Here is a 56,918-nt window from a genome sequence, read left to right as displayed (position 1 = left end):
ATATTTATATTTTAAATGATGGTCTAAACTAAATTAATCTTTAACAAACGGATAGTCCTGTTGAACGTAAATGTCGGTGAATAATTCTTCCGGTTGAGGCCAAGGAGATTCTTCAGCAAATTTTACAGCTTCATCAACTGTTGCTTTTACTTTTTCCTCAACTTCTGTAATCCATGCTTCATCAGCATATTTTTCTTTTAAGATGATTTCTCTAACGTGTTCAATAGGATCTTTGGCTTTATATTCTTCTAATTCTTCCTTAGTACGGTATTTAGCAGGGTCTGACATTGAGTGACCTCTGTAACGATAGGTTCTCATTTCTAAGAAAGTAGGCCCTTCACCGGCACGAGCACGTTGTATAGCCTCATCCATAGCATTGTGTACAGCTACAGGATCCATACCGTCAACCGGTGCGCATGGCATATCAAAACCTAAACCTATTTTAAAGATATCGATCATGTTTGTTGTACGTTGCACTGAAGTACCCATAGCATAACCATTGTTCTCGCAAACAAAAACAACCGGTAATTTCCATAACATAGCCATATTGAACGCTTCGTTCAGAGCTCCCTGACGTACAGCGCCATCGCCCATATAGCAAATGTTTACATTGTTAGTTCCTTTATATTTTTCGGCAAAAGCAATACCGGCACCTAATGGGATCTGTCCACCTACAATACCGTGACCGCCGAAGAAATTATGTTCTTTACTGAAAATGTGCATAGATCCACCTTTGCCTTTAGAGCAACCGGTGGCTTTGCCGTACATTTCGGCCATGATACTTTTTGCATCCATGCCTAAAGCAAGGCCGTGGGCATGATCGCGATATGAAGTAACCATTGAGTCGCCTTTTTGCATTGCAGAAATTGCACCAGCAACTACTGCTTCCTGCCCTATGTAAAGGTGACAAAATCCACGAATTTTCTGCTGTCCGTAAAGTTGTCCGGTCTTTTCCTCGAATTTACGCATTAGCAACATCGACTCGAACCACTTCAAATAAGTATCTTTATTTATTTCTACTGCACTCATTTTAAGATATTAGTTTTGTTTATCAAGGAGCAAATCTAACTTTTTTTCTTTTATTTTTTGATATAAGCCACTGCAAAAACAACATTAAATAGTGTATGGTTCACACTCTGTTTTTGCGTTTGAAAGACAAATAGGCTTTAAATACATGATAATTAACGATGCCGGCAAATTAAATTTTGCGCTGTGCATAATTAACCTAATATGTAGTGGTTGTTGTTTTTAAGTGTTTGTGAATAAAATATTACAATGAGAAATGCCTGCTAAAATGTTTAAAAACGTTAAAATGTTTAAAACTTTTGCAATAGCTGTTAATATATTTGGATTAAGTTTGTGAAAGTTCTATTTTTGCTCACCAAACAATAAGCCTCTGAGGTTTGCGTTAAGTGTAAGTGTTGTTTACCCAAACTTAATTGTATAATGATTAAAAAGTTTTTGTGTTCTACTTTAATTGCCCTTTTTGTTTGCTCAGCAAGTTTTGCACAAACTAAACCAAAAGAAACTAAAGTTGAAGATCCAGACAATCTGGCATCGCAGTATTTCTCTCAAGTAATGGGAGTAGCAGTAGATGCAACTTCGAATTTAAAACTTTATAAGTTTATTTATGAGTGGATTGGTACACCTTACCGTTATGCAGGGAATACCAAAAAAGGAATAGACTGTTCTGCTTTTGCTAAAGCTATTTACGATAAAGTTTTTAATACCAATATTCTGCGTAATTCAAGAGATATTTTTAGCATGGTAAATCCATTGTCTAAAGATGAATTGAAAGAGGGAGATCTGGTATTCTTTAAAATTAAAAGTAAAAGCATATCTCATATAGGTGTTTATTTAGGTGATAACAGATTTGCCCATGCTTCTAGTACAAGAGGTGTGGTAATCAGTAATCTGAATGAGCCATATTACAGTCGCTATTTTTACAAGGGCGGACGTATTATTGAGCCGGGAGATAAGAACTTTGTAGAGGAATAGCAATCAAATCATTGTAGATTTTACAAAAAAGATATATAATCCTCCTATTTTTAGGGGGATTTTTTTATGAGATAAAATGAGGAAATTCTTTTACCTACTTAATTTATCGCTGGTGTTGTTGTTTGGCCTGATGAGCTGTCAGAGTAAAACGGTTGAAGCAAAACAGCAAGTACACACCGATACGATTCCATTAAAAAGAATAAAAGACACGCTTACTATTACAGCGGTAGGCGATGTGATGATTGGATCTGCTTTCCCAAATACAAAACTTTTGCCTCCTAACGATGGTAAAGATAGTTTTAATGCAGTAGATAGTCTTTTAAAAGGCGATATCGTTTTTGGTAACCTTGAAGGTTGCTTTTTGAACAGTGGGAATTCTGATAAATGTAAAGGCATTAATCCCAATAATTGTTATGCTTTTAGAATGCCTGAGCGTTACGCCGGGATCATAAAATCTGCCGGTTTTAATGTAATGAGTGTAGCCAATAACCACGTTGGCGATTTTAATGCAAAAGGTAGAAAGAATACTGCACGTGTTTTAGATTCGTTGCAGATTAAATATGCAGGACAGTTGCAAAAACCATTTGATCTTTTTACAATTGATAGTGTTACTTATGCTTTTTGCGCTTTTGCTCCTAATGAAAATACAGTGTCAATTCTAAAAATAGATAGTGCCAAGGCTTTAGTTGCTCAGCTTAAAGCTAAAGCAGACATTGTTATTGTATCTTTTCATGGTGGAGGCGAAGGAGCCAATTACCAGCGTGTGACCCGTAAAACTGAAACCTTTTTTGGCGAGAACAGAGGAAATGTTTATGCATTCGCCCATTCAGTTATAGATGCAGGGGCTGATGTGGTTTTGGGGCATGGACCTCATGTAACCCGTGCAATAGAAGTTTATAAAAATAAATTTATTGCTTATAGTCTGGGCAATTTTTGTACCTATGGCATGTTCAGCTTAAAAGGTCCTAATGGAATAGCTCCTCTATTGCAACTCAGAATTAATGCTAAGGGCGATTTTCTTTATGCAGATATTATATCTGTAAAGCAGGATAAACAAAATGGTTTAACTTTAGATCGAGATTTTGGGGCATTTAAGAAAATTCAAAGCCTTACTGCATTAGATTTTCCTGAGAACCAATTGTTGTTTGATGAACAAAAACAACGCATTAGTTTAAAATAACATTATCGTTAACTATTGAAATGAAATCAAACCTTCTGCTTCATTATATCATTATGGTATCTGCTCTTATGGTAGTACTTGCTGCTTTATTCAAGATTTATCAAGACAGTGCCAATGCGAAATTTTTGATGCTTACTATTGCAGGCTGTTTATTGGTTGCGGTAGGACAGATTCTGATCATTAGACAAAAGAAAAGTAAAAAATAAGGGTGTTCAATTTGAACACCCTCTTTTATAAAGTTATTTAAATCTGCTTACCAAACACCCAATCTGTTTTCAGGGCTAAGGTACATTTTAGCAGTAGGTTTAACATCAAAAGCTTTATAGAAAGACTCCATGTTGTAAACTGCGCCATTAACCCTGTATTCTTCAGGTGAGTGAGGGTCGGTTTTTAATCTTACTCTCATCAGCTCATCTCTGGTTTTAATGCGCCATACCTGTGCAAAACCTAAGAAAAAGCGCTGATCAGGGCTGAATCCATCAATTTTGGTATTATCTTCTTTACCTTGTTTAGTTAGCTTAAACGCGTCATATGCTATAGCTAATCCACCTATATCTGCTAAGTTTTCGCCTAAAGTTAAACTGCCGTTTACGTGTTGATTGTCTAATAAAGTAAAGCTGTTGTACTTAGCTACAACTTTATCGGCCTTTTGCTGAAATTTGTCTGCATCGGCTTTTGTCCACCAGTCTTTCATATTTCCAGCGGCATCATATTGCCTGCCCTGGTCGTCAAAACCGTGAGTCATCTCGTGACCTATTACTGCACCAATGGCACCATAATTTACAGCATCATCAGCATTGGCATAGAAGAAAGGAGGTTGTAAGATACCGGCAGGGAATACAATCTCATTATAAGTAGGATTATAGTACGCATTTACAGTAGGAGGCGTCATTTCCCACTCTGTTTTATCAACGTTTTTACCTATTTTTTCCAATTCTTCTTTAATAGCATGGGCTTTTGTACTCATTACATTTTCAAAATAATTGTTTTTTGTAATGGTTACATCGCTATAGTTTTTCCATTTGGCTGGGTAGCCTATCTTTTTAAGGAAAATATTTAATTTCTCTGTAGCCTTGGTTTTTGTTTCGGCACTCATCCAGTCCAGTTTCTCAATTCTTTTAGCAAAAACTTTTTGCAGGTTATTTACCAATTCATCCATTCTGCTTTTGGCTTCAGGTGTAAAGTATTTCTCTACATAAAGCTGTCCAAGAGGATCGCTAAGTTTACTGTCTATCTGGTTAATTACACGTTTCCAGCGTTCAGATTGCTTTTTCTGTCCGCTAAAGATTTTACTGAAATTAAAAGAAGCATCTGCAAAGTTACGACTCAAGTAGCGGGCATTACCCGAAATGTAATCGAATTTAAGTTTGGTTTTCCAGGCATCAACCGGCTGGCTGCTCAATAGAGCATTTAGTGCTTTAAAGTAATCTGGCTGAGCAACGTTTACGCTGTCCATTTTTACATTTAAGGCTTTAAAGTGCTCCTGAAGGTTAACAACTGGCATAAGCTGAGCAAATTCTGCAACGCTCATCTTGTTGTAATTCTTTTGAGGATTGCGTAACTCTACCGGTGTACGATGTGATTTGGCTAACTGCGTTTCTAAAGCTAATAAGGTATTAGCTTCTTGAGCTGCTTTGGCAGCATCAAGCCCAGTAAAAGAAAACATCTGTTTTGCATAATTTATAAGACCTTCTCGTGCAGCTTTAGAAGCACTGTCTGTAGCAAAATAATATTCTTTTTCAGGTAATGAAGTTCCTGACTGCGAAAATGAGGCTATGTTTTTTGTGCTGTTTTTCTCATCAGCTCCTACATAAAAACTGATTAGATTCTGATCACTGGTTTTAGACAGTTCATTGATAACGGTTAACAGTTCCTGTGGCGTTTTAACTGCATCTATTTTAGCTAAAGTGGCCTGAAGAGGGGTCGCGCCCAATTTTTCTATAGTTACAGTATCCATTGCACTGGCATAATAATCTGCAACTTTTTGCTTAATGGTACCTTTAGCAGCATTTTCTTTTTCGGCATCTTCTACAATGCCTTTAAGTTTTTTTAAATTATCTTCATATAAAATATAAAAACTGCCCCATCCGCTTTGATCGTCTGGTATCTTGGCAGATTTTACCCATTTTCCATTAGCATATTCAAAGAAATTATCACCTGGACTTACTGATTTATCCATACCTAAGGTATCTATAAATGGTCCCTGTTGCTCGTTGTTGTTTTGTTTGCTCTGGCAGGCGATCATCAGCGTTAAACCCACCAAAGGTAAACCAAGTTTTATTTTCATAATGTTAATATAAGTTAGTTCATAAATACAATTTACGATAAAAATGTTTGAAATGGTGTTTAGTCACAGAAATATTTAAGTACATTGTTAACGAAATACTGAAACTGTTTCCTATTTTTATGAAAAACAAATATTATGGAATATATAAGCGGTATTTTACTTTTCTTGTTACTGATTGTACTTTTAGGCTCTTTTGTAACGGTTAAACAGGGAACTATTGCGGTGGTCACCGTATTTGGCAAATATAGAAGGCAGTTACCTCCCGGATTAAATTTTAAAATTCCTTTAATCGAACAAATCCATGCACGTATATCGGTGCAAAATCGTTCTGTAGAACTTTCTTTTCAAGCCGTTACGCAAGATCAGGCCAATGTTTATTTTAAAGCAATGCTACTTTATTCTGTGTTAGACCAGAATGAAGAAACTATAAAAAATGTAGCTTTTAAATTTGTGGATCAAAATAACCTTATGCAAGCGTTGATCAGAACTATTGAAGGTTCGATACGAGCTTATGTAGCTACCCAAAAACAGGCCAACGTACTTGCACAACGTAATGAAATAGTTGAGCATGTAAAACATCAGATAGATCCTGTTTTAGAAACCTGGGGCTATCATTTACAAGATCTTCAACTTAACGACATCACATTTGATGAAGAAATTATGCGTTCAATGAGTAGGGTAGTGGCTTCTAATAACTTAAAAGCCGCTGCAGAGAATGAAGGACAGGCACTTCTAATTACCAAAACCAAGGGAGCGGAGGCCGATGGTAATGCCATTAAAATAGCCGCAACTGCAGAGCGTGAAGCTGCACAGTTACGTGGACAGGGTATTGCTTTGTTTAGAGAGGAAGTAGCAAAAGGTATGACCAATGCTGCCCAGGAAATGCAACAGGCCAATTTAGATACTTCGGTAATTTTATTTACCATGTGGACTGAAGCGATTAAACAGTTTGCAGAGTATAGTGAAGGTAATGTGATCTTTTTGGATGGGAGTACAGACGGTATGAACAATACTATGAAACAACTGATGGCTATGCAACTGAATAAGCAGGCCGAACCTAAAAAAAGCTGAGCCAATTAAACAGTTAAAAAGCGAGAGAAAATTGAACTCTCGCTTTTTTATTTCCTGTAATAAATGGTTTCGGTAGCTTTAGCTTCAACACCATCAGGAGAGATGTTAAACGCTCTGATTAAAAACTGTTCAGAGTTCATGATTTCTAACTCGGTACGCCAGCCCCAGCGCTCCGGATATTCTAAACTGCCATAGCTTCCCAATACCCAAAACCCTTTTTTATTTTCCTCACCTTCAGAAAGCATGATACCTGTACCCATATGGAAACTATCCACCCAGCTGCATTGGCATTTGTTGTTGTCTAAATCGAAACCCCATATCATAATTCCTTCAAAAGTTTTACCCTGTACACTGCCTTTATATTCATAACGGATAAATCTTTCGTCTAAAACAGCAGTGATCTTCGCTTCCATTGGAGATTCATCAGCCAGTACATCTTTTTCAAACCAGGTTCGTGTATTTCCATCCCAGTTGCCAATTAATGTATGGAGTTTCCAATGTGGGCCACTTTCTTTTGAAATGTCAAATTTACTTTTGCTCATTCTTCTAATATAAGTATTTTATTTAGCTTTACCTACACACATAAAGTGTAACAGATGAAATCAAATTTTATAAAAATCCTGCTGTTTTTTACATGTATGGTATTGGCATGCCGTAACGATAAGAAGCCTGTGCAGGCACTGGTAAAAGATGATGAACAGCAATATTATAATGCGATTATAGGCTGGCACATTAATGTTCCTTTGGGCTATAGGCAGACTCATGAAAACAGTTTAAAACTGAATGATGAGAACGGTAAAAACGCAGTTAAACAAAATTACAATACTGAGATTAACACAGATAGCATTGTGCACCTGCTTAGTTTTCAAAAAAATCAATTCAATCTTTTTGATTCAACCCTAAAGAAATTTGATGCAAAGCGGGATGGAGATTATTTTAAAAATAATGCTGCCACGCAAAAAATGCTTTATGATATTTATGCCGCACAAAAAATCAAGATAGATACTTCTACTTTTACCCAGAAAATATCAGGTGTAGCTTTTCAGGGATTTAACATCAAAATTTATGGGCCTAATGGCAGTATTGTTATGCAACAACAGATGTATGCCGCGTTAATTAAGGGATACGATCTGGGAATAAATATTTCATTTAACAACGAAGCAGATAAAGATGTTCTGTTGAACGCTTTAAGAACTTCAACCTTTGAAAAGTAAAATATGTCATCACATCATATTGTAAAAGAAAAACAAGAACCGGCCCTGTATATTCATGAACTGGGTAGTTTTGATGAAGAATATTTAGGGCAGCTTTTAGAATGGAGTCCCACTATTATTACCTCGGTGCATGAATATGAAAAAGTAGTGTCATTGGGTTTAAAGGTAGATTTTGTAATAGGAGATACGGGTACCAGTTTATTGCAGGAACATACTAAAATTATTACAGCTGAAGGAAGCTTAATGGATACAGCTTTGAGGTACCTGATTGCCGAGAAATATCCTGCTGTGAATATTATCAGTAAGATTAGCAAATTTGATGACCTGATTGATTTTGTACCTTATATTAATATTGTCCTTTTTACAGGGAATGAAAAATATTATGTGATTAAAAAGGATTTTAGTGTTTGGAAACCTAAAGATTCGATTTTTTTAATCGACATTATATCTTATTTTGAAACAGATAACCTGGAACAGCAGGAGGATGGTACTTTTGTAGTAATAGAAGACGGAATGGTAAGCTTTAATTTTAATACCCCATTTTTATTTATAGGAGAGCGCATATGATCACATTGAGAAAAGCAAAAGAACAGGATCTATCTGTTATAGCCGATATTGCAGAAAGAACATGGCCCTTAACTTATGGTGATATCATAAGTTCTGAGCAACTGCGCTATATGCTGGATAGAATGTATAACCACGCAGAATTATTGTTACAGCTAGAAAAAGGGCATACCTTCCTCATTCTGAGTAATGATATGATAGATATTGGTTTTGCTGGCTTCTCTGCAGACGAAAATGAAAGTAATGTATATAAGCTACATAAGCTTTATGTTTTACCTGATGCTCATGGTGGTGGTTTTGGTAAATTTCTGATCAATGAAGTGGTAGATCAGGTGCGTAAAGCAGGAGGTGCATATTTACAGCTTAATGTAAACAGAGCTAATAAAGCAAAGGATTTTTACGAGAGAATGGGCTTTAGGGTAAAAGAAACGGTAGATATTGATATTGGTAATGGTTATTATATGAACGATTACGTAATGGAAATTGCACTTTAAAATATAAAAAAGAGGATGTTTAATTTAAACGTCCTCTTTTTTATAGATAATTTTCGGATCTATCTTCTGGTTTCAAGCTTAGGAATACGTGTAGGTGTATCTTTACCTGCAATAATGCTTACCGCGCTTTTTGCAATTGCTTTAATGGTTGATAAGATATTATCTACATCAAGTGTCGAATACTCATCTTTAACCGTATGATAGAACTTATCTATGTCAATCTGGTCTGTACTGATGGTATGTGCTGGTACACCTAAAGCAGCTAACGTAGCGTTATCACTTCTATAGAAAAGATTTTGATCTTTGTAGGGGTCCGGATGGAAGGTAAACTCTGTACCTTCTAAATTCTTTTGCAGAATTTGTCCGAAATCTGATTTCTCATAACCGGTAATGAAAGCGGTGTTCTTACCAAATTTACTGTCTTTACCAATCATTTCTATATTGAACATCGCTACTACGTCGTCAGGATTTAATTTCTGAGAGAAATAACGCGCTCCAAAGCCGCCAATCTCTTCGGCAGTAAAGGCCACAAAGATTAAAGTACGTTCGTTCTTGTTCAGTTTTTTATAGTACTTAGCTAAAGCTATTACTGCAGATGTACCAGAAGCATCATCATCTGCGCCGTTCATGATACTATCGCCTTCTAAAGGTTTAACAATACCCATATGATCGTAATGTCCGCTAAAGATTACCAACTCCTTAGCTTTAGATTTACCTGGTATCATACCTGCAACGTTAAATAAAGGCGATTTGGTAACAGTATTTTTAAGCTCTACTTTAAAATCGTTTTGTACATGATCTACATCTAAAACAAAAACTACAGCACTCCCGGCACCTGCTTTGTAGTCTTTTTCATCAACAATAGCACCTCTGCCTGCAAATCCTTTTAAACGTTTAAAAGCATCTACAAATTTAACATCTACTAAAACTAACTGGTTTTTAGTGCTTCTTGATAAGGTTCTGTACTGGCTGATAAAATCTTTGCTTTCATCTAATTTAATCCATCCTTCACTGTTACCTTTATCAAAAGTGAGACTTTCGGCAGTATTATTACCGGCTACTAAAATGTTCTCAGCAGCAATAGCTTTACCGTCTATGGTAACCTTGGCTTCGGCTGGTTTAATCTGGTATTTGTAGAAGGTTTGGCGGTAACCATTCTCTCCATCAAGAGGTTTAAGACCAATTTCTTTAAATTCTTTCTCAATAAATGTAGCCGCTTTATCAATGCCCGGCGAAAAAGTTGCACGCCCCTGCATATCATCGCTGCTCAGGGTTTTAATTAAATGATCAACATAATCTTTGGTAATGATTTTATCGATCTGCTGGGCATAACTTAAAGAAGCTATCCATACTAAGGCTAAGGTATAAATTGTTTTTTTCATGCGTTTATTTGTGATTACTTGATCTGCGAATTTAACCAATTTTCTCTGAAAGTTTTTTGTGCTTCGGTTAAACTACCCCCTGTACTTTCTATAGTAACCAGTTCCATTATAGGATTTTCTAAAAATGTAAGACGGGTTGTTTTTTCCACACCCTGTCTTTTATAAACGATATCAACCGTATCGCCAGGTTTATGTTTTTCTGCAACTTTATCAAAATCGGTTACAGATTTTATTTCTGTTCCATCGGCTTTAATTAGCACATCATCAATATCAAGACCAGCATTATAAGCAGCAGATCCATTTAATGTTGCAGGTAATGTAATTTCGCCTTTGTTATCTGTTAAACGGCCCATATCATTATAAGCTTTTCCGGCAAATTTTTTCCTTAAAACTAATCCTGCATTTTTAAGTAATGCCTCATAATTTTCTTTTTTGGTAGAATAGATGTAGTTCTTGAAAAAGTTCGAGGCAAAAGAAGGATTTTTGGTTAGGGTAGCTAAGGTTTTTTCTAAATCGGGAATGGTGTAAGCGATTTCGGTTTTACCATAAGCTTTCCAAAGTGCACGCATATAATCGTCTAAAGTTAGGTTAAAATCACTGCGTAATCTCAAATCTAAAGCCAAGGCAACTGCGGCCCCATAGGTATAATATGAAGTAAAGATATTTTGCTTATTGGTTTGGTCTATAGATGTTGCCGCATCTGCAAATACCGCATACCTGCTCGATTGTACTGGTGAGAAGTTTTTGGCTCCCGGAGAATTCAGCACTGAATTTACCAAGCCATTAAACACCATTAATATATTTTCTAAGTTTCTAAAACCTGCTCGTTTAAGAACTAAGTTGCCATAGTATTGCGTAAAACCTTCGGCAATCCATAATTCGTCACTTACATTGGCCTGCGTAAAATTGAAAGGTTCTAAAGTTTTAGGGCGTAAGCGTTCTACGTTCCATGCATGAAAAAATTCATGAGAGAAAGTGCCTAATAAATTGCTTTCATATCCTTTGATGGTTGGCGTACGTTGAACAATTACTGTTGAGTTGCGGTGCTCCATGCCATCGCCAGCATAACTTGGATGTACACAGTGCAGAAAATAATAATTACCGTAATCAAAATTAGGAAGCTCTCCAAAAATGGCCTTCTGTTCGGCTACCATGGTTTCGAGCATTTTTGCATAATTATTAACTGCTTCTTGACTGTCATTTACATGTGAAACCAGATGAATGGTTTGTATTTTCCCATCAGGATTTTTTACCTGCCAGCTTGCTGTTTTATAATTGGCAATTTCTATGGGGCTATCCATAAAGAATTGAAAGTCTTTAGCATAGTAAGCACCGTTAGGCATAGGTTTAAGCTGAGTAGCTACTTTCCATTCAGGATTATTTTTGTAATCAAACTTAACCAGCCGAGGTCTTTTGTCCATTCCTACCGGAAAAGCAAAGGTAGAAGGAATATTCATGTGGGCGTGGTCCTGGTCAAAAGCCGCATAAGTGCCATCAACCCAATTACCAAATACGGTATAAGTTACTTTTACGGTTGAAGTAGGTCTGGTTACCTCATAAACATCGCCTGCCGGTTGTTTTAAATTTAATGCCTTGCCGCTTTGGTCAAAAGCTTTAAGGTTATAAATATTTTTACCAAACTCATGTGTGGCATATCTGCCTGGCGAAGAGCGGCTAAAACGGATTTTTAAAGGCTGGTTCAAAGGAACATTCGGTATAAGCATTGAAACCTGTGCCTCGTGGTGGTTAGCGTTTGGAAAACTAACCTGATAGCTGATTTCCTGCTGAGCATTTACGGTAAATGCCAGCGCTAAAGCTGCGGTAGTGAAAATAAATTTCTTCATGTTATAAATTTATAGATTGAAATTAATATTTACCGCTTAATTTTTGGCTTTTGTGAACCTATTGTTACTTGTTCTGTTAATTTATTTTGAAAGATGTGATCTAAACGCTCTGTCTGTGGCGTACATGACAGATTGGATGGTTTTAGGAATAATGTTTTTATTGTGGTTACAATTTATTACAAAGCAACTTAATCGGTACCCTGAATTTATTTCAGGTATTTCTATCTTATGATATTTAAATTTTAGCGAGCTTAAAAACCCTTATCTTTTTTCTTTAATTGTATTTCTTCAATTCTGTCTTCTATACCGGATTGTACACGTTGTAGGTGGGTTTGATCTGTTACTTCAATCTCAAAATCTCGGTCTTTATCAGAAGTATGATTTTCTATCTGTTCGGCATTGAGTATGGCATGGTCATAAGTACCTTTTCCGCTCATTAATTTTACAAATACAGGCAAACATTCAAAGAATATAAAAAGGAGCCCGATAAATGTTACAGCCATGGCAGTGCCTGTATCGCGGGTGCCATCTTGTTTATAACCTATTTGCCCTAAAGCCCAGTTTCTATCGGCAAAACCAGCAATAGCACTAAGACTATCTAATTGTTTTGAGGTGTATAACTTCTCACTCATTAAACCATCAAATTGTTTTCTTCCATCTATAAATGATTCCATTTTTTTAAGAGATGCATTTAAAGTATCCAGATCTTCTTCGCGTTTTTTAAGCTCTGCTTCTTTGCGTTTGGCATAAGGTCCATAACCCATTACGCCGGAAGTTTCGGAGGTCTTGCTCCCAAAAATCTCGAAGTTAAGTTTCTGACGATCGTTTTTAATGGTGGCTGCCATAGAATCACGCTGTTTTTTAATATCATTAAGCTTGCCTATTTCTATAGCATATTTATTTTCAAAAGCCTTATTTATCGTGTCTATTTTAGAACGCTGTCCGTTCAGGTAACTTACTTTTAGTTTTTCTTTGATTTCTTTATCAAATATTTTAAGCTCGAGAGGCCTTGAAATTACAATACCTATCATAATAGCTAGTAAAATACGGGGCGTGGCTTGTAAGATTTGCTTGTTGGTTGTGGCGTTTTTATTGATGCTGGATACAATATAACGATCCATATTAAAGATAGCCAAACCCCAGATTAGCCCAAATAATATTGCTGCAAGCCAGTCTAAATCAGAGCCTTTAAATACAAAATACATGGCGTACCCACCAGATAATGCCGCAAAAAGACCGGTAAAAAAGATAGTTGCACCAATACCAACATATTTGTTGTGTTCTGTAGGATGTTTCTGTAAGGTGCTGATATGCACTCCAGAGCAAAACCAGAAAAAACGCGTAAGATTATGCATTTGCTTTTTATTTATTATTAAACGCCCGTGGTATGCAGTTGTTACAAAAAAAATGAAATAGGAAACGAGTTTTATTTCTGTATAAATGTTTGTTTGCCAAAAGTAAAGCTCACTTAAGTGGATAGTGATATTACAGGGATTTATTTATATTTGAAAAAAAGAAATACACAATGAAAGAGATTACAGTTCAGGAACTAAAACAAAAAATTGATCAAAAAGAAGATTTTCAACTGATTGATGTTAGAGAAACCTTTGAGTACGAAATGTCGAATTTGGATGGGGTTAATATTCCTTTAGGAGGTATTTTAATTGAGGCTGATAAAATAGACAGAGATAAACCCGTAATTGTACAGTGTCGCAGTGGTAAAAGAAGTGCCGCAGCTATTATGCAATTGGAACAGGTACATGGTTTTGATAACCTGTATAATTTAAAAGGCGGCATTCTGGCCTGGCAAGAGGCTTTTGACCCAAATATGCCTATTTATTAATATTTGAAATAAAGAGTTGAGCTGTGTTCATTACCGAAGCCGCATTAATTCTACCTGCTCTCTTTAAAAAGAAGTATGAAACAGAAAATTTTTTTAAACGTTTTTTATAACATCGCTATAATCTGTTCAATTGTAGGAGCAAATTGGGCTTATAAGAATAACAGCCCACTAATTGTTGTGTTTTTCGCAGTTATGCTGATTGCATTTATTTACTTTAAATTCAGGCTTGCAAAACAGATTAGAAACGATCTGAAAAAATAGAAGAAGCGCTTAATTAAGCGCTTCTTCTATTTTATAAAATTGATTTGAGGATAATAACTGAATTACTGATTAAATAGATTCCGTTTCTCTCCGGTTAATCCTAAACCCGGCAGGTTGTTTAGCACGTATTTTCCTTCTCTAAATTCAGGACGGTCAAAAGGATTGTTTACCGTTAAAAAAGGCCCATCTAAATCAGCCCAGTTACAAAGAGGGGCCAAAGCAGCTCCAGCCAAGGTTGCAATAGAAGTCTCGCTCATACAGCCAACCAATATTTTCATATCATGGCTTTTGGCTTTTAAAATCATCTGGTGTGCCTCATACATTCCTGTGCTTTTCATCAGTTTGATGTTGATGCCATGGTAAGCACCTTTTAATCCATCAATATCAGCTAAGCGTTGAAAAGCTTCATCGGCCAGAATAGGAATAGGGCTACGCTCTGTAAGCCAGGCATTGCCTTCAATGTTATTTTTGTCCATAGGCTGTTCTATTAACAAAGCACCTTGGTCATGTAGCCAATAAATCATATCTATGGCCTGTTTTTTGTCGCTCCAACCCTGATTTGCATCTATAAAAAGCGGCAGATTGCTTACACTTCTAATGGTTTCGATGATTTCTTTATCGTTATCTCTGCCTAGTTTTATTTTAAGAACTTTGAAACCCTTTGCATCAGCCACTTTTTCTCTGATTACTTCAGGTGTATCAATACCAATAGTGTATGATGTTGCAGGCATTTTACTTACGTCTGCTCCATAAATTTCATGGCAAGCTTGGTTTAACATCTTGCCGTTCAGGTCATTTAAAGCAATATCAACGGCTGCTTTAACTGCAGGATTACCTGTAGTAACACTATCGAGATATGTATTGATTGAGGCAAAATCAAAAGGAAACTTAAATTGCTTCCAATCAATTTTACTCAAAAACGCATGAGCAGATTCAAAGCTTTCGCCCATGTAAGGAACCATACTGGCTTCACCATAGCCCGTAAAGCCTTCGTGATTTATTTTGAGCAGAAGCACAGGAGTACTTGTGCGGGTAAATTTTGATATAGAAAAAGGGTGTTTAAGTTGAAGTTCAAAATCCTTGTAACTAATTTCCATTATTTATCGTCTTAAAAATTAAGGTATGCAAATACTAAAAAGATTACTTTTGTAAAAATTGTAAAAAATACTAAACCAATGAAATTTTATTCAAGAATACCATATTTTATTTGTTTGCTTATGGTTCTTGCAGGTTGTACCACAGGAAAAAACGCACTACAAAAGGGTAATTATGAAGCAGCAGTGAGCAAAGCTGTAGACAGGTTAAAAAGCTCTCCTAAAAATAGCGAGGCATTAACCGTTTTATCTAAAGCTTATGATTTGTCTTTGAAAAATGGATTGAGAATAATTGATGAGGCTAAAATATCGACCAATGTTTTACGATGGGAAACTATTATGGAACAATATGGTAAAATTAACCGTATGGCTGATGAAATTAATGGGTGCCCGTCTTGTTTAGAAGTGGTACCTGCCCCTCGAAAATTTGTTCGTGAATATGAAGATGCCAGACTTAGATCGGCAGAGGTACGCTATGCTTTGGGCCAGAATTTGTTGAGCGAAAATACGAGGGAAAGTGCAAAAAAAGCCTTACAGAATTTTGAAATGGTGAAACAGTGGGTGCCAGGCTATAAAGATATCAATAATAAAATAGAAGATGCTTACTGGGCCTCTGTACTAAAAGTAGTGTTACGTCCTGTAATTGTAAATAGCGATTACTATAAATTAAGCAGCGATTATTTTCAGCAACAAATTGAAAATTATACGACTAATTACCGTAATAATAAGTATGTGGCCTTTTATACTGAAAAAGAAGCGAATGCTAAAAGATTGGTGCCAGATCAGGTGATTAACCTAAGGTTTGATGACTTTATAGTGGGCCAGACTTATGTAAAAGAAAAAGTAGAGAAGCTTAAAAAAGACAGTGTTGAGGTAGGTCGTACAAGAGATAATAAGCCTGTTTATGGTACGGTTACCGCAGAGTTAAGTGTATTTGAAAAAAGCATTTCTTCAAGCGGGCTTTTAGGTGTTACCATAAGCGACTGGCAAACCAGGAAAGTAGTAACTCAAAAAAAATTGCCTGGAACTTTTGTATGGACAGACAGCTGGGCAAGTTATAGAGGTGATGAAAGAGCATTAGACAGGAACCAGCTTGCGTTAACCAAACGAAGAGAAACCGTTCCTCCGCCTCCGCTCACTTTATTTGTAGAATTTACTAAACCTATTTACAGCCAGTTTGTAGATTATTTAAATAGTTACTACAGCAGATTTTAAGCTTAAAGTAATATAAAAGTTAAAAAATAAAACTTCTTAGGCAGCCTTATATTAATGCCTTAGTTTTGCAGGCTTATGAATACCGGACTCTATAATCCTTTTAAACTGTTTGATTTTAAAGGCAATAAGTGCTTTTTAACAGGCCTTTCTGTACCTGAACTCGTAATGATCAATCTGCTGCCTCAATGGTTGCTCAATATGGCTCAGCTTACAGGTAACGAACAGATCAAATTGTTAGATGAAAGTGTAAAATCATACAATAGTTTAAAGGTTCCATGCAATGAAGAAGTTTATCTGAAAAATATATTACCGCTTGAAAACCGAATAGAAAGAGCTTTTGCCGAAGGATATAAAGAAGTTTCTGTACTGCATGAGTTAGATCTGTTCCACTGGATAGGTAAGCTGATGTATGGATTTCTGTATTTAGAAATGCAGGCCGCTATACGTCTAAAACAATTGAGTGGAGATGGTATGAACATGTCGCAGGGGTTAATGCATAAGTTTGCAAATCTGCACACCATGTTACAAGGGTTATACACCGCTATAGAATTTGAAGAATTTAAGCCTTGGTCTATAGTCATAGTTCCCTTAGAAGATAAGGATACTCCTTTTTCCTTTAGAGATGAAATCAATACGCTCATCTTTTCTTTAAAATTTAAAGATTTCGGTATTATAGCTTGCTTGCAGGATAATGGTACCAATAAAAGGTATCATCAGGAAATCTTATCCTCAATACAAGATAAACAATTGAGCGGTCAGCAATTTGAAGAAATAGCGGCCCGTTTCTTTTACTCGGCTTATTTATTTAATCGTTTGCCCGAATACAATTACCTGCCGGTTAATGGAGTAGTGTATATTGATCAGATGCCTTTAAGAGGCATGCAAAACAAGCCTGTTTTTGATGAATGGGAACATAAAACCTATGCACAGGTGCTTGAAAATTTCTGGAAACCATGGGGCTTAACACTATTTGAAATTATTAAAAACCCCATGCAACCTGTTAGCTTCTTTGAGCCATCGCTATTGCCAGATGCTGGCTAATTGATCAATAAAATGTGGAATAATACCTCTTACCAAAAGAACAGTAAAAATTAATCCGGTAAGTGCACCAAAAAAATGAGCATCATGGTTAATATTATCGTTCGCATTTTTTGACATATACATACAATATACCAGATATAGTACCCCAAACAAGATAGCCGGCATAGGTATGAACATTACCCCGATCATGCTTAGAGGTTGAAATAAAATATAACTGAACAATACCGCACTGATTGCTCCAGATGCACCTAAGCTGTTATATCTGAAATCGTCTTTATGTCGCATTACAGTAGGCATATCGCTTAAAATTAGAGACCCGATATATAACAGCGAAAATTGCCAGTGGCCAATCATTACCTCCAAATTAAAAGCAAAGAAGAAAAAGGTAAACATATTAAAGAAGAGGTGCATCCAGTTGGCATGGATTAAACCACTGGTAACATAAGTGTATATTCTTTGCCCTCTTGAAACCGAATAAGGATGCAGCACAAATTTTGCATACAGATTATAGTTATTAAAAGCGTAAATACTGGTTAATATGGTTAAAACAAATATAGCTGATGCAACAGGGGCGGCATTAATATATTCCATGTGTTATTTTAAATTTAAATTGGTTCGTTCTTCTAACCTGCCTATAGGATAACGCATAAACGTAGGTTCGTAATAGGCGGAGTTCTTATAGATGAAATTAAGCTGAGCACTTCCACTTTTGGCAAACTCAGGATTTTTAGCCTTTTCATCTTCTAATTTCTTGCGTAAAGAAACATCATTTTTCAATAATTCTGCTGCGGTATCTTCAAAGATATAAGCTGAAAAATGTTCTTTCTGGCCTAAGATAGAATCAAAGAAATTCCAGTTAAAGAATGAATCCGTAGCCTGAGGCTCTAAAGTTTCTATAATGTAACGGTTTTTAGGTTGATTGGTAAAGACTATATAATCGCCTTCATAGAAATCAATGTCCTGTTTTAATTTGCTCACTTTTACATCATTGTGCAGGTAATGCCCCTCAAAAGGTCTTGATGCTGTTTTCATATCTTCGATATAATACATATCAACCTTTAAACGGCTGTCTTTGGTAAGTTGCTGTAGTTTTACACCATTTGTTCTGAGCAAATCAATTACCTTGTCCCATCCCTTAGGAATGATGTATGCGTAAGGTTTATTTACCTTTACCGATGGTTTAAAGGTATTGTATTCTTTGATAGTTTTGGTATAAGGAGCATTTCTATCATAATATAATCTGTCATAACCACTTACTTCACTTGGTTTTTGCTTTCCTTCAAATCCTTTGAACTCAATTTCATTGAACTGGCTGTTATCTAATTGCCACTCTAAAGGAAATTCAGTTTGGTTAGCAGTTAGTTCATTGGCTTTACGCTTGTTTTCTGTAATAATATGCGCATCACGATCTACGATGCTGATATAGGTTTCTAAAAGTTTATAGGTTGATTCAACCCGTTTATCATATGATTTAAGCATATGTGTTTCAGGCATAAAAGCAATCACATTATGTAGTGCCGCATAACCAGTCGAATAACGGGGTGTTTCTAAAAATCCTGTAATACCACTTTCTGGAGTTTGTTTAATAGAGTTTACATAAGGGATAAGTTCAAAACCTTTATCTTTCATATTCCTGTAAAGATAAGGGAGCATGGTCTGCGTTAAATATGATGATAGTATCGGATTTAACTTATCTTTTTGCGTAGGGATCAGAGTCATGGTATATTGATAATCTGCTCCGTTGCTGGTATGCGTATCCACAAAAATATCAGGGTCCCACGTGTTAAAAATCTGCTGGAAAGTATAAGCATTTTTCGAATCGGTTTTGATAAAGTCTCTGTTCAGATCTAAATTCCTTGAATTGCCTCTAAATCCATAAGCAACCGGGCCGTTTTGATTAGCCCTTGACGTACCTGTTCGGTTAAAGCTTCCGTCAATATTATAGAGAGGAATAATACAGATTACGGTATGCTGCGGAAGCTTGTTATTTTTTAACAGGTCGCGGCTTAACATCATACTTGCATCTACACCTTCAGGTTCGCCCGGATGGATGCCATTGTTTATCAATAGAATGGCTTTGTGCTGCTTCTTAATTTCTGCCTGATTAAATACACCTTCTTTTGAAAGTACCAGCACATTTAAAGGTTTGCCAAAATCTGTGCTTCCGTAGCTAAGTAGCTTGGCCTGTTTAGGATATTGTTTCGCTATTTCCTGGTAGAAAGAAATGGCCTGATCATACGTTGTGGTTTCTTGCCCTTTGCTTTTTTCAAAGGGTGTAACCTGAGCATTGGTATCTGTCATAAAGACGAAGGTTAGAAGTGTAAAACAGAAGTACAGTGGTTTCATAAAAAAATCTTTGCTATAAATTTAAGCTACAATTATTCAAATAATGATGTATATGAAATTTTTATTACCAAAAATCTATAGGACCAAAAGAATAACGTAAACCAAAAGATATTACATTATAAACGTCTATTCCTGTGTTTTTGAATTTGGTTTTCGGGTCGTCATATCCGTCTAATCCTTCGCCAAAAGTAAAATTACTCTGAAAATTAAAATGAACAGCAAAAATGCTGTCGCCGGCATAATCTTTTAGTGGAATATAAAGACCCGTATTAAAGGATAACAGAGTATTAAGACTTTCGTCTTTACCCGGAAAAATATAGCTAGAGCCGGGTTTCTGACGAATAATATTTGTCATTTTATTCTTAATTATCCCAAAACCAGGGCCCACATAAAAATTTTTCAAAGCAGCAAGAGTTTCATTTTCTGTTAATGGAAAGAAATTTCCTAAAAATAATTTAGTATTTAAGGAAATGGCCTTATAATTATTTACAAAATAACGTTGATGCGGATCAGAAGATGAACTTCCTCCGGTTAAATTGCCGGTCTGTAGGTTAAACCCCAGATTAGCATAAGGTGTAAAATAATAGTCTAAATTTGCAGAAACCGTTGCTTTTGATCTTTTGGTATCAAGATCTGCATAGACCACGTTGGCACCAACAAGAAACTCAGCCGCAAATTTATTGTAATAAACTTGGCTGAAGCATGTTTTACAGCAAAAAAGAACAAATAGTAGTGTTAGGTTTTTTATCAAAAAGGCATTAATTATTTAATGTAATATTATAAATAATCAATGAGAAAAGAAACTTAAACTCTGGTAATAAGTAAGTTACAATGGTTATCTTACAGGTTTGTTTGTAAGGCCCATGAAACCGAAATTATATCTTACACCTACAGAGAAATAAGTATATAAATCAGGGCTTACATTTTTGAATTTGGTTTTTGGATCATCATATCCATCTAGCCCTTCACCAAAGGTAAAATTAGTCTGATAATTAATATTGATGCCATATCTGATATCTCCCCATTGATCAGGAAAATAGAAGTCTATACCTACATTAATTGGAACAGCAGCATTTACACTTTTATCCTTACCAGGAAAAACATATCCACTTCCATCAGGCTTAGTTCTTATGATGTCTTTCATGTTATTGAGAATAACGCCTACCCCTGTACCAATGTAAAAGCCTTTGGTATAATTAAGTAAATCGTTATAATAGAAATCTGTAAACTGTCCAAGTCTTACTTTTCCACCTAATGTTATTGCTGTATAAGTGTTGGAAAACGCTCTGTTGTGGGGATCGGTTTTTACATCACCTCCTTTAACCGTACCCATCTGAAATTCTAAACCACTCGTAATAAATGGAGTAAGGTAATACTCTGCTGTGCCATAACCAGCCAGACCGAATTTTCCTTTTTTAACATCTGTGAAAGAGTAAGTACCTCCGGCGCCCAGCCCAACGCCCAGTTTGTAAAAATTAGATTGAGCGTATGTAACTGAAGTAAAAATGCTTAGAATTAAAGCGGCACAAATTTTTTTCAAGTTCTTATGAATTAGGTGCTTTATTACAAAAATATAATTTTATTGAAAACTTTTAGTATTAACTTTGAAATTATGCTAAATATCAAAATTAATTCAAATTCGCTTACAGAGCGGTTTATAAAATATGCTAAAATAGATACCCAGTCAGATCCTTTTTCTCCTTCCATTCCTTCTACCGAAAAACAAAAGAATCTGGGGAAATTATTGGCTGATGAACTTTTGGACTTAGGTTTATCTGATGCACATTTAGATGAGTGGGGGTATGTATACGCAACACTTCCATCAAATAGCGATAAAAAAGTGCCAGTTGTGTGCTTTTGTTCTCATATGGACACTTCGCCAGATTCCTGTGGAGAAAATGTAAAACCTATTGTGCATAAGAACTATCAGGGCGAAGATTTGATATTACCTGATGATCATACCGTTGTTTTAAAAATGGCAGATCATAAAGACCTGAAAAATCAGATTGGAAACGACATCATTACAGCAAGTGGAACAACTTTGCTGGGAGCAGATAATAAGGCCGGCGTTGCAGAAATAATGGAGGCAGTTACTTATCTGGTGCAAAATCCTGAAATAAAGCATGGAGATATCAAAATTCTCTTTACGCCTGATGAAGAAATTGGAAGAGGTGTTGACAAAGCCGATTTAGAAAAATTAGGTGCTGATCTTGCCTATACCATTGATGGCGAAACATTAGGTTCTATTGAAGATGAAACTTTTTCGGCTGATGGAGCAGTGCTTACAATTAATGGCATTAGCGCTCATCCGGGATTTGCCAAAGGTAAAATGGAAAGCGCTATTAAAATTGCAGGAGATATTCTTGCGGCTTTACCTAAAGATCGCCTTTCTCCTGAAAGTACACATCATAAAGAGGGTTTTGTGCATCCGGTAGGAATGAGCGGAAGTGTTGAGCAGGCCGAAATCAGATTTATCATCCGCGATTTTGATGATGAACTTTTAAAAGCTCATGCCGACTTAATTGAAAAAACGGTAAAAAATGTATTAAAACATTATCCTCATTCTTCGTACCGGTTAGATGTAAAAGCCCAGTACAGAAACATGAAACGCATTTTAGACCAATACCCTTATATCATTGAAAATGGAGTAGAAGCCATTAGAAGAGCAGGAGTTGAACCTAAAAAGCAAAGTATAAGAGGCGGAACAGATGGATCACGTTTATCATACATGGGCTTGCCCTGTCCTAATATTTTTGCAGGTGAACATGCTTTTCATAGCAAGCAGGAATGGGTATCGGTACAGGATATGGTAAAGGCGACAGAAACTATTATTCATATTGCCAATATATATGAAGAAAAAGCTTAATGTAAAATAAGCTGAGCTAAATACTGATCATATTCATCTTCTATGATGATCTTGCAACTCCATCCATGCTTAAGTGCTAATGTTTTAAGTGTGGATGGATCTATGTAAAGCCATTTAAACCACTCACCCTTTTCACCTTTATATTCGTAAGCATAATTTACTTCGCCAAAATATTGGTCTTTTGGTTTGATGCTATTCTCATATAAATAGCTGATGTCTGAACTATCAAAAATAAGTGTGCCTTTGGGATTAAGTAGGGTTTTAGCAATTTCTAAAAAATGTTCTAGACCATCTAAAGTTCTGGTTAATCCAATACCATTCATTAAAAGTAAAAGCGTATCAAATTTACCTTTGTAGGTAAAAATATCCTGATGCAAGGCCTGTTTTACACCACGCTGTTTCATGATATTAACAGCATTTAAAGAAGTATCAATAGCTGTAATATCTTTATGTTGTTTCTGAAGAATTAAAGCATGGCTGCCAACTCCAGCGCCTATGTCTAAGATACTTCCTTGGCATAAATCTATTGCTTTTAGTTCGATTTCTGGCATTTCTTCTTCTTCTCTGAAGAAAACATCTACCGGCATTTCTTCTGTTTCGCCATAGCTGTTATGCAGCCAGAGTGTTTGGCTTTGATTGTTTTTATAAAAGTCTAATAATGCACTACCATAAATATCCATAAACAAAGATAAAAAATGGCAGTGCATTTATGTTTCAGACGGTAAGATTTTCGGCTTTGCTTTTAGTATGATCTAAAACTTTATCTACTTTTTCACTCATACCCGCCATTTTCTTTTTTGATTTTTTCAATACATCACAAAACCAATCTTCTGCTTTACGTTGCAGATTTCCTTTTTTATCAGACGTTAATAATAATGCAATAGTTATGCCTAGTGCTGCACCAGCCAATACACCTGTTAATACTTTAGTTTTCTTTGTCATAACGCACAGTTTTTTATAAAGTACTAACAAACGCAAGAATTAATTGTTCTTAAAAATTAAAACCCCGGGTTTTTAGGCCGGGGTTTTATGATCTCTATTCAGATATTGTGTTTATGCTTCTTCTTCGCTAAATAACTTTGCAGTTAAATAGTCGCGGTTCATGCGGGCAATGTTTTCCAAAGAAATTCCTTTAGGGCATTCCGCTTCGCAGGCACCTGTATTGGTACAGTTTCCAAATCCTTCTGAGTCCATTTGGGCTACCATGTTTTGTACACGTTTGTATCGCTCTGGCTGGCCTTGGGGAAGTAAAGAGAACTGAGATACTTTTGCAGATACAAATAGCATTGCTGAAGCATTTTTACATGCTGCAACACATGCACCGCAACCAATACATGCTGCGGCTTCAAACGCTGCATCGGCTTTTGATTTGGCAATAGGCAGGTTATTAGCGTCTTGTGCATTACCTGTATTTACAGAAATAAAGCCTCCGGCAGCAATTACACGGTCAAAAGCAGAACGGTCTACCGCTAAATCTTTAATTACCGGAAATGCTTTTGCTCTCCATGGTTCAACTACAATGGTATCGCCATCTTTAAATGAACGCATATGCAACTGACAGGTAGTTACCAAGTCTTTAGGGCCATGCGGACGGCCATTGATATACATTGAACACATACCGCAGATACCTTCGCGGCAATCGTGATCAAATACAATAGGTTCTTCACCTTTATTGATCAATTGTTCGTTTAAAACATCAAACATCTCTAAAAAAGACATGTCTGGAGAAATATCAGAAACTTTATAATCAACCAAATTTCCTGTTGATTTACTGTTTTTTTGACGCCAAACCTTTAGCGTTAAATTCATATTTCCTGTGCTCATTTTATCTTTAGATTTGAGACATTAGATTTGAGGTATAAGCTTTACAGTTTGAACCTCTTATCTCATATCTTATTTATAATTTCTTTGTGCTACCTTAATGTTCTCGTAATTTAGCTCTTCTTTGTGTAGCTCATATACGCTTTCTCCCTTGTATTCCCAAGCTGCTACGTAAGAGAAATTAACATCATCACGTTTCGCTTCTCCTTCTTCGGTTTGGAATTCTTCACGGAAGTGACCTCCGCAGCTTTCTTCACGGTGTAAAGCATCGATACACATCAATTCTCCTAATTCAAGGAAGTCTGCAACGCGACCTGCCTTCTCTAATTCAGGGTTAAATTCATCGGCACTACCCGGAATACGTACATCCGACCAGAACTCTTTGCGTAAGGCTTTGATTTCTTCGATTGCTTCGGTTAAACCTTTTGCATTACGAGCCATTCCACATTTTTCCCACATGATGTGACCTAATTTTTTATGGAAATGGTCAACAGATTTTGTTCCTTTAATATTTAAAATCCTGTCTATAGTTGATTGTACATGGTTCTCTGCTTCCACAAATGCAGGGTGATCGGTTGGGATTGCTTTGGTAGAGATTTCTTTTGATAAGTAAGAACCTATGGTGTAAGGCAATACAAAATAACCATCTGCCAAACCTTGCATTAATGCCGACGCACCTAAACGATTGGCACCGTGATCAGAGAAATTAGCTTCTCCTATACAGTATAAACCCGGTACTGTAGTCATTAAATTATAATCAACCCAAATACCACCCATAGTATAGTGAACAGCAGGATAGATACGCATTGGCGTTTCATAAGGGTTCTCGCCGGTAATTTGCGCATACATATCAAACAGGTTACCATATTTCTCCTTGATTACCTCGCGTCCCAAACGCATGCAGGTTTCTTTATCTGGATGGTGATTGCCTTGTTTGTTGGCTTCTATACGGCCGTAACGTTCTGTATTGGCGGTAAAATCTAAATATACGGCTAATTTAGATGCGCCTACGCCATAACCCGCATCGCAACGCTCTTTAGCCGCACGAGAGGCCACATCACGAGGAACAAGGTTACCAAAAGCAGGATATCTGCGTTCTAAATAATAATCTCTTTCATCTTCAGGAATATCCTGAGGTTTACGAGGATCGTCTTTCTTTTTAGGTACCCAAATTCTACCGTCGTTACGTAGCGACTCAGACATTAGGGTTAATTTAGATTGATGATCGCCAGATACTGGGATACAGGTAGGGTGTATCTGTGTATAACAAGGGTTACCAAAAAACGCGCCTTTCTTGTGTATTTTCCATGCTGCAGTAACATTACTGCCCATAGCATTAGTCGAAAGGAAGAAAACGTTTCCGTAACCTCCGGTTCCTAATACTACTGCATGACCGAAATGACGTTCTAATTCTCCGGTAAGCAAGTTACGGGCAATAATACCACGTGCTTTTCCATCAATAATTACAACATCTAACATTTCGTGACGGGTAAACATTTCTACTTTACCCATGCCTACCTGACGCTCTAATGCGCTATAAGCACCTAATAATAATTGCTGACCAGTTTGCCCGGCGGCATAAAAAGTACGTTGTACCTGTGTGCCACCAAAAGAACGGTTATCTAATAAACCGCCATATTCACGGGCCAAAGGAACACCTTGAGCCACACACTGATCTATAATATTAGCACTTACTTCTGCTAAACGGTGTACGTTTGCTTCACGTGCCCTGTAATCGCCACCTTTAATGGTATCGTAAAATAAACGGTAAACGCTATCACCATCGTTTTGATAGTTCTTAGCTGCATTGATACCACCTTGAGCTGCAATTGAGTGCGCCCTGCGTGGCGAATCCTGAAAGCAGAAACATTTTACTTTGTAACCCATTTCTGCAAGTGTTGCAGCAGCCGAAGCACCGGCCAACCCCGAGCCTACAACAATAATCTCGATACTTCTTTTATTTGCAGGGTTAACCAAAGCTACAGAAGAACGGTATTTTGTCCACTTTTGGGTTAATTCTCCCTCAGGTATATTTGAATTGAAATTTGACATTTACTTAATCTTTTAAATAAAACTTTTGGTTAACTAATCCAGCCTAAATAAATCGAAATCGGCATTAAAGCAAAAATTATCGGCACAATAATAGAAAACCAGAAACCTACGGCTTTAACAACAGGAGTCCATTTTTTGTGGTTCCAGCCCATGGTCTGAAAAGCAGATTGGAAACCGTGCAATAAATGGTATCCTAATGAAATTACCCCTAGAACATAAACAATAACAACCCATAGTTCCTGAAAAACCATAGTAATGTTTTGAAAAGTATCATGTTCTTCGTGGTTAAACACAGCTGCTTTAGTTGGCCACCAAAAATGATAAAGGTGTAAAATAAGGAACATTAAAATTAATGTGCCCAATAAGCCCATACTGCGAGAATACCATGTTGAGTTTGCTGATGCATTGCTGTAAGCATATGCAGATGGACGTGCAGCTTTATTCTGCGCAGTCAATACAATAGCTTGAACAATGTGTAAGATAATGCCGGCAAATAAACCGATCTCCATAACACGGACAACCAGATTATGCCCCATGAAATCAGCAGCTACGTTAAAAGTCTGGCCGCCATCGTTTAAAAAAATCAGTGCATTTATAGATACGTGAACAATAAGGAATGAGATCAAAAACAGACCCGTTAATCCCATTACAAACTTTCTACCTACAGATGACGTAAAAGTCTTACTTAAACTACCCATTAGATTGTTTTTATATTTTTATTCTTGTTGCACAAATGTATTTAAAATATAAATTATATTGGGAAGGCAATATGGTAAAAATCATAGGATTAATTTATTTAGAAACATTCTAAGAAAAAGTGCCCAAACTTTTCGATGACAATTAATGGGATCTTTTTTTGTTAAAAACATATAGCCAACTGGCATATATCCATAGAAAAACTGATATTTTAATTACCTTTAACTATGCAAAATATTCCTCCTTTAGCCGAACGTATGCGTCCTCAAAATCTGGATGAATATGTAGGCCAGAAGCATTTGGTAGGTAAAGATGCCGTGCTGAGAAAAGCCATTGAAAGCGGCCGTATTCCATCTATGATCTTCTGGGGCCCACCGGGAGTGGGAAAAACTACTTTAGCTACAATCATTTCTCATAGTTTAGACCGGCCTTTCTTTAATCTGAGTGCAATCAACTCTGGTGTAAAGGAAGTAAGAGAGGTAATAGATAAAGCGGCTGCTTTAAAAGACAGCTTTATGGGACAGCCCATCCTATTTATAGATGAGATTCATCGTTTCAGTAAATCACAGCAGGATAGCTTATTGGGAGCTGTTGAGCGTGGTTTGGTTACTTTAATAGGTGCCACTACAGAAAATCCAAGTTTTGAAGTAATATCGGCTTTGCTATCGAGATGCCAGGTATATATTTTACAAAACCTTTCTGAGGATGAACTGGTAGGGTTGTTAAATACAGCTATTCAAAAAGATGAAATCCTTTCAGCTAAAAAAATTACAATAAAAGACCATGAAGCTCTGATCCGTCTGAGCGGAGGAGATGCCAGAAGACTTTTAAATGTATTAGAAATAGCTATAAACGGTATTGGCGGAGATGTAATAGAACTTACCAATGAGAATGTTTTGGCACATGCGCAGCAGAACATGGCGCTTTATGATAAAGCGGGGGAGCAACATTATGATATTATTTCGGCATTTATCAAATCAATAAGAGGCAGTGACCCAAACGCGGCAGTTTACTGGCTAGCCCGTATGATAGAAGGGGGAGAAGATCCTTCTTTTATAGCCAGAAGATTGTTGATATTGGCATCTGAAGACATAGGCAATGCAAACCCTAATGCCTTGTTACTGGCCAATAACTGTTTTCAGGCTGTAAATGTGATCGGCTATCCAGAAGCCCGTATTATATTGTCGCAATGTGTAACCTATATGGCCTCATCGGCTAAAAGCAACGCCGCTTATGAAGCAATTAATAAAGCACAGGCTCTTGTAAGACAAACGGGAGATCTGCCAGTGCCTTTGCATTTAAGGAATGCACCAACCAAACTGATGAAAAATATAGGCTATGGTAAAGAATATAAGTATGCCCATGCTTATGATAATAACTTCGTAGATCAGGAATTTATGCCTGAAAACCTGAGCGGAACCAAGTTGTATGATCCGGGTAAAAATGCTGCAGAAGAAAAATTAAGAGAAAAACTGAAACAAAACTGGGGAAACAAATACCAATACTAAAAATTACATATGATATCAACTTTCTTAAACCACCAATGGAAATCTTTTTGGCGCAGCAGAAATAAGGGCTCAAGCATTATTGTACAGATTATCTTGGGTCTTTTCATGCTGTACCTTTTAGCTGTAGCTATAGGTGTTGGATTTCTCATGCCGGTATTACTGGAAAAGACTTTACCTAAAGTAAATCTTATAGAGGCATTTAATGGACTTATTCTTTATTATTTTATGTTAGATATAGCCATGCGGATACAATTGCAGGAATTACCAACCTTAAGCATTGTACCTTATCTGCATCTCAAAATAAAAAGGAAAACTATTGTTAATTTTCTGAATGTAAGGGCACTTATTAATTTCTTTAATTTTCTGCCGCTTTTCATTTTTCTGCCATTTGTGTTTACCCGTATTTACTCATTTTATGGAGCAGGAACTTTGGCTGGATATGTGTGCGCCATTTTAAGTTTAACCATATTTAATAATTTCCTCATCCTCTATGTTAAAAGAAAATCGATCAACAACATCGCTTATTTTGGGATAATACTCCTCGCTGTATTTGTGCTAATGGGTTTAGATTATTACCATATTGTATCTATACGTAGCCTATCCAACACTTTATTTAGAGGCATTGCTCTGCACCCTTATTTATCCATTATTTTGGCAGCTATAGCTTTTACGATGTTTAGGTTAAATAGCGCATTTTTAAGTGCTAACCTTTATACCGAAGAACTGGGTTCAAAAGAACAGAAAAAAGTAAGTACAGATTACGCCTTCCTTAATCGTTTTGGTAAAGTTGGTGAATTGGCTGCGCTGGAACTTAAACTTATTTTAAGGCACAAGCGTTCACGTACTGCATTTTTTATGAGTATATTATTTCTGCTATATGGTTTTATTTTTTACAAGGAAAAATTGATAGCAAACAATGAATTTGGAAAAATGCTTTTTGCCGCAGTTTTTATGACAGGTATAACTCTGGTAAATTATGGACAGTTCATGTTTGCCTGGCAAAGTGCCCATTTTGACGGTCTGCTGGTTAATAAGATAGATCATCGGGATTTTATAAAAGCTAAATATCTGCTTTTTACCTTAAGCTCAACCATTATTACCATTCTGTCGAGTTTTTATGTGGTGATCAGTTATAAAATATTATTCATACACTTGGCTGCCTATTTTTTTAATATTGGTTTTGGTGCAACTTTGGTACTGTACATTGCTACATTTAACCGTAAGCGCCTTGATATTACAAAATCGGCCAGCTTTAACTGGCAGGGTGTAGGCGCAACTCAATGGATTTTGGCTTTTCCTCTGTTATTATTGCCATTTGTAATTTACGTGCCTTTTGGTATGATGAACCAACCTTATTGGGGGCTGCTGGCCTTAGGGATTTTTGGATTAACAGCGTTGCTGCTGAGAAATTTTTTTATAAATATAATAGTAAAAAGATTTGAAAAAGAAAAATATAAAATAGCCGAAGGCTTTAGAGAATAAGACTATGTTAACAATAAGAGATTTAAAAAAAGTATATGCCCAACGTTTGGCAGTAGATATTGATTACCTTGAAATTAAATCGGGAGAAGTTATAGGTTTGGTAGGAAATAACGGAGCTGGAAAAACCACGCTTTTCAGAATGATATTAGACCTAATTAGACCTGATGCAGGTGAGGTTCTATCAAAAGATCAGAATGTAGCTAAAGATACGCAGTGGAAAAACTATACTGCATCCTACTTAGATGAAGGCTTTCTGATAGATTACCTTACTCCTGAAGAGTATTTTAAATTTATTGGCAGTTTAAATGGATTTAACGAGGCTCATGTAGCCGATTGTTTAAACAGCTATACAGATTTTTTCAATGGTGAAATTTTGGGCAGAGGTAAATACATCAGGGATTTTTCAAAAGGAAACCAAAATAAAGTAGGTATTGTTGCTGCATTGATGCAAGAGCCTGAGCTTTTGATTTTAGATGAACCTTTTGCGAACTTGGATCCGAGTACACAAATAAGATTGAAAGCGATCATCAAAAAATTAAAAGAACGTAGGGGTTTTACCTGCTTGATATCAAGCCATGATTTAAATCATGTTACAGATGTCTGCGATAGGATTATTTTGCTTGAAAGAGGAAAAGTAATCAAGGATTTCCATACAAATGAAAATTCGTTAAAAGAACTGGAGAGTTATTTTTCTGCTTAATTGTACAAAATTATGGTCAGTGGGGAGGTGAAAATGAGTAATGGATTTACCGGTTTGATTTAGCAATTATTTTAAAAGTAATGAAATATATTGTTAAAAATTAATCATAACACATTTTAACTCAATATTTTTTGAGATTAATAGAACGGTCCATTAATTTTTGGCATCAGGTTTGAATAGGTAGCCACATAATAAACTAATTATAAAGTACAAAAAGATGGTGATTTCAAAATTTAAAACAGCAACATTAGCAGTAGCCCTATCAGTAGGAGCAATGTTATTTCAAAGTTGCGACAGCTTAAATAATACACAAAAAGGAGCAGGTATTGGTGCTGCGGCTGGTGGAGTAATTGGCGCTTTAATAGGTAAAAAAGCAGGTAATACAGCTGTAGGTGCTGTTATTGGTGCCGCAGTGGGCGGTACTGCAGGTGGTTTTATCGGTAAAAGAATGGATAAACAAGCTGCAGAAATTCAAACAGCTATTCCGGGAGCAGAAGTAATTAGAGAAGGCGAGGGAATTATTGTTAGGTTTGATAGCGGTATTCTTTTCGACTTTAACAAAACTGATCTTAAAGATGAAGCTAAGAAAAATATTCAAACTTTAGCAGCCTCATTAAATCAATATCCGGGTACAGATGTAAAAGTAATCGGTCATACAGATAGCATAGGTACTGCTGCAGTAAACCAATCGGTTTCAGAAAAAAGAGCTGCTGCAGTTAAAGCTTATGCCGTATCGCAAGGTGTGCCTGCATCACGTTTAGTAACCGAAGGAAGAGGATTTTCAGATCCAATTGCTGATAATTCTACTGAAGCTGGAAGAGCCGCGAACCGTAGAGTTGAAATTGTAATCGTTGCAAACGATGAATTGAAAAAAGAAGCTGCCCAAAAAGCAGGTTAAAATATAATATCTATCTATTAAAAACGTGAAAAGCCCGGAATATTCCGGGCTTTTCATTTATATGCTACGCTTATTCGTAAATGTCGGCAAAGTAATTTATGGCTAAAGATTTTAAGAGCATTTCCTGCTCAAGGCCTGTATAAGCTGGTATCTTCTTAATCAGTTTCCAGTGTGGCCATCCATCTTGGTCCAGCCCTTCTAGCTCATAAAACCCCATTTCACTTAATAACCTGCATGTAGCAATATGCATTAGCTCTTCTTTTTGTCTTTTGCTGTACTTTTTAGGGCCCTTACCTAGTTCCTGTACACCGATCAAAAAAAGAACAACCTTTAAATCCGGGATTTCTGAATCGAATTCACTGGCTATTTTATTTTGTAGCTGCTTCCACTTACTGTTAATTTCTGAAGGTTTCATAAAGGCAAATATACTGTATCCGTCTTTTTGTTGTTAAAATTTAAACCACATACAGGTCAAATTTTTAGCTTTGTTTTATGGGTAAGATAATCAATACAGGTTTATTGTCATTTGGCATGTCGGGTAAAGTCTTTCACGCACCTTTTGTAGAAGCACATAAAGGTTTTGCTTTTAAGGCCATAACAGAGCGAAACCAAAAACAAGTTCAGCAAATTTATCCAGAAGTAACCAGTTATAACAGTGCTGATGATTTGATTGGAGATGAAACTTTAGATTTAATCATTGTCAATACACCCAATTATACGCACTTTGAGTATGCAAAGACAGCTTTGCTGGCTGGTAAACATGTTCTGGTAGAAAAACCTTTTACCATTACGGTTAGTGAAGCTCAATCGCTTTTTGAGCTGGCAGAAAAGCAGAATAAAAAGATAATGGTTTACCAAAACCGCAGGTACGATAGTGGATTTAAATTAACCCGGCAAATCATACAAAGTGGGCAGTTGGGTAAATTAACTGATGTCTATTTCAGGTTTGACCGTTATAGAAACCATATCGGGCCTAAAAAATTTAAAGAAGAACCTGTACCTGGAAGTGGACTTTTATATGATTTAGGCCCTCATCTTTTAGACCAGGCCATTGCTTTATTTGGCAAACCACTTAGCTTTTATAAAGTACTGTCTAAAAACCGTGAACATACTCAGGTTGATGATTACTTTTTTATTCATCTGCAATATGCTGATCAGTTAAATGTTTATTTGCATGCAAGTATGATGGTGGCAGATATTCCACCTGCATTTGTAGTGAATGGTACTTTAGGTTCTTTTTCAAAAAATCATGCTGATGTGCAAGAAAGCCAGTTACTGAAAGGAATTAAACCAACGGCAGAAGATTATGGGGTTGAAAATAAAGAAGACATGGGGAAAATTACAATAATGGAAGAAGATGGAGGACGTAAAGTAATCAGACCATTATCCCTTAAAGGGAATTATATGGAATTATTTGATGCTGTTTATGCTACCATTATAAATGATACACCTTTTCCTATCACCCAACAAGATATTTTAACCCAGATAGAGATCCTGTCTTCTTAAATGAAGAAGCCTGATAAATATTTATAAATTTGCTGATCTAACACAATTTAAATGAATGTATATGAAGTAGGGGCAGAGAAATTAAGCCTCGCAAAAATAGATTTTATATTAAAAAACCAAATCAAGATAAAACTTTCTAAAGAAGCGATAGAAAAAGTAGAAAAGTGCCGTCTCTATTTAGATCGTAAATTAGCCAAAAGTGAAGATCCTATATATGGCATCAATACAGGTTTTGGTTATTTACAACATATTAAAGTAGATAGCAGTAAATTAACTCAATTACAGCACAACTTATTATTGTCTCATGCCTGTGGTACAGGCGCAGAAGTGCCTAAGCAGATTGTAAAAATAATGCTGCTGCTTAAAATTCAATCCTTAAGTTATGGCCACTCTGCGGTAGCTTTAACCACTATACAACGATTGGTAGATTTTTATAACTATAATGTTTCTCCTGTAATTTATACCCAGGGTTCTTTGGGTGCATCTGGAGATTTAGCCCCTTTAGCACATTTAACCTTGCCTTTAATTGGCGAAGGTGAGGTATGGTATAAAGATGAGCGGATGAGCACTACTAAATTGTATGAGCTTTTAAACTGGAAACCTTTGTCTTTGCAAAGCAAAGAAGGCCTCGCTTTGATCAATGGAACACAATTCATGAGTGCCTACGGGGTGTATTGTTTATTACAGGCGTACAAACTTTCTGCATGGGCAGATACTTCTGCAGCTATAGCTATTGATGCTTTTGACTGTCGTATTGATCCTTTTTTAAGTTTGAGTCACGAGATCAGACCTCATAAAGGGCAGTTAGAGACAGCCAAAAATATTTCAGAATGGCTCAAAGGCAGCGAGCTGATCAATAAACCCGGTAAACAAACTCAGGATCCTTATTCATTTCGTTGTGTGCCACAGGTACATGGCGCCAGTAAAGACAGCATAGCCTACATCCAGTCTGTGTTCGAAACGGAGATTAATTCAGTAACAGATAATCCCAATGTTTTCCCCGATGAGGATCTTGTGATTTCGGCAGGTAATTTTCATGGACAGCCTTTGGCTTTAACATTGGATTTTTTATGTCTGGCTTTGGCTGAACTGGGTTCTATTTCTGAAAGAAGAACTTATCAACTCATATCTGGAAGCAGAGGATTACCTCCTTTTCTGGTTAAAGAAGCCGGATTAAACTCGGGTTTAATGATTACTCAATATACAGCAGCTTCAATTGTAAGTGAAAATAAACAGTTGTGTACACCGGCCTCAGCAGATAGCATTGTAAGCAGCAACGGACAGGAAGATCATGTAAGCATGGGTGCAAATGCTGCAACCAAATGTTTAAGAGTGGTAGAGAATTTAGAGCGTATCTTGGCTATTGAACTCATCACAGCAGCGCAAGCGTTGGATTTGCGAAGACCTGAAAGATCATCTGAAAAGATTGAAGGTTTAATGCAGGAATTCAGAAAGAAAGTTCCTTTCAATGAAATAGATCGGATACTTTCTGTTGACATTAAATCAGCAGTAGATTTTATCGGTACATACGGATTAAATTAAAATAGAAGAAGGTGCCTAAATGGATTGTCGTCATCCTGAACTTGTTTCAGGATCTTTCTCAAAGATTCTGTACTCGATACGGAATGACGAAAGAATTTTAGACACCTTCTTTTTCTGATTATAAAATTGTTTTTGCTTATAACGGTATATTAATACCGAAGCTTATATTACGACCCGGGTTATAAATATTAGCCAGTTTATAACGGCTTAAATGGTTGTAATAGAGTTTATTGGTAAGGTTTTGTCCTGTAACCCAAACATTGATCTTTCCTTTAGGTGTTTTGAAAGAAGTTCCAATACCTGCATCTAATAAGGTATAGCCGTCTGTTTCTGTTTCAAAAACATCAAAACGGTCCTGTTTAAATACATTGTTTAAACCCACTTTGATAAAACTGTCTTCTAATCCTTTGATTTCGGGTTCGAATCTTAATTCGTTATTTAGGCTTGCTGCAGGAATAAAGGGCAAAGGTGATTTAGTAGCATTATTGGTGCCTTTAACATAAGCAAAGGTATTTTCAAAATGTAAAGACTTAACCAGATGAAAATCTACAGAGGCTTCTCCTCCCATTAAAGTTGCATTGGTTTGTAAATATCTGTAAACAGGTAGAGTTTCTGTATTACCTGTATGGTGATCGTTTACCTGTATGGTTTCGTTGTTAAGATTAGCCAGATAAATGTAATCATATATAGAGTTATGGTACGCGTTCAAGCCAAGAGTTATACTTTTTGCATGGTATTCTAAGCCCAGATCAAATTGTAGACTGGTTTCCTGTTTTAAACCACTGTTACCAATCTCGTATCTGAAAGTACCTTCGTGTTTCCCGTTAGACCCCAATTCGGCAATATTTGGTGCTCTGAAACCTGATCCGATATTACCTTTAATATTGAAATCTTTAGCTAATTCAAAAGCAAACCCAGCAGAAGCAGAAAGGTTAGAGAAATTATTGTCAAAGGCTTTAAAGATTTCATGGCTATGGTTACCATGATCTTCTATCAGTTCATCACCATTTATCTTTTTGTAATCGTAGCGCAGCCCTGCGTTGATGGCTCCATTGGTAAAGTTTCTTTTTAAATAAGCAAAGGCGCCAATATTATCGCTGCGATAATCGGGTATTAAAAACTCATCCCCACTATTCACATTCTTTTGATACATTCCCTGCACGCCTATGGCAGGCTCCCATTTGCCATTACCAGCAAATAAATACTTCACATCGTATGTAAATGAGCTCAAGCCTAAATGCAAGCCCGGCTCTGTAGAACTGTCTTCAAATTCTTTTCTGATATTTTTCTGAAAAGCAAAAGTACTTTTCAGCTGTCCGCCATTAATAAGGATATTACTATTTAATGCAGCTCTGTAATGGTTAATGTTCTGAAAAGGAACTTCAAGCCTTCGCTGTCTTGCATCATCATTTGAAATAACCTCTCCATCTTCATTTAAAAAGTCACCATTGGCATCAGGACCATTTTCAACAAGCCCTATATTAGTGCTAAAGCGCGATAAGTTTAAGTGAGTATAGCCCCATGTTTTATTTAGACCTAACATGGCACTGAAATCATTTTCGTTATAACCAGAGTTAGGCACTACTTTATCTTTATAGCCAAATCCGTATGCATTTTTATAAGAAGCCCTGCCCCGATATACAAAGCCATTATCATTACCCTGAAACATTAATGAAGAACCTATTAACCCACCATTTGTAGAATAATTTGCATTGAAATTACCATTAAAAGTGCCGGGAGGGGGTACCAAATCATCGATAATATTAATTACACCACCAAGTGCATCAGAACCATACAGTAAACTTGCCGGACCTTTTAGTACCTCAACTCTTGAAGCCGCAAATTGATCTGCTAAAATACCATGCTCATCTCCCCATTGCTGGCCTTCTTCACGGGCACCGTCAACCATTGTCAATACCCTGTTATAACCTAATCCTCTGATGGTTGGTTTAGAAATAGCGCCACCCGTAGTAACCTGAGATATGCCTGGTACTTTGGCAATCGCATCTATGAGATTGGTTCCTGCTGCCTGTGCCAGTTTCTGTTTATTTACAGTTACAACGGCTAAACTATTGGTTTTGCTGTTTGCGCTCGAAGGGGTTCCTGTAATAACAACTTCGGCACTTTCAACTACAGAAGGTTCTAATGCAAACTCAATCTCGTTCCTTGAAGCAAAATCAACCAATTGGGAAGAAGTTTTATAGCCAATATAACGTACCTCTACCAGAAATTTACCTTTTACAGGTACGTTTTTAAATACAAATTCGCCGGTATTACCGGTAATAACAGTGGTTTTTAAATCAGATATAAAAACGGTTGCTCCTGCTAAAGGCTCTTTAGTTGCCGCATCAGTAACTTTCCCTTTGATGTCAATAAATGCAGTGTGGGCAAAAATATTTTGAAAAGCCAGTAAAAAAAGGCCAACAAAAAGAATAAATAATTTTTTCATGTATATAAAAAGGCAGCGCCTAATTAATAATTAAACTTTAATTAATTGTAAGTAAGGCACATCGGCTTTGCCGAGTGCTAAAAAATAATACAAAATTTAACTTAGGGCAGGAGGGCCTCTTAACGAGGTAGAGATGAATTGAACAAAAGAACCACTTACTACAGGAGCAGTTCTCCGCATTAATTCACTGTTTAAATAAGTATAATAACTTAAGGAATCAATCGTATAATTTTTTTCAAAGTGAGCTTTACATATTAAACAATGATCCTGATTAGATTTTACGTGTACCGAGTGTGTACATGTTTTTTCTACCGGAACATCATTTACCTGATGATGGTGTAAGGCACCCCATGGTGTAATGGCAATACCAAATACCCATAATATGATTATGGTAAGAAATCGTTTGATATTTGCGTTCCGCTTTTTCACTTTAAGTACAAAATTAAGCAAATAATAATAACTTTATGCGCATTTATTTGTAACAAAAGACTTAACTATTACTATAATATAACACCAAATATGAACCTAAAAGTTAATCAAACCCCTAACGGTACACAGCTTAATTGCAAAGGATGGATACAAGAAGCGGCTTTAAGAATGTTGCTCAACAACCTTAATCCGGAGGTGGCAGAACGTCCTGAAGATTTAATTGTATATGGAGGCAGAGGAAAAGCTGCCCGTAATATGGAGAGTTTAGAGCTGATCATTAAAGCTTTAAAGAACCTCGAAGAAGATGAAACACTTTTAATTCAGTCGGGTAAACCTGTTGGCATTTTGCCTACACACAAAGATGCGCCGAGAGTATTGATCTCTAACTCGCAATTGGTGCCAAAATGGGCTACACAGCAACATTTTGACGAACTTGAAGATAAGGGCTTGATGATGTATGGACAGATGACTGCTGGATCATGGATTTATATTGGTTCTCAGGGGATAGTGCAGGGAACATATGAAACCTATGCTGCTTTGTCACGTAAACATTTTAATGGTAGTTTAAAAGGAACATTGAATGTTACCGCCGGATTAGGTGGAATGGGCGGCGCACAGCCCCTGGCAATTACTATGAACGAAGGTGTTTGTCTTGCGGCAGATGTAGAAGAATGGCGCATAAAGAAACGTCTTGAAACACGTTATATTGATGAAATTGCTTATGATATTGATGAAGCTATAGATCGTGCTTTAAAATATAAGGTAGAAAACAAGGCCCTTTCAATAGGTGTGGTTTGTAATGCGGTTGAGTTGCTACAACGTTTGATAGACAGAAATATCATACCTGATACATTGACCGACCAGACCTCTGCTCATGATCCCTTAATTGGATATTTTCCTGAAGGGTTAACAGTTGAAGAAGCGGCAAAGCTGAGAACCGAAAATCCAGACGAATATGTAAAACGTTCTTACGCCACTATGGCCAAGCATGTACAACAAATGCTTGAACTGCAAAAAAGAGGCGCAATTACTTTTGATTATGGAAACAATCTGAGAGGCAGGGCATTGGAAGTGGGTGTGAAAAACGCATTTGATTTCCCGGGTTTTGTTCCCGCTTATATCAGACCCTTATTTTGTGAAGGTAAGGGGCCTTTTAGATGGGCTGCTTTAAGCGGCGACCCGCAAGATATTTATGAAACCGATAAAGTTATTTTAGAACTATTCCCAGAAAATGAGAGTTTACGTCGTTGGATTACCATGGCACAAGAGCGTATCGCTTTTCAGGGTTTACCGGCTCGTATTTGCTGGTTAGGCCAGGGCGAACGTGAAAAAGCCGGTCTAGCATTTAATAAACTGGTTGCAGAAGGTAAAGTTAAAGCACCGATTGTAATTGGCCGCGATCACTTAGATACCGGTTCGGTAGCTTCTCCAAACAGAGAAACAGAGGCTATGTTAGATGGTTCTGATGCGGTTGCAGACTGGCCCATCTTAAATGCACTAATCAATACTGCGGGAGGAGCAAGCTGGGTTTCGTTACATCATGGAGGTGGTGTAGGTATAGGTTACTCTATACATGCAGGTATGGTAATCGTTGCTGATGGTACTGAAGACGCTGCAAAAAGATTAAAACGCGTATTGCATAACGATCCGGCAATGGGTGTAATCCGTCATGCAGATGCAGGCTATGACATTGCAAAAGATACTTTGCGCAAACACAGATTGGGTTTAAACCTCTAAAAGTTTTTTTGTTTTTTGTAATTAAAATAGTTTTAACTTAGCCATATGGAACAACATAACTTTGATGTAGATTTTGTAATACCTTATTCAAAACAGAAGGTAAAAATCAATTCAGATATTGTACAGGTAGATCAGACTACTATTCGTTGCGAAGATATTGATGCCGTAAAGTATGGCGTTTCTTTAGTTGGGGGCGCTAAAAAGCCACAACGTAAGGTATATGCAATAGAGGTAAAAAGTAAAGAAGGTAAAACAGCTAATATTCAGTTTAGCAGCAGTAAAGTTGAAGAAATGCTTGCCGAAGACCATACTTATTATTATATCATGTCTGGTTTATGGCAAAATGTAAAGAAGCATTTGGTGAACCGTTTTATCACACAGCTAAATGAACAGCAGGTGCTGGAAGTTGGTAATGCTAAATTTGATCATCAAGGTTTTGTAATGCCTTATAAAACTTGGTTTTGGGGTAAAACTAAGACTACGATAGTGCCGTGGACAAGCATCAGGTATTTTCAGGATAAAGGAATGTTACATATACAAGATATGCATGATGGTAAGAAAAAATTAGCTTTAAGCTTACATGATGATTGGAATGCTGTTGTTCTGAATACTTTAATGCATTATTTATGGCAGGAGCAGAGGAAAGAAAAACTGCAAAAAGGAGAGCAGATCTAAACTTAAAAATATAAAAATTAAAAAGGCCGCAACTGCGGCCTTTTATTATTAATCAAACTACGCTAAAACCTAAACATAGTTTCTCTTCCACCTACCTTACCACCAAAGTTTTGGATATTGTAAGTTAAAGTAAGCAAACCGTGACGACCCAGATTATTAGTTCTGATCGTATTTAACGCGTTTGCTGTTATATAGGCATAATTTCTTAAGTTGGTATTCAGGATATCATTTACAGATGCTTTTAATTGCAATCTGTCATTTTTCATAAACAATAGGGTAACAGCAGCATTCCAGATCTGTTGAGTATTGTTATAACCATTTATTTTCTGGTTATCATATTGTAAGCGATAGGTGGTTTCCCAAACGATCTTTTTAGGGAAACGAATAATCAATTCAGAGTCTGAATTTTGAGAAGTATAACTTAGGTTCTGATAGAAATTAGAATCATACTTACTATTGTTAAAAGTAACACTATAAGTTTCACTAAACTCTATTTTATCATTTAAGTTTATACGGCCACCAATTCTTGGCCCGAACTGTAAAATGTTACTGTGGCTACGTTCATTATTAACCAAAACTACACCACGGTTAAAGTTAGACCAAAATCCTGTGTTAAGGTTGTACTGGAACTTAGGATTATTTTTAAAATCCTTAGAAAGGTTACCGTTAGCATGGAACTGCCATATACCATTTGCATTTACAGGTGTACTTTCCTGTCTACCGTTAAGGAATATAACTTTTGACATGATGACACCATCATTCTGAATACTACCTCCTAAGTAAGCATTGTAGCTCAGAGTTCGCTTGGTATCATATTTATAAACATTCAAGTTAATTTGATGTGTTTTAGAAGGTTTAAGGTAAGGGTTACCATTTTGCTTAAATAAATCATCAGTATTGTTTGGTACCGGTTGTAGGTATGAAATATCAGCTTCTCTGAAACTTGGTGTATAACTTAAGTTTAGATCTTTATATTTTATCGTTAACTGAGGCGCAAAGAATGTATAATCCTGATTAATTTGTGGGTTATTTAAGAACTTATTTTCTAAATCTATTGTATTGAAAACAATGCCCGGTTGTATATTAAAGCTTTGATTTATTTTCCATTTAAGCGTAATACGGGTATTGGTTTTAAAACCACTTTGCATTACGGTTTCTGTGAAACTTGGCACGGCAATATCATAAGCCTGGTTGGCTGGGTTTTTATAGAAGGTACTTAAAGCATTTTCATTATCAATGTAATTGCCATTGGTAACAATACCTAAAGTTAATTTCTTATTTAGAGGCTCACTGTAATTCAAACTCAAGTAGGTGTTAAAATTACGGATATTGGTAGTTCTTAACTGATCTAAAGTAGTTGATGATATAGGATTAAAAAGGTAAGTATTGTTAAGATTAAGATCGTCATTGTCATTTTCTTTTTTACTTACGTTAAGAGAAATATTCAATGAGCGCCCTGCTTTTTTAAAGTCTTTCCATAAATTGGTAGAAAGATTGTATTCTGTAGAAAGCCCCTTAACATTCGAGCTTCTGTTTCCATCGCTTATTTTTTGGTTATTTGAATCTCGGTTTGAGGTTAAAATTGAACTATAATTTCTGGTTTTTCCAAGTGAGATACTAGGCTCAATGGTAAGTTGTGTAAGGCTATCTAATTTGGCTTCTATACGTCCGCCAAAGTTATGTGTGTAATTGTTGTTATCCTGGTTACTGTTGCTATTGGTAAATAGGCGATTATTGCTGTCGTAGGTTTGCTCAATATCACTAATACGTTCGGTTATGTTATTTGCCTGCCCAAAAAAGTACTTGGCATTAATTTTTGTACCTTTTTTGGTTAAGGTATTAAAATTAGCACCAGCACCTGCCGATTTTTGCACGCCACCTGACATGCTCCCGCCAAATGAAATACCATTTAAGGAAAAAGCGCCTTCAGAATTTATCATTACACTGTTTACACCTGTTCGCTGAAAACCACCAATTCGCATTACATCGCTCATGTTAAAGCCCGGTTTATTGGCATTATTGCCATAGGCCAGTACACTAACCTGTGTGGTATCTCTGAAAAAGTTCATGATACCTCCGGCTTCATAAAGATCTTTTATCCCTGCACCCGCATAAAGTTTACCGAAAGCCCCACTTTTGATCGCTTTTTTGAGTTTCAGGTTAATTACCTGTGGCGTATTTGCCGCCAGTATATCCGGGTCACGTCTTTTGGCATCTCTATCATCGGTTACCTGTATTTTATCAATAATATTGGCAGGTAGATTTTTGGTTGCAATCTGTTGATCTCCGCCAAAGAATTCTTTACCATCAACCAATATTTTACTTACTGTCTTGCCATTTACAGTAATATTGCCATCATTGTCTATGCTTACACCAGGCAGTTTTTTTAACATATCTTCAACAACTGCACTCGGTAAAGTTTTAAATGATTCGGCATTAAATTCTATGGTATCTTTGCGTACAATAACGGGAGGTCTTTCAGATTGGATTACTACTTCATTTAGTGTATTGGTTTTTTCGCTCAGGGCTATAGTGCCTAAGTTTAGATTAGGCTGCCCAGCTTCTATGGTTATTTCTTTACGTACGATGTTATACATCCACGCATTGATTACCAGGCGGTATTTAACGCCAAGATCTAAATTGTTGATCTTAAAAACACCCTTATCATCAGAAAGTCTATATGTACTTAATACGGTATCAGCACCTTTAAATACAGATACAGTAGCATAATTTAAAGTTCTCTTCGTGTTAACACTATCTACAAGCGTTCCGGTTACAGTACCCTTTTGAGCAAACGTAATAAGGGCACATACTATAAGTATAGCAGTTAGGGTATATCTTCTCATGTAGGTTTATTTGTGGTTTTTAGTGTCGTTGGTTTAAATCTACGGTTAATTCGTATATAATTAATTCTTTAGTTGTAAAAAGCCTGTTGCATGCAAACTGTAGACTATCATATATCTTTCTTCAAAAAGATATTTGATATTTAGACGCAATGCCTTTAAAAATGTTGCACGTTAAAATGAAAAATAAAAAAAGCTCTTATTAAAATGTCTGTTATACATTTAATAAGAGCCTGTTCGGCTTGTATTTTGATGAAAGCTTATAGTAAGATTTTACTGCTGATTTCTTTATTGATGGTAATAAAGCCTGGGTATTTAACCAGTTCATTTCCAATTCTTATAGAAGGTTTTATTTTAAGCGTAACCAAACCCTTTTTTTCCGATCCGTTGGTAGCTCCGGCAATGAATGAAGAAATGTCGTCGATAATTTTATTATCAGTTAAGAATTGGTAAACATTTGTATTGAGAACCAATGGAACTTTAACAGATTGATTACTGCCAATGCTTACAGATTGATCTACAAAACCGTTCGCAATTTCCTGTCGATTGATAAGAATCTTATATTCAAAATTATTTATGGCGGCCAAGTCGCCAGTAGGATTGGTAATTTCTAAATTAAGTTTTGCTCTTAATGGAATATCTTTTCTCAATAAGCCTAGTGCAAGACCTGGAAGATTTACAGGATTTACTGCTTTACCATTAATCAGTTTTTTTACATCGGTACCTGCTAAAGAAATATCTGTAGCATCCATAATCCGGTATTCGCATTTTTCTAATGCTCTGATTTGTTGTCCCTGCTTGGTTAACGAACAAGAGGTAACCGTTAAGATAAATAGGCTAAAAAATAATATGCGTTTCATAAGTGTGTATTTATATTGTTTAAGCAAAATGGATTTTATTGTAATGCTTTATCAAAGAATGTTCCATTTATACCTCTTAAAACAAAACCTGTATAAGAAGTACTCCCTTTTCCGTATTATTTCCATTAACTTAGCCAATGTGAATAACGCAAAGCAAATCATCAGTGTTTTAGGTTGTGGCTGGTTCGGACTACCTCTTGCAAGGAAGTTGGTGGAGAGTGGTTTTGAAGTTAAAGGATCTGTAACTCAAAAGAGTAAACTTGATTTATTAAGTAATTATGGAATTGATGCTCATCAGATAAATTTAAACGACAATACCTTTTCAGGTAGCTCTTTTTTTAAATGTGATGTTCTCATTATCTGTATTCCGGGCAGTGTGAAATCTGCAGATGATAATGACTATTATTACGCAGTACAGAAATCATTAATTTATGCTTGTAAAGCAAAAGTAAAACATGTTATCTTAATCAGCTCTATTGGTGTTTATACTGATGTAAATACAATAGTTGATGAGCGTAGCCTTATCAAAGCAAATGATCATAAGAGCAAAATTTTATTAAATACAGAAGAATTATTAAATCATCAGAAAGATTTTACGGCTACCATTGTTCGGTTTGGCGGACTTATAGGGGCGCAAAGAAATTTGGCTAAGTATTTTGCAGGAAAAAGACAGGTTCCGCAGGGATTAGCTCCTATAAATTTAATAGCATTACAAGACTGTATAGGCATAACATTACAAATTATCGAACAAAAAGCTTTTGGATATACTTATAATGCGGTTTGTCCGCACCATCCAACAAGAGCAGATTTTTATACAGCTTTAGCAAAAAATACAGGATATGAAATACCGGAGTTTGTATGTAAAAAAGGCACATGGAAACAGGTAGATAGTTTCAATGTGCCTCATATATTGAATTATAAATTTATTGTAAACAACTGGTTTAATTGGATTGCCGAGCAGAGCATCAATTCGCTTTAATCCAGTTGGCCAGATCATCAATAAGCTGTTCACTTACATTTGCAGGCTTTTGGTACTGCATAATATTACCTTTTTCTGTTTGCACACTTAAGAGGTGATTTAACTCAGGGTATAACTTTAAGGTTACGTTTTTCTTTTTGCCAAGTTCATGGTTCCAGATGTTAAAATCAGTTTCTGTAATCTGGAAATCGTTTCCTCCCTGTAAGATATATATACGTTGTTTATTCAGTTTCTTTGCTGTAGCAAGCTGATCGTAATTGTTAAGATCTATCCAGTATGAGGCAGGCAATCCGCCAATAGCTGAGTCGGGTTTCATGTTTGGCAATAACTTGGTAATCTTAGTTTTCTCCAGTTCGGTCAAAGCCTTTTGCAACTCATCTTTCATCGCTTGCGAAGTGTCTTTGCTCAGCTCAACCATGTATTTATTCTGATCTACAATGATATCTGTAAGTTTACGCGCAGGTGCCGATGCTAGTACAATTCCTTTTAGATCAGGAACTAATGTCGCAATTCTAGGTGCAAGCATGCCCCCCAAGCTATGCCCTAAAACATAAATATTTTTTACATCTGCACCAGGTATTTTTTTAGCTAATGCTATGGCTAAAACGGCATCATCAAGTGTTTCTTCTTTTACGGTAAAAGCTCCTTTAAAATCATTTGGGTAGATTAAAGTTCTTTTTACATATCTCACTGTGGCAATACCTTTTGCAGCCAAACCTGCGGCAATATCTTTGAAAGGCTTGTTGGGTCCAACGGTTTCGTCCATATCATTTGGCCCAGAACCATGTACTAAAACTACTACAGGAAAGCTTTTTACATTTTTAGGTGTAGTAATAATGGTAGCCAACTGGTGGTTAGGAAACTCGATATAAGTAGATTTCTCTGCGTAAACATTGGTGTCGGCATATGAAGGTTTTTGATAAGTGACGGCTTTAGGCAACAGTTGCAAACCTACAATTTTCTCGTTTTTATCAAACAGCATTACAAAATCCTGAGTGTCATTCTCAAAAACACCATTTAAAATTACCGCAAAAAAATCACCTTGATTTTTGCTTTGTATGGCATCTATGCTTTTTACTTTTCCTAACCTGCTTTCAAGCATATTGGCAAGTTGTTTCAGGTTTTCTGTAGAAATTTTGCTTTTTGCTTCATCAGAAAAATAATTATGAGCATCATCAAGCTTATTCTCAAAAAACAGGTCGAAAAATGTATTGGCCTTATTAAAAAGATTTAAAACATTCTGTGCAAAAGAGCTCAAGCTAAAAATGCTTAACAGTAGTATTAAGAAAAATTTTTTCATGTGTATCTTCAAAATGTCTGAAAGACCAAATGTAATAATATTTACTACGAAAACAGCGTAGGCTATTGTTAATACCTGTTAAAAATAAAGAAATATTTTATTGCACAGATTTACACGGCTTTCTAAGAAAACTATATATCTTATTTGAGAAAGAAAAAAACGAATAAACTTTGACAAACCCATTTATAAAGAGCGTGTCAAAGTTTTATTGCTAATGAGTTTAAGGTACATTATACCAACTCGGCACTCATGGTAATCTCTGCGTTAAGCAGTTTGGATATAGGACAGTTATTTTTGGCGTCATTAGCCAGCTCTTCAAACTTTTCTTTATCTAAGCCTGGCGCTTTTACACTCACTTCTAAATGTATCTTATCTATTTCACCTTTTTCAGTATTAAAGTTTACACTTGATTTAGTCCTGATCGAATCGGGAGTAACATTAGCTTCAGAGATATTAAAACTTAATTTCATACTAAAACACCCTGCATGTGCTGCAGCAATCAGCTCTTCAGGATTGGTGCCCGCACCATTCTCAAACCTGCTTTTAAAGCCATATTGAGCTTCGCTTAAAACGGTACTTTGTGTACTTAATTTTCCGGAGCCTTCTTTTCCCGTGCCATTCCAGATGGCGGTTGCATATCGGTTCATAATTTTAGGGTTAAGTTTATGTTTCTATTAATAATGTTTTTAGCCTGCTGATTGTTTTAATACATTTGATAAAATTTAGTTCAAATCAATTATGACTCCTAACGAACAACTTATCAATAAGTTTTATACTGCTTTTGCCCATAGTGATTTTAAGACCATGCAGGAAAGCTATGCAGATGATGCTATATTTAACGATCCTGTATTTGGTAATTTAAATGCGGATCAGGTACGTGCCATGTGGCAAATGTTAATTAGCAGAGGCAAAGATCTTAAAATAGAATTTGGACAAATTGAGCAACAGGATGAAGAAAAAGTTACTGCTATCTGGAAGGCTTCATATCTCTTTACTGCCACCGGAAAAAAGGTAATCAATAATGTAAAATCTTCTTTTGAGATTAAAGAGGGTAAAATTACTAACCAAACCGATGAATTTGATTTTAAGAAATGGGCAAAACAAGCCTTTGGTTTTGGCGGCTGGTTGTTGGGAGGAACAAGAAACTTTAAAGAAAAAGTAGGAGAGCAGGCTCGTAAAAATTTAATGGGTTTTATGAAAAAAATCAGTCAACCGTAACTTCAAGGCCCTCGGCTTTTAGTATTTTCCGGTAAACCTCCATTTCGGTAAAAGAACCTTCTAAAATTGCACATTTACCTTTTGTATGTACCTCCCAAGCAATTTTTTCTGCCTGACTTTCGGTATAATCTAAGTATTTCATCATACACCAGATCACGTGATCAAAGGTATTTACATCGTCGTTCCATAAAATTAAACGATGTACAGTCTTTAACGAAGTTAAGATCTCTTCGAGTGTAAAGGTTTCTTCTTTTGTTTGGGTGGACATGCTACAAATTTACTAAAAATTAGAATTTCATAAATAAAACGGAATCCAAATTCTCTTTAGTAATATTTTTCCATACCTTTTGCAGGCTTCCATTTGCTTTGGGGCTCAAAATAATTCCACAGCATTTTACTTAAATTGCGGATAAGCATTGTGCCTTCATTATCGTGTTTCCATGAAGTGTCTTTCTGATTTTTGGTAGCAATACAAAACACATAATCGCCATGAGGTGCATTTACCATAACCACTTCAGAGCGGGCAGCATCAACAGCACCTGATTTAGATGCGGCTTGTATATAAGGTGGAATTTCAGATAAAGCTTCATGATCAAAATAAATCCTGATGAGGTTTCTATAAATACGTTCAGAAGCGGCTTCATTAATTATTTTTCCCTGTCTAATCATGGTAAGCAGGGTAGCCATTTCCCGAGGAGTGGTTTGTCCCCATCCGTATTTTTGTTGGTTCATCCTGCGCCCGGCGGTACGTGAATTTACACGGGTATTAATAAAACCATATTTTTCTAATATTCCGTTTATGGTTTCACCCCCTCCGGCCATACTTTGGCACCATAGACTTGCCGTATTATCGCTGGTAGTGATCATAAGCATCAGAACTTTGGGGAGCCATATTTTTTCGCCGTTTTTAAAAGAACCTAAAATATCTTCGCCAGCATACAGTAAGCTGTCTTTATAAGTAAGAGAAGCGTTGTAATCTAACTCTCCTTGATCAATCTTATTGAACATTCCAATAGTTATAGGTATTTTAACCATACTGGCAGTAGGGAAAATACTATCGGCGTTGAGGCTCGCAATTTTGCCTGTTTTAAATGATTTTACATAAATACCTACATCGCCGTTAAAACCCTTGGCTAAATCAGTAATCATTTTCTGAAGTTTGTGATCTGTCTTTTCTGTTTGGGCAAATGAAAAGAAACTGATAAAGCTTAATAAGATGATACAGTATAAATTACGCATAGTTTTAAATCTGGTGTTTTACAAATTTATAAAACCTTTACCACTTTTAATGTTTATCTTCTGCTTAAGTATAATTAGCCCTGCTCATCTACATACAGGGGTAAATTAGTATTTTTGTTTATTAAACTATCGTATATGTACAGTTCAAAAATTGCTGGAATAGGACATTATGTGCCTAAAAATGTTTATACCAATAATGATTTATCACGTTTTATGGAAACCAGCGATGAATGGATACAGGAACGGACGGGTATAAAAGAACGCAGATTTGCCGATCGTTTTGCAGAAACCACTACCACGATGGGTATTGAAGCTGCTAAAATAGCAATTGAACGCGCAGGTATCACTGAGCAGGATATCGATTTTATCATTTTTGCTACGCTAAGCCCTGATTATTATTTTCCGGGATGCGGCGTTTTATTACAACGCGAAATGAAAATGAAAGAAGTAGGCGCATTAGATATCCGCAATCAGTGTTCGGGGTTTGTATATGCTTTGTCTGTTGCTGATCAGTTTATAAAAACCGGGATGTATAAAAATATTTTGGTAGTGGGCAGTGAAAAACATTCGTTTGCCATGGATTTTCAAACCCGAAGCCGAAATGTTTCTGTAATTTTTGGAGATGGTGCAGGAGCTGTTGTTTTACAACGGGCAAATCAAGAGGGTCAGGGAATTTTAAGTACACACCTGCATAGCGATGGGGCTGAAGCCGAGATATTGGCTATGCATTATCCGGGTGCACATGCCAATAAGTGGCTGCCGGATAATCCGCCTTTTCCTGATCAGGAATTGGGTGGTTTGTTTTTAACGCATGAACAATTAGATAGCGGTGCCGCTCTTCCTTATATGGATGGCCCGGCAGTATTTAAAAAAGCAGTAGTTAAGTTTCCCGAGGTAATTAATGAGGCTTTAGCTAAAAATGGCTTTATGGCTAAGGATATTGATTTACTGGTTCCACATCAGGCCAATTTACGTATCAGTCAGTACGTACAGCAATTATTAGGTTTGCCTGACGATAAGGTTTTTAATAATATACAGAAATACGGAAATACGACGGCAGCATCTGTGCCTTTGGCATTGAGTGAAGCTTGGGAAGCCGGAAAAATTAAAGAAGGCGACTTGGTTTGTCTTGCCGCATTTGGATCGGGCTTTACCTGGGCAAGTGCGCTGGTCAGGTGGTAAGCATCAATTAGCCACGGGTTTCATTACCATTGTAAATACTTAGGTAGCTTTCGTAACGTGAAAGCTCGATTTCGCCATTTTCAACCGCTTTGATCACGGCGCAGCCCGGCTCGTTAATGTGCCTGCAATTGTTAAACTTACATTGATTCAAACGTTCACGCATTTCAACAAAGAAATGGCTGAGCTCTTCTTTGTCTATATCTACAATACCTAACTCGCGTATGCCGGGTGTATCTATTAATTGGCCGCCAAAAGGCAGCTGATACATTTCTGCAAAGGTAGTGGTATGCTGCCCTTTATCGCTCCATTCGCTCACTTCTCCGGTCTTGATATTGAAATCGGGCAAAATGGCATTAATTAAACTGGATTTGCCTACCCCTGAGTGCCCGGAAAATAAAGTAGTTTTATCTTTAAGCAGCGTTTTGATCTGCTCTATATTTATGCCTTTTAAAGCCGATACTTCATAGCAAGAATAACCTATTTTTTCATAAATAGCCTTGTATTCGGCCAAAATTTCCAAGCCATACTCGTTAAACAGGTCAAGTTTGTTAAAGATAATGCAAGTTGTTATGCCATATGCTTCGGCGGTAACCAGAAAACGGTCTATGAAGCCTAAAGATGTTCTGGGCGAGGCCAAGGTAACAATTAGAAATGCCTGATCTAAATTAGCTGCTATGATCTGAGCCTGTTTGCTCAGGTTGATTGATTTGCGGATGATGTAATTTTTACGTTCATGCAAACGATCAATCACTCCGGTCTGGGCATTAGGTTCAAGCTCAAAATCCACATTATCGCCCACTGCAACAGGATTTGTGGTTTGAATACCTTTGATCCTGAATTTTCCTTTGATCCGGCAATCATACACCTGCCCGTTATCGGCCAACACCTGATACCAACTTCCTGTAGATTTAATAACTAATCCCTGCATATTTGCTGTAAAGGTAAAAAAACATTTTTCCGAAATGTAATTCAATTGTTTATCATCTTTTATAAAAACCCTGGAAACAGCTTTATTTATTCTCTAGCTCTGGGGCATATTGTTTGAGTAAAAACCTGTAAGCCTCGTAACTATGATGAAAAAGTGACCTATCAATCTCAGTTTTGAAATGACGTTCGTAATTTTCATCAGCCATTAAAGCTATGATTACCCCTGGCGTTACAAAATGGGTGGTATTTGCCATAGGCTGTAGCTGTAAACCCGGTAAAGCGGTCTTTACCATTTTTTCTACCGTTTTTCCTAAGTACTGCTGGTAAGCTTTAGAAGATTTCTCTGCTTTGCGCTCCATGCTCTTGAAAGCATTTTTTAAAATGATACGTTTAAAAAAAGAGAGATTGCCTACATGCTCATAAATAGTGATGAAAGGATTAGGTTTGTTCATATCAGTAGCCAGTTGCTGAGTGGTAAAAGGCATTTCAGGTACAGGATCTACGTTACTAATGAGGCTAAATGCCTGATTGGAATGCATAATATGCTGAAAGTTATAAGCAAAATACATATTGCCCATTTTAGCAGGAGCTGTGGCATAATTTTTTAAGGCTAATTCAGGATAAGTACCCTGCTTTTTCAAATAAGCAAGCCATGCAGTTACATAAATGCTGATAGAGCCACCCTGACTGTGGCCTGTAACTAGGAATTTATGGTAACCTTTACGGTATAAAGAATCTACCTTAGGTGCAATTTCCTTAGATAAATAAGCAAAACTTACTAAAAAGCCTGCATGTACTGCTGCACGCTCATCATCTGCTAAATAATATTTTATGGTGTCTGAAGGAGCAATAATAATCTTCCCTTTTGCAGGAATCATGGCGCAATAAAAATCTGCCAGTAATGATTTGGGATCTTTGGTTGTACCCCTCAATGAAATGATTACCGTAGAATCTGCTCTTAGCCAAAAATCAACTTTATTGTCTAAGCCTACACTTTTGGAGCGCGACAAAAAGCTATATCCATTAAGGAAAGCCTGAAATTTATTGCCCTTTAAAGTATCTGTAAATGCAGAATTGATTTTTAACATTTCATCACATTCCTGAGCATTAAAACCGGGATTAAAATTAAATGGCTTTTGTTGTGCAAAAGAACTTATAACAATGCCAGGCATTATTATACATAGCAGGAAGAGAGTCTTTTTCATGTTGTAGCTTATAGGAATGAAGCCCTATATACCTAAAGTTAAAAAGAACCTTTTAATTTTTTATAATACCATTTTAAGCATAAGCATATCTTTTAATAAGGTGCCATTCTCATATATAGGTTCTTCATAGTTATCAATAAAGAAATTCTTTTTTAACATAAATGGTGTAAATCCTGCTTTTTGGTAAAAATTGATTTGCTGAAAGGCACAGTCTGGAGTACCTACAATTAAGCTTTTATAATGTTGTAGAGTGGCTATTTGTTTGATATTTGAAATTAACCACGAGCCTATACCTTTCCCTCGGAGTTTTTCGGCGATAGCGATGTTCTTGATTTCAAGTGTAGTATCATCAATTTTAAACAGAGCAACTGTCGCAACTTTTTCATGGCTGATTTTATCTGTTACCAAATATACTTCAGATTGAAAAATATATTTGCGTATCGCAGCCTCGGTTTCATCGGCCATTAACAGTAGATCAAAAGGCAAGAGATCGTCCTTTTGCAGTAGAACAATAGCATAGTTATTGAACATCTTCAGTTAACAGAAATATGCTTAGAAAAGATTTTTAATAATCTGTTCAGTAGATAAACCTTCTGCCTCTGCCCGGTAATTGCGTACAATACGGTGTCTGAGTATGGCTTCTGCTACCGCCTGCACATCTTCTATATCAGGAGCATATTTTCCAGATATGGCGGCATGACATTTGGCTCCAAGGATCAGAAATTGCGAAGCACGCGGTCCGGCACCCCATGCCACATACTGATTAACCTGAGCTGTAGCCAGTTCGGTATTAGGACGTGTTTGTGCCGCTAATTTTACGGCATATTGCAGCACATTATCAGTTACAGGTATACTTCTGATTAGTTGCTGAAAGTACTGTATTTCTTCAGCACTAATTATTTTAGAGATAGATGGAACATTATTTCCTGTGGTGTTTTTAACAATAGTAAGCTCATCGTTAAAACTTGGGTAATTTAGCTGTACATTGAACATGAAGCGGTCTAACTGTGCTTCGGGAAGAGGATAGGTGCCCTCCTGTTCAATAGGATTTTGGGTAGCTAAAACAAAAAACGGCTTAGGTAAAATATGGGTTTGCCCAGCTGCGGTTACAGCTCTTTCTTGCATAGCCTCCAGTAAGGCGGCTTGTGTTTTAGGAGGAGTACGGTTAATCTCGTCGGCTAGGATAATATTAGAAAAGATAGGGCCTTTTATAAATTTAAAGTGACGGTCTTCACCTAAAATTTCGGTGCCGATGATATCTCCGGGCATTAAATCGGGTGTAAACTGAATACGATTGAAATTGAGATCTAAAACGCCTGCAACAGTCTGTACCAATAAGGTTTTTGCTAAGCCGGGTACACCCACTAAAAGGCAATGCCCATTGCTAAATATTGCAATGAGCACTGATTTAATGATATCATCTTGTCCGATAACAACCTTACCAATTTCGGTTTTAATGTTGTTAAACGATCGGTGTAAAGCATCAACAGCTTCAACTTCGTTTTTAAAATGCATTAGTTGCTTTTAGTATTTTTATTAACCCAAAGTTTCAACTCATCGCATGTAGCAAATTCGTCGTCAACCCTAATATAGGTGTTTTCTTTACGTTTTTCAAACCACTGGCTCATTACTTTAGCTTCCTTTTCGCGTTGAGCCTGTTCCTTAAATTTAGGATAATCCTGTTCTAAGCTACCTTTATGTGGTGCTATTTTAGATTTTAAGAAAAAGATTTTATAACCCTCTTTGCCATCATTCTGGTTTTTAAAAGAAATGGGTTTAGAAATCTCACCCACTTTCATGGTATCTATTGCCATGAAAACCGCAGGGTCTAGTTTTTCAACCGGAATTAAAGTGGTTCTTGAAGTTTGGTTATCTGCGTATAACAGCATGCCACCATTATATTGTGTTTCTTTGTTATCTGAAAATAGAGAAGCTGCTGTGGCAAAAGGTAATCTTTTATCTATAAGATCTTTGTAAATACTATCGGCTTTAAGTTTTACACGCTCCAAGCTTTCAGGTGTATTCTGAGGTCTGATTAGGATATGGCGTACATGAGCCTGTTCCCCCCGTCTTTCAATAACCTGTAAAATATGATAGCCATATTCAGTTTCAAATACCGGCGACATTTCTCCGGCTTTTAATTTGAATGCCCATGCCGTAAATTCTTTTACCATGGTGCTTCTGTCAATAAAGCCATAATCGCCACCATCTGCTGCAGAGCCTGGGTCTTCAGAATAGGTTTTAGCTAAAAATCCAAAGTCTTCACCGCTTTTTACACGTAAGCGTATGGCCTCAAGTCTATCGTAGTATTTTTGCTTTTCTGCTTTGGTTAATTTAGGTGTTAAAACAATTTCACCTACTTCAACTTCGGCACCAATATCTGGTAAGCTGTCTTTAGGATAGCTGTCGAAATATTTTTTTACTTCCAAAGGAGTAACAGTGGTGTTTTCAGTAATTTTTTGCTGCATTTTCTCCGCAATAAGACCCTCTTTTACATCAGCTCTCATTTCATCTTTATATTGCAGCACAGACTTTTGTAAGAATTGCTCTAAACGTTCTTGCCCCCCCATACGCTGTATCTGGTAGCGCATCCTTTTGTCTAAAACATCATCTACCTGATTTTCTTCAACTACGATAGAGTCTATTTCTGCCTGTTGCTTTAATAATTTCTGAACCAGCATTTGTTGTAAAAAGTAACATTTTACTTTCTCATCGGCTGGATTTCCCTGATTTAAGTAAATAGCATATTGCTGGTTTAATTCTGATAATAATATAATGTTATTACCTACTACGGCTACAATTTTATCAAGATTAGGTTTTTGTGCACTGGCATTTAAGGCAAAATATATTAAAGCTACTGCCAATGTAAATATTTTCTTCATTCTGTATTTATACTGTTAATTTTTGCAAATTTAGCATTATTAAGTTAAGGCTTTTCAGGGCTTTGCTAATTTCTTTAACTCTCTTTCGTAAATGATTACTTTATACTTCTTTTTGAGATCTTTTATCCACTGATTTTCCAGGTCCTGCTGGTAATCGCCAATCAGGTTGCCTTTAATCTCATTATAATTTAAACCTGCATATTTTGTTTTGTTCCTGGTATAATAATCTTTAAGTATTTCTTCATTGTCATCTGTCTGGTTCCAAATTTTTTTTTCTGAAACGTTAAACATTAAAACACCTTCTTTGTATTCATTAAGAATGAAATTGAGTTCTTTTGCATCATTACTCCTATCTTTTTGCTGCATTAAGGTGGTTTTATATCCGTCTATCTCATTTATATATCCGCTGTCCAAATCCAAGCCCATGCTTCTGGCATCGGCAACCTTAAGCTTAAAATTAATATAAAGGTTTAGATAAGCTTTTAGGTCTTTTAGCGTATAAATAGTGTTATCTGCATGATTTTTAGTGTACACCCATAAAAACTCATCAGCATGTACTGGTACATTATTTACCAAAGCTACATTCTGTGCCCATGATACGCTACCAATAGTACTTAAAGCTAATACAAAAAAGAACTGTTTCACAAAGAATAAGGTCTAAGTTTAGTTTATAAAAGTAACAAATTGCACTACGATAATAAGATATTTAACTAATTTTAACAGAAATTTTTTTCAATTATCATGCATAGTCAGCTAACCCATAACGAACAAGCTTTACGTTTATTCTTTACAGATGATATTTATCTGGTTAATGAACCTGTGCTGCAGTATGATTTACAGGAAAAACCTTCAGTTGAAAACAAAGAAGAAGAATCTTTAATGACAGAAGAACCATCTGCAAAAACAGAAGTTCCTGTTATTGCTGAAGTTCCCGCTGTGCAGCAGGCTATCAATTTCGTGTATTTGGGTAAAAACCAGAAAAATATTCTTGTACTCGTAAATGATGCAGAGAACAGTGTATGTAGTAAAGAAGGAATGGAATTTTTAACCAAAATTGTAGGTGCTGTAGGTTTAACCAGTAAAGATATTGCTATTTTAAACTTTGCAAGAAACGCACATGCCAGATATGAAAGTCTGAGATCTTTTTTTGGTTTCAAGCTACTAATGTCTTTTGGCGTTTCTGCCGGCGAATTAGGATTAGAGAAAGAATTTCCATTGCACAATCTGGAGCTATATAATGGCGTAGAAACTATTTTTACAAGTAATTTACATCCTTTAAGCTCTGATTTATCTGCGAAAAAGCAGCTTTGGGGAAATTTAAAACAATTGAAAAATGTCTAAACAATTAGTTTTTGCAACTAATAATCAAAATAAGAAAGAGGAAATTGCGGCATTAGTAGGTATGGCCTACGAAGTTCTGAGCTTAAAAGATATAGGCTGTGATATAGATATACCTGAAACCGGTAATTCGTTTGCCGAAAACGCTACTCTAAAAAGTACTTATGTTGTGGAACATTTTAACATAAATTGCTTTGCCGATGATAGCGGCTTGGAGGTTGATGCTTTAAATAATGAACCTGGCATTTTTTCGGCAAGATATAGTGGGATAAAAGATGATAAGATCAATCTTGAATTTCTGCTGAAAAAGATGGAAGGCATACAAAATAGGAAAGCCCGATTCAAAACCGTAATCTCGCTCATGATGGATCAACAGAATTATCTTTTTGAGGGCATCATAGAAGGTACTTTGCTGGATAAACCAAGAGGCGAGAAGGGTTTTGGTTACGATCCTGTCTTTGTACCCGAAGGTTACGATATTACCTTTGCTGAAATGGAAATGGAAGAAAAAAACCGCATTAGCCATAGGGCAATTGCTACAAAAAAGCTAATCACATTTCTAAATCAAAAAGCCAGCTAATTAATCGGGTTTTTAATTTCTATATCTTTTACAATTGTTTTAGGTTTAGCTGCTGGAGGAACACTGTCTGGGACTTTAACTGTTTTAGGCTTATTATCTTTTACTACAGGCTTTGCAGAGGGCTGATTCTTTGTGGTCTTTTTAGGCTTGCCTTTAATGATTTCATCTTT

General features: G+C 36.4%; 57 protein-coding genes (1 of these 57 cut by a window edge). 25 read left to right on the top strand and 32 right to left on the bottom strand.

Annotated elements, in window-relative coordinates; all coding sequences use genetic code 11:
• Nucleotides 1-33 precede the first annotated feature (33 nt).
• Nucleotides 34-1,029 (bottom strand): pyruvate dehydrogenase (acetyl-transferring) E1 component subunit alpha, encoded by a 996-nt coding sequence (gene pdhA / locus ACLHG9_RS04515; protein WP_410220331.1) that lies wholly within the window; start codon nucleotides 1,027-1,029, stop codon nucleotides 34-36.
• A 417-nt stretch (nucleotides 1,030-1,446) separates the two neighbouring features.
• Between pdhA and ACLHG9_RS04510 the strand changes: the two genes are divergently transcribed.
• From ACLHG9_RS04510 to ACLHG9_RS04500, 3 genes are all read left to right on the top strand, one after another.
• Nucleotides 1,447-1,998, top strand: coding sequence for a C40 family peptidase (locus tag ACLHG9_RS04510; RefSeq protein ID WP_243360137.1), 552 nt, complete (start codon nucleotides 1,447-1,449; stop codon nucleotides 1,996-1,998).
• 76 nt (nucleotides 1,999-2,074) lie between these two features.
• Nucleotides 2,075-3,178: a CapA family protein gene (locus tag ACLHG9_RS04505; protein ID WP_410220330.1), complete on the top strand. Its 1,104-nt coding sequence runs from the start codon at nucleotides 2,075-2,077 to the stop codon at nucleotides 3,176-3,178.
• 20 nt (nucleotides 3,179-3,198) lie between these two features.
• Complete coding sequence (locus ACLHG9_RS04500; protein ID WP_410220329.1) at nucleotides 3,199-3,384, top strand: hypothetical protein; 186 nt, start codon at nucleotides 3,199-3,201, stop codon at nucleotides 3,382-3,384.
• 47 nt (nucleotides 3,385-3,431) lie between these two features.
• On the opposite strand, the gene ACLHG9_RS04495 is transcribed toward ACLHG9_RS04500, so the two are convergent.
• Nucleotides 3,432-5,465: a M13 family metallopeptidase gene (locus ACLHG9_RS04495; RefSeq protein ID WP_410220328.1), complete on the bottom strand. Its 2,034-nt coding sequence runs from the start codon at nucleotides 5,463-5,465 to the stop codon at nucleotides 3,432-3,434.
• A 135-nt stretch (nucleotides 5,466-5,600) separates the two neighbouring features.
• Between ACLHG9_RS04495 and ACLHG9_RS04490 the strand changes: the two genes are divergently transcribed.
• Nucleotides 5,601-6,536, top strand: a complete 936-nt coding sequence (locus tag ACLHG9_RS04490) for an SPFH domain-containing protein (RefSeq protein ID WP_410220327.1) — start codon at nucleotides 5,601-5,603, stop codon at nucleotides 6,534-6,536.
• A gap of 47 nt (nucleotides 6,537-6,583) precedes the next feature.
• Here the strand turns inward: ACLHG9_RS04490 and ACLHG9_RS04485 are convergent, their stop codons facing one another.
• The gene (locus ACLHG9_RS04485) at nucleotides 6,584-7,078 is read right to left on the bottom strand and encodes a DUF1579 family protein (RefSeq protein WP_410220326.1); all 495 of its coding nucleotides are present in this window, start codon (nucleotides 7,076-7,078) and stop codon (nucleotides 6,584-6,586) included.
• A gap of 54 nt (nucleotides 7,079-7,132) precedes the next feature.
• Here ACLHG9_RS04485 and ACLHG9_RS04480 point away from each other — a divergent pair, with 54 nt between their 5' ends.
• The 3 genes from ACLHG9_RS04480 to ACLHG9_RS04470 are packed head-to-tail and all read left to right on the top strand — an operon-like array spanning nucleotide 7,133 to nucleotide 8,808.
• Entirely contained in the window at nucleotides 7,133-7,750 is a 618-nt protein-coding gene (locus ACLHG9_RS04480; protein WP_410220325.1) for a hypothetical protein, read from the top strand.
• Between the two features lie 3 nt (nucleotides 7,751-7,753).
• Nucleotides 7,754-8,317 carry a thiamine pyrophosphokinase gene (locus ACLHG9_RS04475; RefSeq protein WP_410220324.1) on the top strand — a complete coding sequence of 188 codons (564 nt, stop codon included), beginning with the start codon at nucleotides 7,754-7,756 and terminating at the stop codon, nucleotides 8,315-8,317.
• Nucleotides 8,314-8,808: a GNAT family N-acetyltransferase gene (locus ACLHG9_RS04470; protein ID WP_410220323.1), complete on the top strand. Its 495-nt coding sequence runs from the start codon at nucleotides 8,314-8,316 to the stop codon at nucleotides 8,806-8,808. Before ACLHG9_RS04475 ends, ACLHG9_RS04470 begins: the two co-directional genes overlap by 4 nt.
• Before the next feature lie 59 nt (nucleotides 8,809-8,867).
• Here ACLHG9_RS04470 and ACLHG9_RS04465 read toward each other — a convergent pair whose 3' ends face one another.
• From ACLHG9_RS04465 to ACLHG9_RS04455, 3 genes are all read right to left on the bottom strand, one after another.
• Nucleotides 8,868-10,190: a M20/M25/M40 family metallo-hydrolase gene (locus ACLHG9_RS04465; protein WP_410220322.1), complete on the bottom strand. Its 1,323-nt coding sequence runs from the start codon at nucleotides 10,188-10,190 to the stop codon at nucleotides 8,868-8,870.
• A gap of 14 nt (nucleotides 10,191-10,204) precedes the next feature.
• The gene (locus tag ACLHG9_RS04460; RefSeq protein ID WP_410220321.1) at nucleotides 10,205-12,034 is read right to left on the bottom strand and encodes a M61 family metallopeptidase; all 1,830 of its coding nucleotides are present in this window, start codon (nucleotides 12,032-12,034) and stop codon (nucleotides 10,205-10,207) included.
• Nucleotides 12,035-12,285: 251 nt separating this feature from the next.
• Nucleotides 12,286-13,389 carry a DUF4407 domain-containing protein gene (locus ACLHG9_RS04455; RefSeq protein ID WP_410220320.1) on the bottom strand — a complete coding sequence of 368 codons (1,104 nt, stop codon included), beginning with the start codon at nucleotides 13,387-13,389 and terminating at the stop codon, nucleotides 12,286-12,288.
• A 170-nt stretch (nucleotides 13,390-13,559) separates the two neighbouring features.
• Here ACLHG9_RS04455 and ACLHG9_RS04450 point away from each other — a divergent pair, with 170 nt between their 5' ends.
• Together ACLHG9_RS04450 and ACLHG9_RS04445 are read left to right on the top strand one after the other, a co-directional pair.
• Complete coding sequence (locus tag ACLHG9_RS04450; RefSeq protein ID WP_410220319.1) at nucleotides 13,560-13,877, top strand: rhodanese-like domain-containing protein; 318 nt, start codon at nucleotides 13,560-13,562, stop codon at nucleotides 13,875-13,877.
• Between the two features lie 75 nt (nucleotides 13,878-13,952).
• Nucleotides 13,953-14,138: a DUF6358 family protein gene (locus ACLHG9_RS04445; RefSeq protein ID WP_410220318.1), complete on the top strand. Its 186-nt coding sequence runs from the start codon at nucleotides 13,953-13,955 to the stop codon at nucleotides 14,136-14,138.
• A 62-nt stretch (nucleotides 14,139-14,200) separates the two neighbouring features.
• Here ACLHG9_RS04445 and ACLHG9_RS04440 read toward each other — a convergent pair whose 3' ends face one another.
• The gene (locus ACLHG9_RS04440) at nucleotides 14,201-15,235 is read right to left on the bottom strand and encodes a dipeptide epimerase (protein ID WP_410220317.1); all 1,035 of its coding nucleotides are present in this window, start codon (nucleotides 15,233-15,235) and stop codon (nucleotides 14,201-14,203) included.
• Between the two features lie 78 nt (nucleotides 15,236-15,313).
• Between ACLHG9_RS04440 and ACLHG9_RS04435 the strand changes: the two genes are divergently transcribed.
• Together ACLHG9_RS04435 and ACLHG9_RS04430 are read left to right on the top strand one after the other, a co-directional pair.
• On the top strand, nucleotides 15,314-16,447 hold the full coding sequence (locus tag ACLHG9_RS04435; RefSeq protein ID WP_410220316.1) for a hypothetical protein: 1,134 nt from the start codon (nucleotides 15,314-15,316) through the stop codon (nucleotides 16,445-16,447).
• A 75-nt stretch (nucleotides 16,448-16,522) separates the two neighbouring features.
• Complete coding sequence (locus ACLHG9_RS04430; RefSeq protein WP_410220315.1) at nucleotides 16,523-17,488, top strand: hypothetical protein; 966 nt, start codon at nucleotides 16,523-16,525, stop codon at nucleotides 17,486-17,488.
• Here the strand turns inward: ACLHG9_RS04430 and ACLHG9_RS04425 are convergent.
• From ACLHG9_RS04425 to ACLHG9_RS04410, 4 genes are all read right to left on the bottom strand, one after another.
• Nucleotides 17,468-18,079, bottom strand: a complete 612-nt coding sequence (locus tag ACLHG9_RS04425) for a rhomboid family intramembrane serine protease (protein WP_410220314.1) — start codon at nucleotides 18,077-18,079, stop codon at nucleotides 17,468-17,470. The two genes, ACLHG9_RS04430 and ACLHG9_RS04425, sit on opposite strands and share 21 nt — an antisense overlap.
• Before the next feature lie 3 nt (nucleotides 18,080-18,082).
• On the bottom strand, nucleotides 18,083-19,789 hold the full coding sequence (locus ACLHG9_RS04420) for a M14 family zinc carboxypeptidase (protein ID WP_410220313.1): 1,707 nt from the start codon (nucleotides 19,787-19,789) through the stop codon (nucleotides 18,083-18,085).
• Nucleotides 19,790-19,898: 109 nt separating this feature from the next.
• On the bottom strand, nucleotides 19,899-20,480 hold the full coding sequence (locus ACLHG9_RS04415; protein ID WP_410220312.1) for a hypothetical protein: 582 nt from the start codon (nucleotides 20,478-20,480) through the stop codon (nucleotides 19,899-19,901).
• A 189-nt stretch (nucleotides 20,481-20,669) separates the two neighbouring features.
• Complete coding sequence (locus tag ACLHG9_RS04410) at nucleotides 20,670-21,374, bottom strand: hypothetical protein (RefSeq protein WP_410220311.1); 705 nt, start codon at nucleotides 21,372-21,374, stop codon at nucleotides 20,670-20,672.
• 72 nt (nucleotides 21,375-21,446) lie between these two features.
• Here ACLHG9_RS04410 and pepT point away from each other — a divergent pair, with 72 nt between their 5' ends.
• Nucleotides 21,447-22,700, top strand: coding sequence for a peptidase T (gene pepT / locus ACLHG9_RS04405; RefSeq protein WP_410220310.1), 1,254 nt, complete (start codon nucleotides 21,447-21,449; stop codon nucleotides 22,698-22,700).
• Here the strand turns inward: pepT and ACLHG9_RS04400 are convergent.
• From ACLHG9_RS04400 to ACLHG9_RS04380, 5 genes are all read right to left on the bottom strand, one after another.
• Complete coding sequence (locus ACLHG9_RS04400; protein WP_410220309.1) at nucleotides 22,697-23,380, bottom strand: methyltransferase domain-containing protein; 684 nt, start codon at nucleotides 23,378-23,380, stop codon at nucleotides 22,697-22,699. The two genes, pepT and ACLHG9_RS04400, sit on opposite strands and share 4 nt — an antisense overlap.
• 34 nt (nucleotides 23,381-23,414) lie before the next feature.
• Nucleotides 23,415-23,642 (bottom strand): YtxH domain-containing protein, encoded by a 228-nt coding sequence (locus ACLHG9_RS04395; protein ID WP_410220308.1) that lies wholly within the window; start codon nucleotides 23,640-23,642, stop codon nucleotides 23,415-23,417.
• 111 nt (nucleotides 23,643-23,753) lie between these two features.
• Nucleotides 23,754-24,524 carry a succinate dehydrogenase/fumarate reductase iron-sulfur subunit gene (locus tag ACLHG9_RS04390; RefSeq protein WP_243360223.1) on the bottom strand — a complete coding sequence of 257 codons (771 nt, stop codon included), beginning with the start codon at nucleotides 24,522-24,524 and terminating at the stop codon, nucleotides 23,754-23,756.
• A 69-nt stretch (nucleotides 24,525-24,593) separates the two neighbouring features.
• Nucleotides 24,594-26,573 carry a fumarate reductase/succinate dehydrogenase flavoprotein subunit gene (locus ACLHG9_RS04385; RefSeq protein WP_410220307.1) on the bottom strand — a complete coding sequence of 660 codons (1,980 nt, stop codon included), beginning with the start codon at nucleotides 26,571-26,573 and terminating at the stop codon, nucleotides 24,594-24,596.
• A 29-nt stretch (nucleotides 26,574-26,602) separates the two neighbouring features.
• The gene (locus tag ACLHG9_RS04380; protein ID WP_410220306.1) at nucleotides 26,603-27,271 is read right to left on the bottom strand and encodes a succinate dehydrogenase cytochrome b subunit; all 669 of its coding nucleotides are present in this window, start codon (nucleotides 27,269-27,271) and stop codon (nucleotides 26,603-26,605) included.
• A gap of 225 nt (nucleotides 27,272-27,496) precedes the next feature.
• Between ACLHG9_RS04380 and ACLHG9_RS04375 the strand changes: the two genes are divergently transcribed.
• The 4 genes from ACLHG9_RS04375 to ACLHG9_RS04360 all read left to right on the top strand — a co-directional run bounded on the left by ACLHG9_RS04375 (nucleotide 27,497) and on the right by ACLHG9_RS04360 (nucleotide 31,857).
• Nucleotides 27,497-28,777 (top strand): replication-associated recombination protein A, encoded by a 1,281-nt coding sequence (locus ACLHG9_RS04375; RefSeq protein ID WP_410220305.1) that lies wholly within the window; start codon nucleotides 27,497-27,499, stop codon nucleotides 28,775-28,777.
• Between the two features lie 9 nt (nucleotides 28,778-28,786).
• Nucleotides 28,787-30,259 (top strand): DUF5687 family protein, encoded by a 1,473-nt coding sequence (locus ACLHG9_RS04370; protein WP_410220304.1) that lies wholly within the window; start codon nucleotides 28,787-28,789, stop codon nucleotides 30,257-30,259.
• 4 nt (nucleotides 30,260-30,263) lie between these two features.
• On the top strand, nucleotides 30,264-30,959 hold the full coding sequence (locus tag ACLHG9_RS04365) for an ABC transporter ATP-binding protein (protein WP_410220303.1): 696 nt from the start codon (nucleotides 30,264-30,266) through the stop codon (nucleotides 30,957-30,959).
• Between the two features lie 217 nt (nucleotides 30,960-31,176).
• Nucleotides 31,177-31,857, top strand: a complete 681-nt coding sequence (locus tag ACLHG9_RS04360) for an OmpA family protein (RefSeq protein ID WP_410220302.1) — start codon at nucleotides 31,177-31,179, stop codon at nucleotides 31,855-31,857.
• Nucleotides 31,858-31,927: 70 nt separating this feature from the next.
• On the opposite strand, the gene ACLHG9_RS04355 is transcribed toward ACLHG9_RS04360, so the two are convergent.
• Nucleotides 31,928-32,272: a hypothetical protein gene (locus ACLHG9_RS04355; protein ID WP_410220301.1), complete on the bottom strand. Its 345-nt coding sequence runs from the start codon at nucleotides 32,270-32,272 to the stop codon at nucleotides 31,928-31,930.
• A gap of 77 nt (nucleotides 32,273-32,349) precedes the next feature.
• Between ACLHG9_RS04355 and ACLHG9_RS04350 the strand changes: the two genes are divergently transcribed.
• Entirely contained in the window at nucleotides 32,350-33,363 is a 1,014-nt protein-coding gene (locus ACLHG9_RS04350; RefSeq protein ID WP_410220300.1) for a Gfo/Idh/MocA family oxidoreductase, read from the top strand.
• A gap of 51 nt (nucleotides 33,364-33,414) precedes the next feature.
• A complete protein-coding gene (gene hutH / locus ACLHG9_RS04345; RefSeq protein ID WP_410220299.1) occupies nucleotides 33,415-34,905 on the top strand; it encodes a histidine ammonia-lyase in 1,491 nt (496 codons plus the stop codon).
• 136 nt (nucleotides 34,906-35,041) lie between these two features.
• Here the strand turns inward: hutH and ACLHG9_RS04340 are convergent, their stop codons facing one another.
• On the bottom strand, nucleotides 35,042-37,354 hold the full coding sequence (locus tag ACLHG9_RS04340; protein WP_410220298.1) for a TonB-dependent receptor: 2,313 nt from the start codon (nucleotides 37,352-37,354) through the stop codon (nucleotides 35,042-35,044).
• A 96-nt stretch (nucleotides 37,355-37,450) separates the two neighbouring features.
• A complete protein-coding gene (locus tag ACLHG9_RS04335; RefSeq protein WP_410220297.1) occupies nucleotides 37,451-37,783 on the bottom strand; it encodes a hypothetical protein in 333 nt (110 codons plus the stop codon).
• A 90-nt stretch (nucleotides 37,784-37,873) separates the two neighbouring features.
• Between ACLHG9_RS04335 and hutU the strand changes: the two genes are divergently transcribed.
• Complete coding sequence (gene hutU / locus ACLHG9_RS04330) at nucleotides 37,874-39,520, top strand: urocanate hydratase (RefSeq protein WP_410220296.1); 1,647 nt, start codon at nucleotides 37,874-37,876, stop codon at nucleotides 39,518-39,520.
• Between the two features lie 45 nt (nucleotides 39,521-39,565).
• Complete coding sequence (locus ACLHG9_RS04325; RefSeq protein WP_410220295.1) at nucleotides 39,566-40,195, top strand: hypothetical protein; 630 nt, start codon at nucleotides 39,566-39,568, stop codon at nucleotides 40,193-40,195.
• A 62-nt stretch (nucleotides 40,196-40,257) separates the two neighbouring features.
• Here ACLHG9_RS04325 and ACLHG9_RS04320 read toward each other — a convergent pair whose 3' ends face one another.
• Both ACLHG9_RS04320 and ACLHG9_RS04315 read right to left on the bottom strand, forming a co-directional pair.
• Entirely contained in the window at nucleotides 40,258-43,041 is a 2,784-nt protein-coding gene (locus tag ACLHG9_RS04320; RefSeq protein ID WP_410220294.1) for an outer membrane beta-barrel protein, read from the bottom strand.
• Nucleotides 43,042-43,298: 257 nt separating this feature from the next.
• Nucleotides 43,299-43,898, bottom strand: coding sequence for a hypothetical protein (locus ACLHG9_RS04315; protein ID WP_410220293.1), 600 nt, complete (start codon nucleotides 43,896-43,898; stop codon nucleotides 43,299-43,301).
• Nucleotides 43,899-43,926: 28 nt separating this feature from the next.
• Here ACLHG9_RS04315 and ACLHG9_RS04310 point away from each other — a divergent pair, with 28 nt between their 5' ends.
• Nucleotides 43,927-44,877, top strand: coding sequence for an NAD(P)H-binding protein (locus ACLHG9_RS04310; protein WP_410220292.1), 951 nt, complete (start codon nucleotides 43,927-43,929; stop codon nucleotides 44,875-44,877).
• Here the strand turns inward: ACLHG9_RS04310 and ACLHG9_RS04305 are convergent.
• On the bottom strand, nucleotides 44,864-46,177 hold the full coding sequence (locus ACLHG9_RS04305; protein ID WP_410220291.1) for a DUF3887 domain-containing protein: 1,314 nt from the start codon (nucleotides 46,175-46,177) through the stop codon (nucleotides 44,864-44,866). The genes ACLHG9_RS04310 and ACLHG9_RS04305 overlap by 14 nt on opposite strands.
• Before the next feature lie 230 nt (nucleotides 46,178-46,407).
• Nucleotides 46,408-46,824, bottom strand: coding sequence for an OsmC family protein (locus ACLHG9_RS04300; protein ID WP_410220290.1), 417 nt, complete (start codon nucleotides 46,822-46,824; stop codon nucleotides 46,408-46,410).
• A 91-nt stretch (nucleotides 46,825-46,915) separates the two neighbouring features.
• On the opposite strand from ACLHG9_RS04300, the gene ACLHG9_RS04295 reads away from it, so the two are divergent.
• Nucleotides 46,916-47,395, top strand: coding sequence for a nuclear transport factor 2 family protein (locus ACLHG9_RS04295; RefSeq protein WP_410220289.1), 480 nt, complete (start codon nucleotides 46,916-46,918; stop codon nucleotides 47,393-47,395).
• Here ACLHG9_RS04295 and ACLHG9_RS04290 read toward each other — a convergent pair.
• Nucleotides 47,382-47,663, bottom strand: coding sequence for an ATP-dependent Clp protease adaptor ClpS (locus ACLHG9_RS04290; protein WP_410220288.1), 282 nt, complete (start codon nucleotides 47,661-47,663; stop codon nucleotides 47,382-47,384). The genes ACLHG9_RS04295 and ACLHG9_RS04290 overlap by 14 nt on opposite strands.
• 56 nt (nucleotides 47,664-47,719) lie before the next feature.
• Complete coding sequence (locus ACLHG9_RS04285) at nucleotides 47,720-48,634, bottom strand: serine hydrolase (RefSeq protein ID WP_410220287.1); 915 nt, start codon at nucleotides 48,632-48,634, stop codon at nucleotides 47,720-47,722.
• Between the two features lie 135 nt (nucleotides 48,635-48,769).
• Here ACLHG9_RS04285 and ACLHG9_RS04280 point away from each other — a divergent pair, with 135 nt between their 5' ends.
• Entirely contained in the window at nucleotides 48,770-49,816 is a 1,047-nt protein-coding gene (locus tag ACLHG9_RS04280; RefSeq protein ID WP_410220286.1) for a 3-oxoacyl-ACP synthase III family protein, read from the top strand.
• 7 nt (nucleotides 49,817-49,823) lie between these two features.
• Here ACLHG9_RS04280 and rsgA read toward each other — a convergent pair whose 3' ends face one another.
• The 6 genes from rsgA to ACLHG9_RS04250 form a co-directional block, all read right to left on the bottom strand.
• Entirely contained in the window at nucleotides 49,824-50,744 is a 921-nt protein-coding gene (gene rsgA, locus ACLHG9_RS04275) for a ribosome small subunit-dependent GTPase A (protein ID WP_410220285.1), read from the bottom strand.
• An 82-nt stretch (nucleotides 50,745-50,826) separates the two neighbouring features.
• Nucleotides 50,827-51,948, bottom strand: a complete 1,122-nt coding sequence (locus tag ACLHG9_RS04270) for a lipase family protein (RefSeq protein WP_410220284.1) — start codon at nucleotides 51,946-51,948, stop codon at nucleotides 50,827-50,829.
• Nucleotides 51,949-52,008: 60 nt separating this feature from the next.
• Nucleotides 52,009-52,479, bottom strand: a complete 471-nt coding sequence (locus ACLHG9_RS04265; protein WP_410220283.1) for a GNAT family N-acetyltransferase — start codon at nucleotides 52,477-52,479, stop codon at nucleotides 52,009-52,011.
• 21 nt (nucleotides 52,480-52,500) lie between these two features.
• A complete protein-coding gene (locus tag ACLHG9_RS04260; RefSeq protein ID WP_410220282.1) occupies nucleotides 52,501-53,463 on the bottom strand; it encodes an AAA family ATPase in 963 nt (320 codons plus the stop codon).
• The gene (locus ACLHG9_RS04255) at nucleotides 53,463-54,830 is read right to left on the bottom strand and encodes a peptidylprolyl isomerase (RefSeq protein ID WP_410220281.1); all 1,368 of its coding nucleotides are present in this window, start codon (nucleotides 54,828-54,830) and stop codon (nucleotides 53,463-53,465) included. The genes ACLHG9_RS04260 and ACLHG9_RS04255 overlap by 1 nt, the downstream gene beginning before the upstream one ends.
• Nucleotides 54,831-54,884: 54 nt before the next feature.
• Nucleotides 54,885-55,475, bottom strand: coding sequence for a hypothetical protein (locus ACLHG9_RS04250; protein ID WP_410220280.1), 591 nt, complete (start codon nucleotides 55,473-55,475; stop codon nucleotides 54,885-54,887).
• Nucleotides 55,476-55,571: 96 nt separating this feature from the next.
• Between ACLHG9_RS04250 and ACLHG9_RS04245 the strand changes: the two genes are divergently transcribed.
• On the top strand, nucleotides 55,572-56,171 hold the full coding sequence (locus ACLHG9_RS04245) for a hypothetical protein (protein WP_410220279.1): 600 nt from the start codon (nucleotides 55,572-55,574) through the stop codon (nucleotides 56,169-56,171).
• Entirely contained in the window at nucleotides 56,164-56,748 is a 585-nt protein-coding gene (rdgB, locus tag ACLHG9_RS04240; RefSeq protein ID WP_410220278.1) for an RdgB/HAM1 family non-canonical purine NTP pyrophosphatase, read from the top strand. The genes ACLHG9_RS04245 and rdgB overlap by 8 nt, the downstream gene beginning before the upstream one ends.
• On the opposite strand, the gene ACLHG9_RS04235 is transcribed toward rdgB, so the two are convergent.
• Nucleotides 56,745-56,918, bottom strand: the 3' end of a protein-coding gene (locus ACLHG9_RS04235; protein WP_410220277.1) for an OstA-like protein. It continues 1,953 nt past the right edge of the window; 174 of the gene's 2,127 nt are visible here — the last part of the coding sequence; its start codon lies beyond the right edge, outside the window; it ends in the stop codon at nucleotides 56,745-56,747. The two genes, rdgB and ACLHG9_RS04235, sit on opposite strands and share 4 nt — an antisense overlap.

It is taken from the genome of Pedobacter sp., from assembly GCF_046462515.1.
GTDB lineage: Bacteria > Bacteroidota > Bacteroidia > Sphingobacteriales > Sphingobacteriaceae > Pedobacter.
This window is presented reverse-complemented; position numbering and strand designations above follow the sequence as displayed.

What these genes read in the sequence shown, in the direction of transcription:
- ACLHG9_RS04315 (WP_410220293.1), bottom strand. Translation starts at nt 43,898, where the DNA reads ATGAAACGCATATTATTTTTTAGCCTATTTATCTTAACGGTTACCTCT.
- ACLHG9_RS04500 (WP_410220329.1), top strand. Translation starts at nt 3,199, where the DNA reads ATGAAATCAAACCTTCTGCTTCATTATATCATTATGGTATCTGCTCTT.
- ACLHG9_RS04435 (WP_410220316.1), top strand. Translation starts at nt 15,314, where the DNA reads ATGAAATTTTATTCAAGAATACCATATTTTATTTGTTTGCTTATGGTT.
- ACLHG9_RS04440 (WP_410220317.1), bottom strand. Translation starts at nt 15,235, where the DNA reads ATGGAAATTAGTTACAAGGATTTTGAACTTCAACTTAAACACCCTTTT.
- ACLHG9_RS04360 (WP_410220302.1), top strand. Translation starts at nt 31,177, where the DNA reads ATGGTGATTTCAAAATTTAAAACAGCAACATTAGCAGTAGCCCTATCA.
- ACLHG9_RS04265 (WP_410220283.1), bottom strand. Translation starts at nt 52,479, where the DNA reads ATGTTCAATAACTATGCTATTGTTCTACTGCAAAAGGACGATCTCTTG.
- ACLHG9_RS04325 (WP_410220295.1), top strand. Translation starts at nt 39,566, where the DNA reads ATGGAACAACATAACTTTGATGTAGATTTTGTAATACCTTATTCAAAA.
- ACLHG9_RS04350 (WP_410220300.1), top strand. Translation starts at nt 32,350, where the DNA reads ATGGGTAAGATAATCAATACAGGTTTATTGTCATTTGGCATGTCGGGT.
- ACLHG9_RS04305 (WP_410220291.1), bottom strand. Translation starts at nt 46,177, where the DNA reads ATGAAAAAATTTTTCTTAATACTACTGTTAAGCATTTTTAGCTTGAGC.
- ACLHG9_RS04505 (WP_410220330.1), top strand. Translation starts at nt 2,075, where the DNA reads ATGAGGAAATTCTTTTACCTACTTAATTTATCGCTGGTGTTGTTGTTT.
- ACLHG9_RS04495 (WP_410220328.1), bottom strand. Translation starts at nt 5,465, where the DNA reads ATGAAAATAAAACTTGGTTTACCTTTGGTGGGTTTAACGCTGATGATC.
- ACLHG9_RS04340 (WP_410220298.1), bottom strand. Translation starts at nt 37,354, where the DNA reads ATGAAAAAATTATTTATTCTTTTTGTTGGCCTTTTTTTACTGGCTTTT.
- ACLHG9_RS04375 (WP_410220305.1), top strand. Translation starts at nt 27,497, where the DNA reads ATGCAAAATATTCCTCCTTTAGCCGAACGTATGCGTCCTCAAAATCTG.
- ACLHG9_RS04285 (WP_410220287.1), bottom strand. Translation starts at nt 48,634, where the DNA reads ATGCGTAATTTATACTGTATCATCTTATTAAGCTTTATCAGTTTCTTT.
- ACLHG9_RS04380 (WP_410220306.1), bottom strand. Translation starts at nt 27,271, where the DNA reads ATGGGTAGTTTAAGTAAGACTTTTACGTCATCTGTAGGTAGAAAGTTT.
- ACLHG9_RS04395 (WP_410220308.1), bottom strand. Translation starts at nt 23,642, where the DNA reads ATGACAAAGAAAACTAAAGTATTAACAGGTGTATTGGCTGGTGCAGCA.
- ACLHG9_RS04400 (WP_410220309.1), bottom strand. Translation starts at nt 23,380, where the DNA reads ATGGATATTTATGGTAGTGCATTATTAGACTTTTATAAAAACAATCAA.
- ACLHG9_RS04365 (WP_410220303.1), top strand. Translation starts at nt 30,264, where the DNA reads ATGTTAACAATAAGAGATTTAAAAAAAGTATATGCCCAACGTTTGGCA.
- rdgB (WP_410220278.1), top strand. Translation starts at nt 56,164, where the DNA reads ATGTCTAAACAATTAGTTTTTGCAACTAATAATCAAAATAAGAAAGAG.
- ACLHG9_RS04480 (WP_410220325.1), top strand. Translation starts at nt 7,133, where the DNA reads ATGAAATCAAATTTTATAAAAATCCTGCTGTTTTTTACATGTATGGTA.
- ACLHG9_RS04430 (WP_410220315.1), top strand. Translation starts at nt 16,523, where the DNA reads ATGAATACCGGACTCTATAATCCTTTTAAACTGTTTGATTTTAAAGGC.
- ACLHG9_RS04510 (WP_243360137.1), top strand. Translation starts at nt 1,447, where the DNA reads ATGATTAAAAAGTTTTTGTGTTCTACTTTAATTGCCCTTTTTGTTTGC.
- ACLHG9_RS04485 (WP_410220326.1), bottom strand. Translation starts at nt 7,078, where the DNA reads ATGAGCAAAAGTAAATTTGACATTTCAAAAGAAAGTGGCCCACATTGG.
- ACLHG9_RS04355 (WP_410220301.1), bottom strand. Translation starts at nt 32,272, where the DNA reads ATGAAACCTTCAGAAATTAACAGTAAGTGGAAGCAGCTACAAAATAAA.
- ACLHG9_RS04290 (WP_410220288.1), bottom strand. Translation starts at nt 47,663, where the DNA reads ATGTCCACCCAAACAAAAGAAGAAACCTTTACACTCGAAGAGATCTTA.
- ACLHG9_RS04450 (WP_410220319.1), top strand. Translation starts at nt 13,560, where the DNA reads ATGAAAGAGATTACAGTTCAGGAACTAAAACAAAAAATTGATCAAAAA.
- pepT (WP_410220310.1), top strand. Translation starts at nt 21,447, where the DNA reads ATGCTAAATATCAAAATTAATTCAAATTCGCTTACAGAGCGGTTTATA.
- ACLHG9_RS04455 (WP_410220320.1), bottom strand. Translation starts at nt 13,389, where the DNA reads ATGCATAATCTTACGCGTTTTTTCTGGTTTTGCTCTGGAGTGCATATC.
- ACLHG9_RS04320 (WP_410220294.1), bottom strand. Translation starts at nt 43,041, where the DNA reads ATGAGAAGATATACCCTAACTGCTATACTTATAGTATGTGCCCTTATT.
- ACLHG9_RS04390 (WP_243360223.1), bottom strand. Translation starts at nt 24,524, where the DNA reads ATGAGCACAGGAAATATGAATTTAACGCTAAAGGTTTGGCGTCAAAAA.
- pdhA (WP_410220331.1), bottom strand. Translation starts at nt 1,029, where the DNA reads ATGAGTGCAGTAGAAATAAATAAAGATACTTATTTGAAGTGGTTCGAG.
- ACLHG9_RS04245 (WP_410220279.1), top strand. Translation starts at nt 55,572, where the DNA reads ATGCATAGTCAGCTAACCCATAACGAACAAGCTTTACGTTTATTCTTT.
- ACLHG9_RS04310 (WP_410220292.1), top strand. Translation starts at nt 43,927, where the DNA reads ATGGATTTTATTGTAATGCTTTATCAAAGAATGTTCCATTTATACCTC.
- ACLHG9_RS04490 (WP_410220327.1), top strand. Translation starts at nt 5,601, where the DNA reads ATGGAATATATAAGCGGTATTTTACTTTTCTTGTTACTGATTGTACTT.
- ACLHG9_RS04470 (WP_410220323.1), top strand. Translation starts at nt 8,314, where the DNA reads ATGATCACATTGAGAAAAGCAAAAGAACAGGATCTATCTGTTATAGCC.
- ACLHG9_RS04300 (WP_410220290.1), bottom strand. Translation starts at nt 46,824, where the DNA reads ATGAACCGATATGCAACCGCCATCTGGAATGGCACGGGAAAAGAAGGC.
- ACLHG9_RS04420 (WP_410220313.1), bottom strand. Translation starts at nt 19,789, where the DNA reads ATGACAGATACCAATGCTCAGGTTACACCCTTTGAAAAAAGCAAAGGG.
- ACLHG9_RS04425 (WP_410220314.1), bottom strand. Translation starts at nt 18,079, where the DNA reads ATGGAATATATTAATGCCGCCCCTGTTGCATCAGCTATATTTGTTTTA.
- ACLHG9_RS04260 (WP_410220282.1), bottom strand. Translation starts at nt 53,463, where the DNA reads ATGCATTTTAAAAACGAAGTTGAAGCTGTTGATGCTTTACACCGATCG.
- ACLHG9_RS04385 (WP_410220307.1), bottom strand. Translation starts at nt 26,573, where the DNA reads ATGTCAAATTTCAATTCAAATATACCTGAGGGAGAATTAACCCAAAAG.
- ACLHG9_RS04280 (WP_410220286.1), top strand. Translation starts at nt 48,770, where the DNA reads ATGTACAGTTCAAAAATTGCTGGAATAGGACATTATGTGCCTAAAAAT.
- ACLHG9_RS04255 (WP_410220281.1), bottom strand. Translation starts at nt 54,830, where the DNA reads ATGAAGAAAATATTTACATTGGCAGTAGCTTTAATATATTTTGCCTTA.
- ACLHG9_RS04465 (WP_410220322.1), bottom strand. Translation starts at nt 10,190, where the DNA reads ATGAAAAAAACAATTTATACCTTAGCCTTAGTATGGATAGCTTCTTTA.
- ACLHG9_RS04475 (WP_410220324.1), top strand. Translation starts at nt 7,754, where the DNA reads ATGTCATCACATCATATTGTAAAAGAAAAACAAGAACCGGCCCTGTAT.
- hutH (WP_410220299.1), top strand. Translation starts at nt 33,415, where the DNA reads ATGAATGTATATGAAGTAGGGGCAGAGAAATTAAGCCTCGCAAAAATA.
- ACLHG9_RS04295 (WP_410220289.1), top strand. Translation starts at nt 46,916, where the DNA reads ATGACTCCTAACGAACAACTTATCAATAAGTTTTATACTGCTTTTGCC.
- ACLHG9_RS04370 (WP_410220304.1), top strand. Translation starts at nt 28,787, where the DNA reads ATGATATCAACTTTCTTAAACCACCAATGGAAATCTTTTTGGCGCAGC.
- ACLHG9_RS04460 (WP_410220321.1), bottom strand. Translation starts at nt 12,034, where the DNA reads ATGAAGAAATTTATTTTCACTACCGCAGCTTTAGCGCTGGCATTTACC.
- hutU (WP_410220296.1), top strand. Translation starts at nt 37,874, where the DNA reads ATGAACCTAAAAGTTAATCAAACCCCTAACGGTACACAGCTTAATTGC.
- ACLHG9_RS04445 (WP_410220318.1), top strand. Translation starts at nt 13,953, where the DNA reads ATGAAACAGAAAATTTTTTTAAACGTTTTTTATAACATCGCTATAATC.
- rsgA (WP_410220285.1), bottom strand. Translation starts at nt 50,744, where the DNA reads ATGCAGGGATTAGTTATTAAATCTACAGGAAGTTGGTATCAGGTGTTG.
- ACLHG9_RS04270 (WP_410220284.1), bottom strand. Translation starts at nt 51,948, where the DNA reads ATGAAAAAGACTCTCTTCCTGCTATGTATAATAATGCCTGGCATTGTT.